Genomic DNA, 57671 nt, shown 5'->3' with positions numbered 1-57671 from the left:
CGCCCGCCATTGTCACAACCCCTGACCTGTTTGGCTTGTCGCTGGATGATGCCACAGCAACGCTGGAAGCCGCCGGCTTGCAGCGCGGTCTGGTGCGCTATGCCTATGATGCGGCTGTGCCCGCCGGGCTGGTCATCGAGCAGAACCCGCGTGCTGATGTGCAGGTGCTCGCCGGGACAGCCGTCGATTTGATTGTCAGTTTGGGTCCCCCGCCGGAGTGATGCCCCCTACGCACTCAGCGGGCACTGGAACGCACCAGAGGTGCGTTCTTTTTGTGCATGGCGCTTGTGTGAAGAATGTCATCTTGTCTGTATGACTTGCGACAAGTACCCTATCAGACGTTTGAGATGAGGAAAAGGAGTGGAGAGATGCAGCAACGCAGACGGTTGATTGTGATGGCGGGTATCGCGCTTGTTGGCGTGGTGGCGCTTTTGTTCGTCGTTCAGCAAATGCGCCCACCGGTTTTCTATGGCACCGCGTTTGAGCCGGGGCGTGTTCCGCCGGATGTTCCCATGGAAAGCACACGCGGCGCTGAAATGCGGTTGAGCGATTTGCGCGGCAAGTACGTCGTGCTCTTTTTTGGTTATACCCATTGCCCCGACGTCTGTCCGACAACCATGCTGAAACTGCGCAACATGATGGCGCAACTTTCACCGGAAGAGGCTGAACAGGTGCAAGTGGTGTTTGTTTCGGTGGACCCTGAACATGACACGCTCGACCGCCTCAAAAACTATGTGGAAAGTTATAACCCCTCTTTCATCGGCTTGCGGGGGACGCCGGACGCCCTGGCGCAATTGGCAACGCCGTTGGGCATTTACTATGCCGACCAATCGCAAGGTGAAACGATTTTGTTCGACCATACCGCGAGCGTCCTGCTGATTGACCCGGACGGCAATCTCAAATTGCTATGGGCGCCCACACTCACCGCTGAGGAAATGGCGGCTGACCTGAAAGCCCTTTTGGACTAGAACAACAACACCCCCCAAACACAAGTGGAGACACGTATGAAGAAGTTTCTTGGCATACTCGGTTTTTTGCTGGTGGCGTTGACAGCCTGCGGCGGCGCTGGTGAATCGGAAGGGACGCTTGAAGTGCGTGATGCCTGGTCGCGCCCGGTGCAGCAGATGGCGATGGGGATGGACGCCGGCGAGAGTGGCGAGATGTCGCACAACCATGAGGATGGCGAGATGGCGGCGATGGGCACGCCGGGCGTCATCTTTGCCACCATCGTCAATGAGACTAACACCGCCGATCGCCTGTTGCGTGTTGAAACCGACGTAGCGGAGCGCGTGGAAATTCACCGCACGGAAGTTGACGCGAACGGCGTTGCCAAAATGATGCCCCAACCCAATGGCGTGGAAATTCCCGCCGGCGAAACGGTGCGCTTTGAGCCGGGCGGCTATCACGTCATGCTGATGGGGATGCAGCGCGATTTGCAGGTGGGGGATACGTTCGAGGCGACGTTTGTTTTCGAGAAAGCCGGTTCCATCACGGTGACGGTTGAAGTGCGTGAGCAGTAGGCGCGCGGACAGCAAAGCGGGGGCACAATCGCCCCCGCTTTCGCTTTGCCTGGAGACTGCGCAACTGGCGCACATTCACCCGGATGATGCGTTTGCCAGCAGTGCCGCGACATTCGGCGGGCGAAAATTGGGACCTTTGAGCACTTTCCCATCTTCGCGACGGATAGGCTCTCCATCGGGACCGAGTTTGCTCATGTTGCTGGCGTGAATTTCGGCAAAGACTTCGTGAATGGGCAGACCATACACCAGCGCCATCCCGTAGCAGACGTACAGCAAATCCGCCAGTTCGCGGGCAATGGCGGGTAAATCTTCCTGGCGTGCGGCTTCACATAACTCTTCCATCTCTTCCTGGATGAGCCGCAAGCGCAATTCGCGCAGATGCGGCGGCGGGAGCGTCGGCGCGTCGGCAATTTCAACCCCAAACCGTTCATGAAATTCGCGTACCAGTGTCAGCGGGTCCATCTTTTCCTCCTCGTTTACCATGCCTCGAACAAGCCGCTTTCTTTTTCCACGATGATGACGCCTTCACGCGCCAATTCGTCTTCCAGCAGGGTGCGCAGTGCTTCCCACTCGTCTGCGCGAAGCGATTGCCCTACCGGCGTGGAAGCAATGTACGCCAGAAGCGGCTCGATTGCGGTGATGTGCAGCGCGTCGGGATAGTCGTCGCGGCGCACATGTTGAAAATGGGCGCGGAGCAAGCGTTCGCCATTGTGCAGCAAGAAGCGCTCTTGCAATGTGCTGCGGTCGAACGTCAGCCATTCGCGCCCCAGGCGGTGCGCCCATTCGTGAAATTGCGCCAGGTGGCGGGGTCCGTTTGTGGCGGCGTAAAAGCGCCCGCCCGGTTTGAGCACGCGGCGCACTTCGCGCAACGCCGTTTCAATGTCGGGGACGTGGTAGAGCATGTGGTTGGCGATGACGGTATCAAAAGAAGCGTCCTCGAAGGGCAGGGCTTGAATGTCGGCGCTCAGGAAGGCAAAGCGGGGATCGCGCCCCACGTGGGCGTGGGCTTCGCGCACCATGCCTTCCGACAAATCCGCCAACACAATGCGCCACGCCGTTGGAATCCGCGCCAGGTGGTCGCGCCAGAGAGAGGCGGGACCACACCCCACTTCGAGAATGCGGGCGTTGTTTGGGGCGTGGATGTGGTCGAGAACCCAGGTGTGCCACGGGTAGGTGTTCGTGCTGAAACGGCGATGCAGTTCAATGCGGGCGTTCAGGTTGGCGGCTGTGCCGTACTGTTGGGTGCGCAGGTAGGTGCGCTCGTCCATGGTTTACTCCGTTTTGAGCGGCGCGATGAGCAAGGCGTCAACCGATTCGCCGGCGTGAAAATCACCGCGCCCTTCGGGAAGTTCCAGCAGTGCGTTGGCGCCTACCATGCTCAGCAAGCGCCCGCTTCCCTGAAAGCCGGTTGTGGTGGCGTGGAAACGTCCATCGGTGCGGTCGAAGCGCACAATGGCGCGCTGATACTCGGTGCGAGCGGCGCCGTGGCGAATATCATGGTCGAGCACGACGGGCACGCGCGGGCGTTCCACCGCGTCCAGGGGCCAGCCGGCCATACGGAGCAGGGCGGGGCGGGCAAAAATCTCGAACGCGACCAATGAGGAGACGGGGAAGCCCGGCATGGCGAAAAACGGCTTGCCGTCCACCGTCGCGAACGTCACTGGTTTCCCCGGCTTGACCGAGACACGCCCAAAATGCACGGTGCCCATGCGTTCCAGCAGGGGCTTGACGAGGTCCAGTTCGCCCATGGAAACGCCGCCGCTGGTGACAATGGCGTCGCACGCGCGCAGCCCTTCGCGGATGAAGGCTTCCAGGGCGTCGGCGGTGTCAGGCGCTAGACCCAGGTCTAGCGCTTCGGCGCCTGTTTCGCGCACGGCGGCCATGAGGCTGAAGCGGTTGGCGTCGCGAATTTGCCCCGGACCGGGCGTTTCGTCCGGTTCGACAAGTTCATCGCCCGTGCTCATGACGCCGATACGGGGGCGCTTCCAAACGGTGATGCGTGTCGCGCCAACCGTCGCCAGCAAGCCCAATTCGGCGGGACCCAGGCGTGTGCCGGTGGGGAGCACCACTTGCCCTTGGGCGATGTCTTGCCCAACGGGGCGGATGTCGGCGCCTGGTTCAACGCGGCGGGTGAAGCGCACACGGTCGCCCTGCACTTCGCTAAATTCGACCATGATGACGGCGTTTGCGCCTTGGGGAACCGGTGCGCCGGTGGTGATGCGGGCGGCGGTACCGTATTCCACGCGCAGGTTGGCGTCGTAGCCGGCGAATTGGTCGCCAACGATGCGCCGCCATTCGGTCGTATCGTCCGCAATGACGGCGAACCCGTCTTTGGCGCTTGCGGGGAAGGGCGGCATAGGTTCGCGGGCGCGCACGTCCTCGGCGAGCACGTAGCCTTGCGCGTCTTCAAAACGGCGCTCTTCGGTGCCCAGCGGCTGGACGTGTTCAAGGATGATGCGACGGGCTTCTGAGACCGGGAGCAATGGCCACTTGGATTCAGGCATGGGGTTCACCTCGCCGACGTTCGATTTCGACACCAGCCGCCACGATGCGCAAATCCACGGGCGGCGGTGTTTTCAGCACTTGCACACGCACGGCTTCGATGGGGAAGGTTGTCAACAGGTGCGTGGCGACTTCTTCCGCCAGATGTTCCAGCAGGTAGTAGTTTTTGCGCCGCGCGACGTCCACAATCGCGCGCGCCAGTTTGGCATAACTGACGGTGTCGCTGATTTTGTCGCTTCGTCCGGCGGGCGCGAGGTCAAGCCATACGTCCACGTTGAATTGCAGGCGTTGGCCGACTTCGCGCTCGGCGGCGCTCACGCCGATGGCGGCGTAGCATTCCAGCCCTCGAATGAGAATGCGGTCGTTGTTCATGGGTGTGCCTCTCAGGGTGCAGATTCAAGCAGGATGGCGGGCAATTCACGCACCGACGGCAGAATGATCGTTGCGCCGGCGGCGCGCAGTTCCGCTTCGGTGGCAAAGCCGGTCAGCACGCCCACCGCTTGCGCGCCGGCGCGGCGGGCGGTTTCCATGTCAACAGGCATGTCGCCCACCATGAGCACGCGCTCCGGCGCAACGCCCAGCAAGCGCGCCGTGCGCCGAACGGCTTGCGGGTGCGGCTTGAAGCGCCAGAGGTCCTGGCGGGTGGTGATAGCGCCGAAGAGTGGGCGCAAGCCGGTTTGTTCCAGAAAGGCGTAGGTTTCGCGGCGGGCGCGGTTGGTGAGCACGCCGAGGGCGTACTGCTGAGCGAGCCGCTGCACCGTTTCGACCGCGCCTTCGATAGGGGCGAGCGTTTCCAGCGTGCCGATGCCTTTCGCGCGGCGGGCGCGGTCGGCAAGGGGGCGCAGCCAGGTGTCAAGCCCCACGCGGTCGAGCATGGCGAGCACGTAGTTGGTTGGGGTTTCGCTGAGCACCCAGATGCGCCGCATGAACTGTTCGGGGTTGCGCCCCGGCAGAAGAGGCGCAAGTGGACGCAGTCGTGCCGCCAGCGCTCCCCCTTTTTGCCCGCCACGCAGGGCGAGCAGCGTTCCGTCCAGGTCAAACAGAATGGCGTCAATGCGTGTGCGATCCAAATCGGGCATGGGCTTCGCTCCTCCGTGATAGCGCGGATTGTAGCGGAGTGTGTCGAAGGAGCAAGAGGCGGTTATTGCGACACGACGTTGGTGCCGAAGGGAACGGCGACGATGATGACGCGGTGGGTGTTGGTTTCGTAGGGCCAGCATGAAACCAGGGTGAGGCGGATATCGTTGGTGGGGGCAATCCAGCGCGCGTTTTCAAACTGCTGTTCGAGGGGAACGCCGATTTCGCGCACAATTTTTTTGAGCGCCACCTGATAGGCGTAGATGCGCCCTTCGGCTTCGACGTACACCATGTCGCCGGGTTCAAGTTTCCATAAATCGCGAAAAACTTCGCCTTTGGTGTTATTGTGCCCCGCCATGACGGTATTGCCGCGTGCGCCGGGCAGGGCGCTGTCTTGGTGCCAGCCGACGGCGTACTCAGCGACCTGGTGGTAGCGTACAAGGTAATTGCCTTGCTGGACAAAGTACGTCCCGACCGGCACCACCTGCGAAACGAGGTTGATGGCGGGGATGATAAGCCGCGAGGGTGGTTGCGTCGCCGGCGGCGGGAATGGTCCCGGCGTGGCGATGAGGGGCGCATTGGGTGGCGTGTCGGTGCTTTTCTCGCGTTCGACGTGTGCGGCGACGGTGGCTTCCGCCACCGGGTCGAAGGGGGGCGCGTGGGTGTCGGTGACGGCAAGCAACGGGATGAACGGCGCCGGTGTGGCGGTGGGCGTGGTGGTGGTAATGCTGAGCGCCAAGGATGTCGCGCCGTTGGATGGGCTGTTTTCGGGTGCAAAGGGCGTTGCCGCCGCCAGCGCGGGCGCAACAGCCGCCGAAGAACCGCTGACGTTCAGCACGATGTAGGCGGCGATGATGATGGCGGCGAGCATTGGCGCCAGCGCGATGCCCCACAGCCAGAGGGGGGCGCGGCGGCGCGGCAGGGGTGTTGATGTGGCGGGCATGAGCCGCGCGGCATGGGCGGCGGTGTGGCGACGACGCGGCGCAGGGCGCGTGGCGGCGGTTGTCTGGTAGGTGGGGCGCGGTCTGGTCGCGTGGTGTGCGCTGGTGGCTGTGGCGGCTTGGGTGTGGAGTTTGCGGTAGAGCGTGTGCCCCGATGTGGTGCGCGTGGGCGATGCTGGATGTGGGCGTGTGGCGCGTGGGCGCGGCGATTCATCCAACAGCGCAATCAGCGCCTGAGTGGGAGCCGTGTCCGAGCGCACAGGGATGTGTTCGCGCGGGATGAGCGCCGTAAAGACGGGACAGCGGATATGGGCGTCGCGCAGGCAGTGTTGCGCCTGGCGGCGGCGTGAGATGGCGGCAGGCGTCCCATGCGCCCAACAACGGTGGGCGTCGTGGGGGTAGGGGTGTGTGCGTTTGGGTCGCGTTTCATCGCCCAAAAAGGGGCAATGATGTAATGCCTGCCGCGGTTTGCTCATCTTGCAACTCAACATCTGCTTGTATCTGCCTCAATAATCGTATCATTGCTTGCGGGGTGTGCCAAACAATGTGCACGAAACACCACTTGCCGGGTGGGCGAAGGGGTTTCACCAATTTCATCAATTGCATATCATCTAGGGTCGCAACTGAGGAGGGGAACAGATGCGCATACTGATCACCGGAGCCAACGGGCAATTGGGGCGTGCGTTGCAACGCGCGCTTGTTGAACATGAGACGTTGCCGCTGGCGCATGCCGACCTGGATGTGAGCGACCGTTCTGCTGTGCTGGCGCTCGCCGATTGGGAGCCGGACGTGATTATTCACGCGGCGGCGATGACCAATGTGGATGGCTGTGAACTCGACCCGGAAGCGGCGTATCGTGTGAATGCGTTGGGAACACAGCATGTGGCGCTTTTGGCGCAGCGTGCCAATGCCGCATTGTGCTACGTCAGCACGGATTACGTGTATGACGGCGAGAAGGGCGAACCCTACTGGGAATGGGATGCCACCAATCCGCTCAACGTGTATGGGGCGAGCAAACTCGCCGGGGAATGGTTTGTGCGCCATTTGCTGACGCGCTTCTACATTGCCCGTACCGCGTGGGTGTATGGACCGGGTGGGCGTAACTTTCCGCGCAAGGTGCTCGATTTGGCCGTCCAGCACCCCGTTTTGCGCATGGTGACGAATGAAGCGGGGCATCCCACCTATGCGCCGCATCTGGCGCAAGCCATCGCGCGCCTCATTCAAACCGAGGCGTATGGCATCTACCACCTGGTGAACGAGGGGTGCGCCACTCGTTTTGAGTTTGCGCGTGCTGTGTTGAATGCTGTGGGGCGTGCCGATTACCCCCTGGAACCCACCGACCATTACCCGCGCCCGGCGCGTGTGCCCAAACGTGCCGAATTGCACACTTTGGCCGCCCGCCATGTAGGGGTTGGTTTGCCTCACTGGCAGGAAGGGTTGCTCGAATGGGTGCGCGCTGAGGGGCTGGTATGAGCAATCCGCTGGTGAGTGTGGTCATTCCCAATTGGAACGGCAAGCATCATTTGGAAGCGTGCCTGCCTTCGCTCTTCGCCCAAACGTATCGCCCGTTTGAGGTGATTGTTGTGGACAACGGCAGTACCGACGGCTCGGTGGAATGGCTGGCGACGGTGTGGCCGCAAGTGCGTGTTGTCGCGTTTCCGCAGAACCGTGGTGTGGTGGCGGCGTTCAACGCAGGGGTGCAGGCGGCGCGTGGTGAACTCATCGCCTTGCTGAACAACGACACCGAGCAGGAACCGGACTGGCTCGAACGGTTTGTTGCGGGGCTTCTGCGCCATAGTGATGCCGGCATGGCGGCGTGCAAAATTCGTCTCTGGGACGACCGCACGCGCTTGCATACCGCCGGCGATACGATGAGCCGCGATGCTCAACCGGGCAACCGTGGCGTGTGGGAGCCCGATGATGGACGTTTTGACCGCGAGGAATATGTTTTTGCGCCCTGCGGCGCGGCGGCGCTTTACCGCCGCGCGCTTTTTGAGGATGTGGGGTTGTTCGACCAGCGGCTGGGCTCTTACCTGGAAGATGTAGATTTGGCGTTTCGGGCGCAGTGGCGCGGCTGGCGGTGTATCTACGTACCGGATGCGGTTGTCTATCACAAAGTCAGCGCCACAGGCGGGGGCGTATTCGCCAGTTATTACGTCGGGCGCAATTGGTTCTACGTCATCACCAAGAATTTTCCCGCGCGCACATTGCGCCGCCATTGGCGAGCCATCGCGCGTGCGCAGGCGCGGCATGTGTGGGAAGCGGTGCGCGCCTGGCGCGGTGCGGCTGCGCGGGCGCGCTTGCGCGGCATGCTCGTGGGGGCGTTGACGTGGCCGCGCTTTGTGCCGGATCGCCGGCGTATTCAGGCGACGGCGCGGGTGCGTGAGGAGGAAATCGAAGCGCTATTCAGTTGACGCTGAGGGGCTTGCGAGTATGCTTTTGCAGGTTATGCGTCAGCATACATAGTGCCAAAAACTGAGGTTGAGATTATCTCAATTATGAGGAGGCAACCCATTTCCGAGCAACCGTTTCTCTCAATCGTCATACCGGCATACAACGAAGAGCGACGCTTGCCGCCCAACTTGAAGCGTGTGCTCGAATACCTGGATACGCAGCCGTTTGAAGCCGAGGTGATCGTGGTGGACGACGGGTCGGAAGACCGCACGGTTCAGCGCGTCCGCGAAGTCGCCGCCGATGATCCCCGCGTGCGTATCATTGAAAACGAGCACTACGGCAAAGCCTACGCCGTGCGCACGGGCATGCTTGCGGCGCGTGGCGAGATTGTGCTGTTCAGCGATGCCGACCTTTCGACGCCGATCCACGAAATTGAGCGCTTCTTCCCCTATTTTGAGCAGAACTACGACATTGTCATTGGTTCGCGTGAGGGGGGCGGTCCCAACCAGCGCGTTGGTGAGCCTTTCTACCGTCATTTGATGGGGCGCGTCTTCAACTTGTTGGTGCAATTGCTGGCGGTGCCTGGTATTCGCGATACGCAATGCGGCTTCAAGGCCATGCGGCGCGAAGCCGTGCATGATTTGTTCCCACGCTTGCGCATTCACGATGGGAGCAAGGGCCCCGTCAAGGGAAGCATGGTCACCGGGTTTGACGTGGAATTGCTCTTCCTGGCGTTGCAGTTGGGCTACAAAGTCAAGGAAGTGCCTGTGGAGTGGCGCTACGGACGCGAAAGCAAGGTCAACCCGCTGATTGACTCGTGGCGGCTATTCCGCGATGTGTTGATGGTGCGCTGGAATCACCTTTTGGGGCGGTACGATATGCGCCCCAAAGCCGCCGCGTCGAATCACCCGCCGACGGCGCATTGAGTGTTGCTTCGTTGAACAGTGCGAGGAAACCATATGCCGTGGTCTCGAAAATGGGTGGTCGCAGGGCTGGGGGTGTTGCTTGCCTTGCTGATGCGGGGCGGCGCGGCGCGCCCCCTCTTTTCTGCCGCTGATGAGCCGCTCTTCATCCCTGCCAATGCCGAGGCGCATGTGGACATGCCGCACAGTGGCGCTTTGCGCACGACCGGGCAAGCGTGGGGGGATTTCGACAACGACGGCGACCTCGACCTCTACCTGACCGACCCCGCCGCACCGAACCGCCTCTATGAGAACTTGGGCGATGGCACGTTCCGCCTTTCGCCACTGAGCGAGCAGGTAGCGTTGCCCAACCAGCGGAGCACGGGCGCGATTTTCGCCGATTACGACAACGACGGTTGGCCTGACCTCTATGTGCTGGCGCGAGGGCGCAACGCGTTGTTGCACAACGACGGCGGGCGCGCTTTCTACGATGTCACCCTACTGGCAGGCGTTGGCGATGAAGCCGATGGGCAAAGCGCCACTTGGGGAGACTTCGACAACGACGGCGACCTCGACCTCTACGTGGTCAACTGGTCCTGCTCGCCGGATTGCGGACGACCGCAAAGCGGCGACCGCGATCGCCTCTATCGCAACAATGGCGATGGCACGTTCGACGATGTGACCCACTGGCTGGGGAGTAAGACCACCGGCGCCGGGTTTGCCGCGACGTTTTTCGACTATGACAACGACGGCGACCTCGACCTCTATGTGGTCAACGATGAGTTTATCGCGCCGACGGGCAATGTGCTGTGGCGCAACGATGGCGCCGGCTGTGGCGGCTGGTGTTTCTCCGATGTGTCCGCTGAAACGGGCGCCGATGTGCGTCTGATGGGCATGGGGCTGGCGGTCGGAGACTACGACAACGACGGCGACCTCGACCTCTACTTCACCAACGCGGGACCCATGGTCTTGTTGCAAAACTTGACGGCGCAGGGCGAACCGCGGTTTGTCAACGTGGCCCCCCAAGCCGGTGTGGAACACGCCGAGGGCATTGGCTGGGGCGCGGTCTTCGTGGATTGCGACAACGACGGCTGGCTCGACCTCTATGTCGCCGAGTCCGACGTGAAAGGGGATGGCTTGCCCGCCAACCCGCTCTATCACAACAACGGTGATGGCACGTTCACCATGCTGCCCCCCACCGACGCCGGCGCGTCCGATGCGGGGCGCAGTACGGGTGTTGCCTACGCCGATTACAACGGCGACGGGTGGACCGACCTCGTGGTGGGGAACTTTGGGCGCGGCTATACGCTCTATCGCAATACACGCCACGCACCGCACCACTGGCTGCGTGTGCGCCTGGTGGGTGGTGGTCCCGTGAACCGCGATGCGGTGGGCGCGAAAGTTCTTCTCACCACGCCCGATGGTGTGCGCCAAACCCGCGTTGTGCATGCGGGGAGCAGCCTGGGCGCTGGGCACGAACTGGCGCTGACCTTCGGCTTAGGTGTACACACCACCGCCGATGTGCGTATCATCTGGCCCGACGGCACCGAGCAGACCCTTGCCAATGTGCGCGGCGACCGCGCCTACACGATCGCCTACCCGCTCACGTGGCGCGAACGCCTGGCGTTGACCTGGGCGCTCTGGCGCGTGCGCCTCGCGCTGGGGGCGGCGGGCGCTCTGCTGACGCTCGGCGGTGTGGGGATGGTGCTGTGGCGTTGGCGGAGACGCGGACATGTGGAGCAAGTGCCATGACGGCTGACCCCATTACGCTTGAACTCTACCGCCATCGTTTTGCCAGTATCGCCGACGAAATGGGCGTAAGCCTGCAACGCACAGCCTACTCGCCCAATATCAAAGAGCGGCTCGATTTTTCATGCGCCGTTTTCGACGCCGACGGGCGTATGGTGGCGCAAGCCGCCCACATTCCCGTGCACCTGGGCGCAATGCCCGATAGCGTCGCTGCCGCGTTGTCGGCGGTCTCCACCTGGCAAGCGGGCGACCTCGTCATCCTGAACGACCCTTTTGCCGGCGGCACTCACCTGCCCGATATCACCATGGTTTCGCCCGTGTTTCTGGAGGGCGAGACCCCCGATTTTTTCGTCGCCAGCCGCGCCCACCATGCCGACGTGGGGGGCATGACGCCGGGCTCGCTCCCGCTTTCGACGGAACTCTACCAGGAAGGGCTGATTATCCCCCCGTTGAAGTTGTACGAGGGCGGCGTGCTCAACGAAGCGGTGTTGCGGCTCATTTTGCGCAATGTGCGCACCCCTGATGAACGCCGTGGCGACCTTGCCGCCCAACGCGCCGCGCATCTCACGGGCGAGCGCCGTTTGCGCGAGTTGGCGGCGACGCATGGGCGTGAGGAAGTGCTGGCGTATGCCCAACACCTGCAAACGTACAGCGAACGCCGCACACGCGCCGCGCTTCGTACCTGGCCGGCTGGTCGCTACACGTTTGAAGATGTCATCGAGCATGTGGAAGATGGGCGTCTGCACCTGTTGCCCATTCGCGTGGCTGTGACGATTGCAGGCGAGACCATCACGTTCGACTTTACGGGCACAGCGCCGCAAATGCGCGGTTCGCTCAATGCTGTGCTCAGCATCACCAAATCGGCGTGCGCCTATGTGGTGCGTTGCCTGGTGGGCGACGATGTGCCCATGAACGCCGGCTGTTTTGCGCCTTTGCATGTGCACGCCCCCGAAGGAACGCTGGTCAACGCCCGCCCACCCGCCGCCGTTGCGGGGGGCAATGTCGAAACCAGCCAGCGCATTGTGGATGTTGTGCTGGGGGCGCTGGCGCAAGCCTTGCCCGACCGTATTCCCGCCGCCTCGCAGGGCACGATGAACAACGTCACGATTGGCGGCATCGCTCCCGATGGTACGCCCTTCGCCTACTACGAGACGCTGGCGGGCGGCATGGGTGCTGCGCCAACCGCCGATGGGTTGACCGCCGTGCATACCCACATGACCAACACACGCAACACGCCTGTTGAAGCGCTGGAACGCGCCTACCCCTTCCGCGTGGTGCGCTACGCCATTCGGCGTGGCAGCGGCGGGCGTGGGTTCTATCATGGCGGGGATGGGCTGATTCGCGAGTATGAACTGCTCACCGAAGCAACCATTACCCTGCTGACCGAGCGGCGTGTGCGTGCGCCGTGGGGGTTGCAAGGTGGCGAAGACGGCGCACCGGGCGTCAACCGCCTGGTGCATCCCGATGGGCGCGAGGAACGTTTGCCCCCCAAATGCTCGCGCCATGTCCAAGCCGGCTCGCGCTTGTGCATTGAAACGCCGGGGGGTGGGGGTTGGGGGACGCCGGAAGATGTCTGAAACACCGAGAACCCAAGGAGCAACACCATGCCACTCTTTCCGCGCAAATCCAAACGCATCGGCCTGGCACTGAGCGGCGGTGCGGTGCGTGGCGCCGCCCACATTGGCGTTCTGCAAGTGCTGGAACGTGAAGGCATCATCCCCGATGTGATCGCCGGCACAAGCGCCGGCGCGATTGTGGGCGCGGGCTACGCCGCGGGCGTGAGCACCGCCACCATGAGCGCCGTTTTTCGCACGTTGCGGTGGCCGCGTTTGGCGCGCTTTTCGCTGCGCACCGGCCTGAGCCTGTTCGATACCGAACCCATGGAAGCCTTTATCCGCGAACAAATTGGCGTCCAAACATTCGATGAACTCCAACGCCCCTTTGCCGCCGTCGCGTGCGACATTCTCACCGGCGAGCGGGTGGTGTTGCGCGAAGGCTCTGTGGCGCGCGCGGTACGCGCCAGCGCCGCTTTGCCGGGGCTTTTTCCGCCGGTGGAGATGAACGGGCGCTTGCTGGTGGATGGCGGTGTCGTGGACAACTTGCCCGTGGATGTAGTGCGCGAAATGGGCGCCGATTACGTCATCGCCGTAGACCTCATTCCGCCGCCGGTGAGCCAACCGCAACCGTCCAACCCGTTCGAGATGTTGCTCATGGCGGCGAACCTGCTCGTGCGCCAAAACCACCCCGACCCGCAATCGGTGGATTGCTACATTCAGCCGGCGCTGGGTGGCTATGCGCCGTGGGACTTCTCGCATGGTCCCGAAATGGAAGCCCTTGGACGCGCCGCCGCCGAAGCCGTCATCGTCAAAATCAAACGCGACCTGGGGTTAGAACGATGAGCATTCGCGAGATTCGCCTTCCCGCCGATTTGAAACCAGCCTTGTTGAGTGGGCATCCCTGGATTTACCGCGACCACATTCCGCCCAACACCTACCTGAAAAACGGGAGTTGGGTGCGTGTCAGCGCGGGCAATGTCGCCGCCTACGGCATTTGGGACGCGCATGGACCGATTGCCGTGCGCCTTTTTTCGCGCCACACCATTCCCGATATAGCATGGGTTGAAGCGCGTGTGCGCGAAGCCTGGGATGTTCGCGCACCGTTGCGCGCACGGGGCGACACGAATGCCTACCGCTGGCTCTACGGCGAAAGCGACGGCTTGCCCGGCATCGTGGTAGACCTCTACGACCGCCACGCCATTTTGCGCACCTACACCGATAGCGTGCGCAAACTTGTCCCGTGGGTGGTGGCAGCGTTGCGGCGCGTTGCTCCCGTTGACGGTATCGCCGAGCGACAGGAAGATGAATTTGGCGAACCGCGCTGGCATGTGCATTGGGGGCAGCGCCCACCGGATGAACTCGTGGTGCTCGAAAACGGCTGGCACATGTACGCCAACTTGCTCCACGGGCAGAAAACCGGCCTCTTTCTGGACCAGCGCGAAAATCGGCGCGAACTCATGCGCTGGTGCGGCGGCAAACGGGTGCTCAATTGCTTCGCCTACAACGGGGGGTTTTCATTAGCGGCGGCGTTGGGGGGCGCGCGTTTCGTCGAAAGTGTGGACGTTGCCGCCAACGCGCTGGAAGACGCCCGCCGCACCTTCGCCCTCAACGGGCTTGACCCCGACGCGCACGCCTTCACCCGTGCCGATGTGTTCGACCTGCTCGAACAGTACGCCCGTGAAGGGCGCACATTCGACGTGGTCGTACTCGACCCCCCAAGTTTCGCACGCAGCAAGAACCAGCGCCACAAAGCCATCCGCGCCTACACCCGCCTGAACGCTCTGGCGCTCAACCTCATTCCCCCCGGTGGTCTGCTGGTCTCGTCCAGTTGCACCGCGCAGGTTTCGCATGCCGATTTCCTCAACATGCTGGCAACCGCCGCCGCCAAGGCGGGGCGTCGCTTGCGCATTCTGCACGACGCCGGCCAACCACTCGACCACCCAGTGCCGCCCCATTTTCCCGAAGGGCGCTACCTGAAATTTGTCATCGCCCACGTGGCCGATGTGGCGTGAATGTGGCTTTGTGCAACCTTTCACGAATTGCCAATCTTTTCGCTCAACGGTATGATACGGCCGCCAGTTCACAAACAAAAAACGTGCAAGACGCACGCGGAACCAACCCCTAAGGAGGCGAACGATGAAGAAGCCAATTCGTGTTGCCGTGACCGGTGCCGCCGGGAACATTGGGTATTCGCTCCTCTTCCGCATTGCCGCTGGCGATATGTTTGGCCCCGACCAACCCGTCATCCTGCAAATGCTCGAAATTACGCCGGCGCTTTCCGCTCTGAAGGGCGTGGCGATGGAACTTGAAGACTGCGCCTTCCCGCTCCTCTATGACATGGTGCTCACGGATGACCCCAACGTCGCCTTCCGCGATGCCAACTGGGCGTTGCTGGTGGGCGCTAAGCCGCGCGGGAAGGGGCAAGAACGCAAAGACCTCATCCGCGACAACGGCCCCATTTTCGTCGGGCAAGGGCGTGCGCTCAACGAAAACGCCGCCGCGGACATTCGCGTTGTGGTGGTGGGGAACCCCGCCAACACCAACGCCCTGATTGCCATGAGCAACGCCCCCGACATTCCGAACGAACGTTTCACCGCCATGACCCGCCTCGACCATAACCGCGCTATCAACCAGGTGGCGAAGAAAGCCGGCGTGCATGTGACCGATGTCCAGCGCATTATCATCTGGGGGAACCACTCCGCCACGCAAGTGCCCGACATTACGCATGCGCTCGTCAAAGGGCAGCCGGCGCCGCAAGTCATCAACGATGACGAATGGGTGCGCAACGAATTCATCCCGACCGTGCAGCAACGTGGGCGCGCCATCATCGAAGCGCGTGGGCACTCCTCGGCTGCGTCCGCGGCCAACGCGCTGATTGACCATGTGCGCTCGTGGGCGCTTGGAACGCCCGAAGGCGACTGGGTCTCGATGGCGGTGCCCTCGCACCTGGGCGACTACGGCATTCCCGAAGGCGTCATCTTCTCGTATCCGGTTGTCTGCAAGGATGGCAACTACGAAGTCGTCAATGGGCTGGAACACCCCGACTGGGTGAAGCCGCTCATTGAACGCACCGCGCAGGAACTGCTGGAAGAACGCGAAGCCATCAAAGACCTGTTGAACCCGTAAACGCGCCTGCCTGCACGCGGTGGGGAGTGTGAGCGGCACTCCCCACCTTTGTTTTGTGAACCTATGGGGGTGAATGAACACACATGGCGAACCCACCGGAATTAGCCGTCATCATTGTTTCGTACAACACACGCGACCTGCTTCAGCGCGCTATTGCCAGCCTGCAAACCAGCCTGCACGCGCATGGTCCATCACATGCGCGCATCATTGTTGTGGACAACGCCAGCCACGATGGGAGCGCCGAGATGGTGCGGCGCACCTTCCCCGACGTTGAACTGCTGGAACCGGGTGAAAATTTGGGGTTTGCACGCGCCAACAACCTGGCGTTGCGCCACCTGGGGTTTCCCCACGGCGACGCGCTGCCCGAAGCGGTCTGGCTGCTCAATCCCGATACGGAAACGGTGGGCAACGCCCCCGCACAGTTGCTGGCGCATTTGCGTGCGCATCCCGATGTAGCGGCGGTGGGACCACGTTTGCAGTACGGCGACGGGCGTTTTCAGCATGGCGCATTTGCCTTTCCCGGCTTGCTTCAAATCGCCTTCGACCTGTTCCCGCTTCCGGCGCGGCTCTACGAAACGCGCCTCAACGGGCGGTATCCGCGGGCGTGGTACGAGCAGGGCAAACCGTTCGACGTGGACATGGTGTTGGGCGCGGCGCTCATGGTGCGGCGCGAAGCCATTCAGCAGGTGGGCTTGCTCGATGAAGGCTATTTCATGTACGTGGAAGAGTTGGATTGGTGCCGCCGCATGAAACAGGCTGGCTGGCGGTTGCAACTGGTGCCCACGGCGCTGGTGATTCACCACGAGGGGCAAAGCACTCGCCAGTTTCGCGAAGAGATGTTTCGCGCCTTGTGGCGGAGCCGCTTACGCTACTACACCAAGTTTGCCCCGCGCCCCTACGTGTGGCTGGTGCGCGCATTGGTGGCGGTGGGGTTGGCGTGGCAAAAACAGCGTGCGCGTGGAGGATAGCCCATGCCGCAGCCGACAATCAGCGTGGTGGTATTGACGCGCAATGAAGAACGCCACTTGCCCGGTTGCCTGGAAACGCTGGGGTGGGCGGATGAAGTGATGGTGTTGGATAGCGGCAGCACCGACCGCACGCTCGACATTGCCCGCGCGGCGGGGGTGCGGGTGGAACAACGCCCCTTCACCCACTTCGGCGACCAGCGCCAGGCGGCGTTGGAGATGGCGCGTGGCGCGTGGGTCTTTTTTGTGGACGCCGACGAGCGCGTTCCCCCTGCGCTGGCGGAAGAGGTGCAAGCCGTCGTGCGCAGCCAGCGCCCCGAAGTGGGGTGGTGGGTGCCGCGGCGCAATTTCTTTTGGGGGAAGGAAGTCCGCTACACAGGCTGGGCGCCCGATTACCAGTTGCGATTGTTGAAAAAGGGGCACGCGCATTACGACACCACCGAGGTGGTACATGAAGTGGCGGCTGTGGATGGCGAAACCGGTTATTTGCAAACGCCGCTTGTGCACTTGAACTACGACTCATGGCGTGAATTTTTCGCCAAGCAAGCCGCCTACGCCCGGTATGAAGCCGAGCGGTGGGTGATCGAAGGGCGGCGCGTGCGCGTGCGTACCTTCTTCTTGCAACCATTGCGCGGGTTTTGGCGGCGTTATGTGCGCTGGCAGGGCTGGCGCGATGGCTTGCTGGGCTTGCAATTGAGCCTGGCGATGGCCTGGTTTGAATGGGAGGTGGTGCGGCTTGTCTGGCAACGCCAGCAACAGGGCGGGGCTTAGCGCGCCAGCGGTCGCAGGGTTGCAGTCGCCTTCTCGATTTCTTTTTCCACCCCTTCCTCTTCTTCAACCATTTCTTCGGATGGCGGCGGCAATCGGAGCGCCAGAAGCGCCGCCAGCGCAAAAACAGCGCCCGCAAAAACAAACGTCGCGCGAATGCCAAACCACATGGCAATGGCTGAACCGACGATGGGCGCCACCGTGCGCCCCGCTGAACCGACCGAAGCATCCAGCCCATAGACCGCACCCTCGTGGCCGGGTGGGCTGTATTGCGCCAGCAACGCCCCCAAGGCCGGCAAAATCCCCCCCACCGCAGCGCCGGTAATGCCATTGAGCAGAATCAACTGCCAGGGTGATGTCACCAGTGCTTGCGGCACATAGCCGGCGGCGGCCAGTATGGCGGCAAACACCAGCACGCGCTTGTGCCCGACTTTGTCGCCCACACGCCCTAACACAACAGCGCTCAATGTGCTCATTGCCGAACCGATACCGCTGACCAGCCCCGTCATCGTGCCGACGGCGTTGCTGTTGCTCATCAGTGATTGAACGAAGAGCGGAAGCAGGGGCATCACGGACATGCGGCTTACATTGTTGAGGAAACGCACGACAAAGGTCGGCAGCACGCCGGGCAAATGGAGCACCTCGCGCCAACTTTGCAGCAGGCTGGGGCGCGCTTCTGTGGGTTGTGGTGTGCGTGGCGGTTCGTGAATGCCGAAATGCACCAGCACGCCGGCCAGAAAGAGCAAGGTGGACGTGAGGATGAACGTGGCGCGAAAGCCGACCGTATCAGCCATGACGCCGCCAATGACGGGACCGACGGCGATGCCTGCCCAAAGCGCCACTTGCAGCAATCCAAGCGCAAAGCCGCTGTGCTTGCGCGGCGTGGCGGCGGCCACCAGCGCAATGGTGGCGGTGACGGTGCCGGTAATCAGCCCCTGGATGGCGCGGAGAATGGCCAATTCTTCTGCGGAGCGGGCAAACCCCATCGCCAGGAGAATGACCGCCCCGCCGAAGGTTGCACGTTGGACCATGAGTTTGCGCCCATAGCGGTCGGCCAGGCTCCCCCACACGGGGGCGCTGAGCATCATCGTGAAGGCTTGTACCGCAAAAACAATCCCCGACCAAAACTCCACACTGCCGCTGGTACGGATACCCAGATATTGCACGTAGAGCGGGAGAAAGGGAAAGACCAGAGAAAACCCCAGCCCCGCCATGAGTTGCGCAAGGAAGGCAATCGCCAGGGTGCGATGCCACGGTTCAGTGCCAAATAGCCGTTTTGCGCGCATGATAGTTTCCCTTGCTAAGTTTTTGTCGACATCATACAAGGCTTTTGAGGGGCGACAAATAGCGCCGCATTTTGCGGATGCGTGTCAGTACGCGCTGTTGATGGTGGCAGAGAAGGGAGATGCGCTCGAAATGATTGTGTTGTTATCGTTGTTTTCTGCTAAAAAGATAAAGCATAAATAGGTTGTTGCGTTTAGTAAAATATCATTTCAAAGCAAAAAATATGAAAGAGTTCCATTTTTCACAAAAGGGGTTGACAACGCTTCTTTTGATATGATATAATCTCACGCGGTAGCCGTTCCGGAAAGGATTTTTGTTTCTTGAAAAAAGCTTTCTCCCTGATTTGCTCGCAGACCATGCAACGCCAGCGCCAGGAGTATTGTTCATCTCTGTGGCGCTGGTTCTTTGTGTAGGAGGTGTTTCAGTGAATACGGTGCAAGAACAAATTCAAAGCGCCAAAGCCTTGCTCGAAAAAGCGCGCGAGCGCGGCTATGTGACCGCCAATGAGCTGTTGGATGTGTTTCCTGAGGCGGAAGAAGCCTTGAGCCAGCTTGATGAAATTTTTGAGTTGCTCGAAGAAGAGGGCATTCGCGTTTTTCAGACCGAGGAAGAAGCCAAAGCCGAAATGGCGCGGCAAACGCCTGCTTCCTGGAATGAGCTGCAGATGGATATGGAATCGGCTGTGCCGGAAACGCCGGTGTATGACCTTTCAGGCATTGATATTGAAGACACAGTCAGCCTGTACCTGCGCGAAGTCGGGAGCGTGCCGCTGTTGACTGCTGAGCAGGAAGTCGAATTGGCGAAGCAGATGGAAGCCGGCCGCATGGCGCGCGAACGCCTGGAAGCGGGTGAATACGCTGATGATATTGAAAAAGCGCAGCTGGAACGCCTTGTGCGTTTGGGTGAGATGGCGCGCGATCACCTCATCAAGGCAAACTCGCGGTTGGTGGTGAGCATTGCCAAGCGGTACATGAACCAGGGTGTGCCCTTCCTCGACCTGATTCAGGAAGGCAACCTGGGTTTGATGCGTGCGGTGGACAAGTTCGACTACAAACGTGGGTACAAGTTCAGCACGTATGCCACATGGTGGATTCGCCAGGCGATTACACGTGCGATTGCCGACCAGGGGCGTACCATCCGCGTGCCGGTTCACATGAGCGATCGGATTCGCAAGTTGTATGGCGTGAGCCGTGAATTGGAGCAAAAGCTGGGCCGCGAACCGACGCCGCAAGAAATTGCCGAAGCGATGGACATTTCACCTCAAAAAGTACGCTGGATGTTGCGTATCAGCCGCCGCCCGTTGAGCCTGGAAAAGCCGGTGGGTGAAGATGGAGACAGCGAATTGGGCGCTTTCATTGAAGATGAAGATTCGCCCGCCCCAACGGATGTCGCCAGCAACAAGTTACTGCGCCAGGAGCTGGAACGTGCACTGAGTACCATTGACCCGCGCGAGGCGCGTATTTTGCGCTTGCGCTTTGGGCTGGTGGATGGGCGCGCGCATACGCTGGAAGAGCTGGGGCAAAAGTTTGGGCTTACACGCGAACGTATCCGCCAGATTGAAGGTGAAGCTCTGCGCCGACTGCGCCACCCCAGCCGGAGCCGCCGGCTGAAAGATTACCTCAATCCTTGAAATCATATGGGTGTCCAAAAAAACGGGCTGCTGAAAATGGCAGCCCATTTTTATTTTGCGGTGGCAAACTGTTTTCAAGTGAATTGACACCCTTCAACACACTGATATAATGGCGTGTGGTACTGGTCCTGCCTTGCGTTGCTGCCAGAGTACCACATTGCCCAATCTACCGGTCTCAGTTTTCCCCATTTTGCACTGTTCCGTTCAACATACATGTGGCAAAGAGGCTACACAGAACGAAAGGAGGTGAGAGCGCACACAAACGTCTTGCTTGTGTTGACGGTCTTTTTGTCGTCTCGTCCTCTGCAAGTTTCCCGTATTTGTCAACAGGTCAATGACCAGACCGGGAGGAGTTTTCATGAAAACGCGTATAGCTGTAATGCTGGCTGTCCTGCTGGCGGCGGTCTCCGTCTTTACCGTTGTGCGAGCGGAACAGCCAACCCCCGCTGCAGGCGAAAAGTTGCAGCTTGAGCCTGCAACCGCCGAGCCCGTTTCTCCGTTTTCGTTGGGTGATGAAGGGCGTGTGATTCAGCCCAAGGATGCCAAGGGCGATGAATGGTATATCGTCCAGATGAAGGAACCCCCGCTTGCATTGTATGAAGGTGGCATTCAAGGGTTGGCGCCCACCGCGAACAGCGTGACCGGTGCGCGCAAACTTGATGTCACCAGCCCCGCAAGCCAGGCGTACCTGGCGTATCTGGATACGTTGCATGCCCAACGGCTGAACGCTATCGAACAGGCGTTGGGGCGCGACGTTGAGAAATTGTTTGATTACAAGGTGGCTTTCAACGGTTTCGCCATTCGTCTGAGCCCCGATGAGGCTGAGACCGTTGCCAAGGTCCCCGGTGTGCGCATGGTGCAGCGCAACTTCTACCGCTACCCGCTCACCGATGCAGGACCCGAGTGGATTGGCGCGCCTACCATTTGGAATGACTTTGCCTACAAGGGTGAAGGCGTCATTGTTGGTGTGATTGACACCGGTATCAACATGGACCACCCCTCGTTTGCTGATGTGGGTGACGACGGATACGACCACACAAACCCGTGGGGAGCCGGCAACTATGTTGGCTGGTGTGATCCCAACAATGCGAACTATGACCCGCAGTGGGTGTGTAATGACAAGCTGATTGGTGTGTGGGACTTCCACGATGCCGTTGGCGATGAAAGCGACGGTCCCGAAGATGGTGACGGCCACGGAAGCCACACGGCGAGCACTGCCGCTGGGAACGTCGTCTATTCGCCCACGCTCTACTCCACGACAGCAACGGATCCCGTCTATCCGCCGACGCCAGTCTTTGCTTTCACCAAGATTTCAGGTGTGGCGCCGCACGCCAACATTGTCGCGTATGACGCCTGTGGTCCTGAGGGCTGTGCTGGTGTAGCGTTGGTGGCGGCTATTGATCAGACGGTTGTGGACGGTGTTGATGTTATCAACTACTCCATTGGTGGTGGATCGAGCGACCCCTGGAACGACGCTGACGCCCAAGCCTTCTTTGGGGCGTGGAGTGCCGGCATTGTCCCGGTGACGTCGGCTGGGAACTCGGGCCCTGGTCCATCGACCATTGGTTCGCCCGCCGATGCGCCCTGGATGATTTCCGTGGGGGCAAGCACCCACAACCGCAAGATGATCAACGCTCTCATCAACATGACCGGCACGGTAGGCACGCCGCCGCCCGACCTGTATGGCACGAGCGTGACGCCTGGCTACGGTCCTGCCCCGATTGTGTACGCTGGCTGGTATGATAACGACGGGGACGGTGACACGGACGCCGACGACGCTCAATGTCTCCAGCCATTTGCTCCGGGGACTTTCAACGGCGAAATCGTCGTATGTGACCGCGGTCAGATTGCGCGTGTGCAAAAAGGCGCCAACGTGCGCGCCGGTGGTGCGGGTGGTTTCGTGCTGGCAAACATGGCAGCTGATGGTGAATCCACCAGCGCCGACCAACACGTCTTGCCGGCTGTCCACCTGGGGTATACGGCAAGTGAACAACTGCGCGCCTGGTTGAGCGACCCCACTGGCACCTATACGGCGACCATTATGGGCACCACACTCGACCTGGACCCGAGCAACGGCGACATTATGGCCTCGTTTAGCTCGCGCGGTCCTGACCCGGCGACGAATGATGTCATCAAGCCGGATGTGACGAACCCGGGTGTGAGCATTCTGGCGGCGTATAAAACGGATGGTGTCTCGCCGGAGCCGGAATTCGCCATGATTAGCGGGACCTCGATGTCCAGCCCGCACACGGCTGGTTCGGCGGCCTTGATGCGTGGGCTTTACCCGAACTGGACGCCGGATGAAATTAAGTCCGCGTTGATGTTGACGGCGGATACCACAGTGCTGGACAGCGATGAAACGACGCCTGCCGATCCCTTCGATCGCGGTGCTGGGCGTGTTGATTTGAGCATGGCGCCCTATGTGGGCTTTGTGCTCGACGAAACCGAAGCGAACTACGTGGCCGCCAACCCAAGTACGGGTGGTGACCCGCGTGCGCTCAATATTGCCAGCCTGGCCGACAGTGCTTGTCTCCAAACGTGCTCGTGGACGCGTACTCTGACCAGCACGTTGCCCATTACCGTGGACTACGGGACCAGCGCGACCATCATGTCCGGCACGATTACGGTTGAGCCGATGACCTTTACGTTGCCGGCAGGCGGAACGCAGATCATTACGGTGACGGTGGATGTCACCGGTCTGCCGGATGGTGCGTGGGTCTTCGGCCAGGTGGATATTATGCCGATAGTAACGACGCAGGGGGTCCAGGTTGTGGGTGGGCATATGCCCGTGGCCGTCCTGCCCACGTCGGGTGTGCTGCCGGATAGCGTCACGGTCGAAGCGCGCCGCAATGCCGGCTCGTATCTGATGCCGGATAACATCTCTATCGAGATTACCGATCTCACGACGACGATGTATGGCCCGGCGAAGGGGACGGTTGAGACGGTGAGCCTGGTGGAAGATGCCACCAACGGTGATCCGTATGACGACCTGAGCCAGGTGCATTGGGTGACGGTGACCGTGCCGGTGAGCGCCACGCGCCTGGTGGCGGAAGTCTTTGAATCCGAAGCGCCGGACGTGGACTTGTTTGTCGGGACCGGTTCAACACCCAGCGAAGTGACTGAACAATGCAAGAGCACCACATCCTCGTTTGTGGAATACTGCAACATTGACGACCCGCAAGCCGGCGTCTGGTGGATTTTGGTGCAAAGCTGGGCTGGTACGGGTGCGGCGGACGACATCACCTTCTCGTATGCAGTGGTGCCCGGAACGGACACCATGGAAATGTGGGTCACGGGTCCCATGACCGTACCGGCGGAAACGCCGTATGACCTGCGTCTCTACTGGGATATCCCAACCCTGACGGAAGGCGATCGCTACTACGCTGCCTTCGATGTGGGCAGCAACCCCGCCTCGCCGGACGACATCGGCCGTGTGCTGGTTGACTTGCATCGCATTGAAGACGACGTGCAAAAGACGGCCGACCGCCAGGTTATTGGGACGGGTGAAACGGCGACCTTTACCATCACGGTCAACCCGAACACCCTGCCCGAAGACCTGATGTACACCATTACTGACACCATCCCGGCCGGCTTGTCGCTGGTGCCCGGTTCAATCTCCGTTTCAAGCGGGACGGTGATGACGAGCGGGAACCAGATTGTCTGGGACCTCTCCATGAGCAAACCGGGCTTCACCTACACCTGGACCACCAGCGACGATGACCCGGCTTGTGCGGTGCCGCTCTCAACCTTGGACGGCAAACCGGACGCTTACTTGGATCTGGCGGCCTTTGGCATTTCCGCCGATGCGTCCTTTTCGGGTGATACGCAGGTCTTCTCACTGTCGTTGAGCGGCGATCCGGCCAACATTACGTACTTTGGCCAGCCAATGCCCAATACACTCTACTTCACCGACGATGGCTTCCTGGCGTTCGATGATCCGTCGGTGTACACGAATCCGTGGATCAACCGCCCCATCCCATGGCCGGATGATGTCAACAACCTGTTGGCGCTCTTCTGGCATGACTTCGTCATCCAATACGATGCCGCGAATAACTACGGTGTCACGATAGCGAACCTGACCAGTGGCGGCATCCCGGTGGCGCATATCATCGAATACGATGATGTATATGAATGGGGAGCGATTACGCAGACGCTCGATATGCAGATCTTCATCGAGCGTGATCCGTACGCCGGTCCGTATGACATCATCTTTGCGTACGACAACATCTCGATGGCAATGCCCAATTGGGGCACGGTGGGTATCGAAAACGGCGACGGTACGGTTGGCGTGGCGCCATTCCCATATGATGATATTAACCTGCATGATGGGATGGCGATCTGCTTCGATATGGAACCGCTGGCACAACAAGCAACGCTGACGTACCAGGTGACGGTTGACGACGGGGCAACGCCGGGTGTCTACACCAACACGGTGACCTCGACGACGGACAACCCCGGTAGCAAGGTCGAGACGACCAGCGCCAGCGTCACCGTCCCGACGTACGCGGTTTCGCTGACGCCGGCGACGCAAACCATGAGCGCCTATCCGGGTGATGAGGTCACTTATACGTTGACGTTGCACAACCAGGGGGCTTCGACGGACTCGTTCACGATTCAGGTGGTGGGCAACAGCTGGACGGCTACCGCACCTGCTTCGGTTGGTCCGTTGGCACCGGGTGACTCTGACACGTTCAACGTGGTGGTGACGATCCCGATGAGCGCCCAGGATGGTGACATGGACACCGCCGCCGTGCTGGTGTACTCGCAGGGTGCGACTCAGCCGTTGGATGTCAGCCCTGTGGCTACGGCGGAAATCACCACCGTCGCCAAGTGGTACAAACTCTTCGCGCCGCTGATTCTCAATCCATAACATCACGCGGTGACGAAGTCGCCCCCGCCAAACGGCGGGGGCGTTTTTTTGTGGCGGGGGCTTTCTGTTCAGCGAGTTGGTGTGGCACGCAGAAAGGCGATGCGTGTTTGCCAACGAACTGTTTGGCGGGCGAGTGTCGGCAATGCTGTGGCGATGGCGGCAAGGTCTTCTTCGCTGAGATGTTCGCGGAGCAGGTCCATGTAAGATGGTGTGGCGGGATTGTGGGTAAGCCAGCGTGCCACCGTGGCGGGAGAGAGACGTATTTCGCTGACGAAAGAGTGGCATGTGATGGTGGCATGCCACCCGGCGCGCTGCAAGGCGGTTTCGAGCGTGGTTTCGTCGCGGTTCAAGCGTGGATGGTGGGCGTAAAGGGCTTCTTCGGCTTGTTGCCAGCGGGCGTGCAGGTTGGCGGGCAGCATTTCCGGCGGTACGAGCGCCGAGAGGCGTTGCGTGTAGCGCGGCAGCGGCTCGGCGAGCGCGAGGACACCGCCCTCGGCGAGGATGGAACGCAAACCGTGCAGCCACTCGTCCCACGTTTCCAGTTTCGACAGTGCGGCGTACCCCACAATGCGGTCAAATCGCACGTCGGGCGCTTCCTGGGCGAGCGTTGGCAGGAGCGCTTCGGGTGGCGCGACCAGAATGTGCGGGCGGTGCAGAAGCGGCAGCGCCTCGGCTTCGCGGCGCAAGCGTTCCCCTTCTTCGGCGGTATGGGCGACGGCGAAAACCCCGCCTTCGGGTGTGCGGCGGATGGCTTCCCATACCAGCAAACCCCGCGCGGCGTGCAGATCGAGCACGACGTGGTGGCGCTGAAGCGCGGCATGTTCAAACAGTTGGTCGCGGATGAAGGCGAGCCGATCGCCCTGTTGCCCCAACGTGCGCTGCAACCAACGTTCGGTTTGTGTGTCTGCTGGGCTGAAAGTGAGAATTTCCGGCGGCGCGAGCCCCACACCGTCGCTGAGTGCGGCTATCTGGGCTTCACGGCGACGGGCGACTTGCTCAGCAATGGTGGCTTCATACCCTTGGTCGGAGGGCGTGTAGAAGAGATGCCCTTGCAGTGTGTCGGGCAAGTATTGTTGCGCAACCCAATGGTTGCGGTAGGCGTGTGGATAGCGGTATCCTTCCCCATGCCCGAAGCCTTGTTTGTCGCGGCTGGCGTCGCGCAGGTGGGTGGGAACTTCGCCTTCGCGTGTCTCTTCGACAATGCGCAATGCGTCGAAGAAGCCCATAGTGCTGTTGGATTTGGGGGCGGTTGCCAGATAGAGCGTTGCTTGCGCCAGGTGGAATTGCCCTTCGGGCATGCCAACGCGGTCAAAGGCTTCGGCGCACGCATTCACCACCACAATGGCGTTGGGGTCGGCAAGCCCTACGTCTTCGCTGGCGAGAATGAGCAAGCGGCGAAAAATAAAGCGCGGGTCTTCACCGGCATAGACCATGCGCGCCAACCAGTAGAGCGCGGCGTCCGGATCGGAGCCGCGCACGCTTTTGATGAAGGCGCTGATGGTATCGAAGTGCGCGTCGCCCTCTTTGTCGTAGAGGACGGCACGGCGCTGAATGGATTCTTCGGCAACGTCGAGCGTGATGTGGATAACGCCCTCTTCATCGGGGGGCGTGGTTTCAACTGCCAGTTCCAGCGCGTTGAGTAAGGCGCGGGCGTCGCCATTGGCGACGTTGACCAGGTGCGCAAGTGCTTCTTCTTCCATGTGGATCTTCAAGCGACCGTAGCCGCGTTCGGGGTCGCGCAGGGCTTGTTCGGCGATACGGCGCAGGTCGTTTTCGCTGAGCGGTTTGAGTTGAAAGATGCGCGAACGGCTCACCAGCGCTTTGTTGACTTCAAAATAGGGGTTTTCAGTCGTGGCGCCGATGAGAATGACCGTGCCGTTTTCCACCCAGGGCAGCAGGGCGTCTTGTTGGGCTTTGTTGAAGCGGTGCACTTCATCCACAAAGAGGATGGTGCGCCGACCGTACAGGTTGCGTTGTTCTTGCGCCGTTTCAATCGCCTGGCGGATATCTTTGACGCCTGCCAGCACAGCGTTGATGGCGATGAAGTGGGCTTTGGTGGTGTTCGCGATGATGCGGGCGAGCGTGGTTTTGCCCGTGCCGGGTGGTCCGTAAAAAATCAGCGAGGAGAGTTGATCGGCTTGGATGGCGCGGCGGAGCAAGCGCCCCGGACCAATGATGTGTTCTTGCCCAACGAATTCATCCAATGTGCGGGGGCGCATGCGCGCCGCGAGCGGCGCTTCTGCTGCATTCTGTTCGCGACGCGCATGCTCGAACAAATCCATAGTGAGTACGGCTTAGGGTGTTGGTGTTGGCGACGGCTGTACGCCAACCTGTGTGGGCGCGACCGTGAGCGTGGGTGTTGGCAACGGGAGTGAAACCGTTGTGGCTGTCGGCGATGGCGCCACGGTTGGTGTTGGCGTTTCAGGCGGCTGTGTAGGCGTTGGCGGTGCGGTCGTCGGTGTCGGCAGTGCGCTCGTTGGTGTCGCCGTGGGTACGGGCGTATCGGTTGGCGCAATTGTTGCTGTTGGCGTCGCCGACGGCAATGGTGAAGGCGTGGGCGATGGCGTGATCGTGGGCGACGGCGTTGGGCTGGGTGATGGCGTGGCTGTCGGCAACGCTGTGCGTGTTGGCACGCGTGTGGCGGTTGGCAAGGGCGTGTTGGTTGGCTCTTGCGGCGGCGTGTTGGTGGGCGCGCGGGTTGCGGTTGGAAGCGGCGTGTTCGTAGGCGGTAAAGGCGTAATCTTGGGTTCGGCAAACGTTGCCGTTGGCGCCGGTGTTGCGTTTCCGCCGGGCAACGGTTCCACCGCAAAGAGCAGGACAAACCCCAAAATGTAGCAGGGGATGGTCAGCCCGATAATCACCAAAAATGTTGTGTACATGCTGCGTTGACGCGGCGTCAACGTTTCATTCCACCAATGGCGCAGACGTTGCATAGTGAAAACACACCTCTTGCGTGCGTGTTGTGTCAGATTCAGAAAAAAAGACGGATACAGACGATCCGCAGCGGGCGCTATCGTACCACGCCTAACGTTGTTGAGCAAGCAGATATGGGTTCAACTCATGCGGCGGGGGGCGTAGACCGAAGCGAAGGCGGCGATCCAGAGTCCCCCAAGGATGAGCGCAACCCCAAGCAGAATGAGTTCGAGCCGCATGGGGGGCGTGCCTGGCGGCGCGGGTGGTGTGCCCGGCGTGGTCGGGCGGGGCGTCGGTGTTGGTGTGGGTGTCGCCGGTGGCGTGTGCGAAGCGGTTGGAGATGGCGACGCGGTCGGTGGGCGTGTTGGGCTGGGGGACGGCGTCATGGTGGGCGTGGCTGAGGGTGTTGCGGTTGGTTTGACGGGCGGCGGCGGCGTGCGGGTTGGGTTCGGTGTGCAGACGGGAAGCGGCGTTGCCGTAGCGCTCGCGGTGGGTGTCGGCGAGGCGGTGGGCGAGGGCGTAGCGCTCGCGGTGGGTGTCGGCGAAGCGGTGGGCGAGGGCGTAGCGCTCGCGGTGGGTGTGGGCGAGGCGGTGGGCGAGGGCGTAGCGCTCGCGGTGGGTGTGGGCGAAGCGGTAGGCGAGGGCGTGGCGCTCGCGGTGGGTGTGGGCGAAGCGGTAGGCGAGGGCGTGGCGGTTGCGGTGGGTGTCGGTGAAGCGGTGGGCGAGGGCGTAGCGCTCGCGGTGGGTGTGGGCGAAGCGGTAGGCGAGGGCGTGGCGCTCGCGGTGGGTGTCGGCGAAGCGGTGGGCGAGGTCGTGGCGGTTGCGGTGGGTGTGGGCGAAGCGGTGGGCGTTGCCGTAGCGCTCGCGGTCGGTGTCGGTGAAGCGGTGGGCGAGGGCGTAGCGCTCGCGGTGGGTGTGGGCGAGGCGGTGGGCGAGGGCGTAGCGCTCGCGGTGGGTGTCGGCGAGGCGGTGGGCGATGGCGAGGGCGTGGCTATGGGAGTTTGGGCATAAAGGGATGGCACGCCTACACTGTGCCAGAGCCATATGGCACAGAGAAGCTGTATCACTTGCCATGCTTGTGTTCGGTGTCGCGCCACCTCATCCCTCTTTTCAAGCAAAGTCTGTAGCAGAGCATATGCCTGTTTGATGAAAATTGCGCATGTTGAACAATCGAGATGAATGAACATTCGGTCATGAAGGGTGGAAGGCTTGCTCATTCGCCCAACTCTCGGTACTCTTCTCGCGCTGGGGAAAAGGAGGCACAACACCCATGGACAAAACACAATTGCCTACACTGCACTACGAACGCCTGTTTTGGTCGCAGGGCAAGCGCTATGTGGCGGGGTGTGATGAGGCGGGGCGCGGCTGCTGGGCGGGTCCCGTGATGGTGGCGGCGGTGGTGCTCCCTGCTGATGTGACGATGGCGAATGTGTTGCGCGCCGCCGGCGTTCGCGATAGCAAGTTGCTCACACCGGCGCAGCGCGAAGCGTTGGTGCCGTTGATTGAAGAAGTGGCACTGGCGACGGCGGTCGCTTCGGCTTCGCCCGCGGAGATTGACAGATTGGGGATTGCACCAGCCACACGTTTAGCCATTCGGCGGGCGCTTGAACAATTGCCGCTGGCACCCCAGGCATTGTTGCTGGATGCCTTTCCTCTGCCGGAGTCTCCGCTGCCGCAGGAAGCCCTGGTGCGGGGAGACTCGCTTTCGATTTCGATTGCCGCCGCGAGCATTCTCGCCAAGGTTGCCCGCGACCGTTTGATGGAAGCCTACGATACCGACTATCCGGGGTATGGATTTGCTCGACATAAAGGGTATGGTACGGCGGAACACCGTGCCGCCTTGCAGCGGTTGGGTCCCACACCGTTGCACCGTCATACCTGGAAGCCCATTCGGGCGTTATTCGACACCACAGAATGAGAATCAACCGAGAAGGAGGCTTTATGCGGCGCATTCGCTTGGCGTTGGCGCAGTTGAACATGACGGTGGGCGACCTTGAAGGAAATGCGAAGAAAATCAAAGCGGCGATTGTGCGCGCACGGGCGCAACACGCCGATGTGGTGCTCTTTCCGGAGTTGGCTGTTTCGGGCTACCCGCCTGAAGATTTGCTGCTCAAGCCAGATTTTATTGACGCAAACCGTCGTGCGCTGGATGACATTCGCAAAGAAACCGATGATATTGTGGCGATTGTGGGGTTTCCCAGCGCCGATGATTACGACATTTACAACGCTGCCGCGGTGTTGCAAAATGGGCGTCTGGTGGGGGAATATCGCAAGCATTATCTCCCCAATTACAGCGTGTTTGATGAAAACCGCTACTTTGGCGAAGGGCAGGAAAGCCCGGTGTTTGATTTTGGGGGGGATATTGTTGGTGTGAGCATTTGCGAGGATATCTGGTATCCTTCGGGACCGCCTCAGTGGCAGGCGTTGGCGGGCGGTGCCGAGTTGTTGGTCAACCTTTCGGCGTCGCCTTACTACCGCGGGAAGCCGCATGAACGCGCGCGGATGTTGGCCACGCGGGCGGCGGACAACGTTGCAGTTGTGGCCTATTGCAACCTGGTGGGTGGGCAGGATGAGTTGGTCTTTGATGGCGGGAGCATGGTGTTTGCGCCGGATGGGCATATGCTGGCGCGTGCGCCTTTGGGCGAGGAGACCTTGTTGGTTGTGGATGTGAGCCTGGATGAAGTATTCCGCAAGCGATTGCACGACCCACGCCGCCGCAAAGATGTGGAATTGGCGAAGCACTTTGGGCGGATCGTGCCGCGCCTGGAAGGCGAACCGTTGCGCGGCGTCTCAGCGCGTGAAGAGACGGAGCCGCGGGAAGCCCTTGTTGCGCCGTATCCGGATGACCTGGAAGAAGTCTATCGCATGTTGGTGTTGGGCATTCGCGATTACGTGCACAAAAACGGATTTGAAAAGGTGGTGGTGGGGCTGAGCGGTGGCATTGACAGCGCCCTGACGGCAACGCTTGCTGTGGATGCGTTGGGTCCTGATAACGTGGTGGGCGTGCGTATGCCGTCGCGCTTTTCATCCGAAGGCAGTTTGCGCGATGCGGAAGAGTTAGCGGTGAATTTGGGCATTCGTTTGCTGACGATTTCAATCGAACCGCCGTTTGAGGGGTATTTGGAAGCGCTGAAAGAGGTGTTTGCGGGGCGTGAATTCGACGTGACCGAGGAAAATATCCAGGCGCGTATTCGTGGGAATTACTTGATGGCGCTCTCCAACAAGTTTGGATGGCTGGTCCTCAGTACCGGCAACAAGAGCGAGTCGGCGGTTGGGTATGCAACGTTGTATGGCGATATGGCGGGTGGGTTTGCACCCTTGAAGGATGTGTACAAGACGCTGGTGTATGCACTGGCAACGTGGCGCAACACCTTGCCGGATGGTCCTGTGATTCCGCACAACACAATTGTCAAGCCGCCAAGTGCCGAACTGCGCCCAGGGCAGCAGGATACGGATTCGCTTCCGCCATACGAAGTGCTGGATGCGATTTTGCGGCTTTACATTGAAGAAGATTACAGCCCGACGGATATTGTTGCGCAGGGATTTGACCCCACAACCGTAGAGCGTGTGATTCGCATGGTTGACCGCAGCGAGTATAAACGGCGACAGGCGGCGCCAGGGGTCAAGATTACGCCACGCGCATTTGGGAAAGACCGCCGCTTGCCTATTACCAATCGGTATCGCAGCCGCGCATAAGGAAGCCAGACGGGGCGCCGCTCAACAGGCGCCCCGTTTGCGTTATTCCGTGGATGTGTCGGTTGAGGGGCGCGATTGTTGGAGCCGTTTTTGTTCTTTGCGCAAGAATTTGCGGGCTTCAAAAAAGGCCTCTTCAATTTCTTGAACCTTTTCCACGGGATTCGTGACTGTTCCGTGGCGTGCTTCATCATCCAAAGCACGGCATGCTTCTTGCAAGCGTGTTGCACCAAGATGAGCGGCGCTTGATTTCAGTGTGTGGGCGACGATGTGCATGCGGCGCGCATCGCCTTCTTGCGCGGCTGCACGCAATTGTTCGAGCAGGCGCGGCGTGTTTTCCAGGAAAATGTCGATCAACTCGTTGAGGATTGTCCCGTCTGAATCCTGAACTTCCGAGCGCAAGGCTTCAAGCGCCGCATAGTTATACTCCGGCAGAGTGGGGTGTGAGGATAGCGAAGCATATTCTTCACGATGTTCTGCAGAATGGAGATGGGGCAGAGCACGCTCAAGCGCCGCCGCCAGTTCCTGGAGCTGCACCGGCTTCGCCAAATAGTCGTCCATACCGCTTTGCAAAAAACGCTCGCGATCGCCGCGCAGGGCGTAAGCCGTCATCGCGATAATCCACGGTTGTTGTTCTTTCGGTAGACGTGCGCGGATTTGTCGAGTGGCTTGTATCCCGTCCATAACGGGCATCTGGATGTCCATAAAAATGATGTCGTAGGGATTGGCCAGTGCTTTTTGTACGGCTTCTTCACCGTTTGAGGCAACGTCTGCTTCGAGCCCCAGTTGCTTGAGCAAGTGGAGCGCCACTTTTTGGTTGATGAGGTTGTCGTCTACGAGCAAGATGCGCACAGGTGCATTGGCAAGAGAAATTTTCGGGGGAAGCGTAACAGGAGCGGGTTGGGCGTGGGAATCGCTGAAAGCAGAAATGAGCGCATCTTGAAGGGCTTCAACGCGGATCGGGCGGAGTAAGAATGTGTCAAATAGCCGCGTTTCGAGCAGGAAGGAACGGTTGCGGTGGTTGCTCATCGCAATCAGCCGGATATCTGGGGCTTTTTCACGCAATTGACGCGCCAGGCGCACCATGTTGATTTCATCTTTTCCGTGAACACCAATGAGGGCAATGTCAGTCTCTGTCGCCATATCCCAAATCTCTGGCGATGTCGGCGAATAGGCTTCCACCTCCATTCCCCAACGGCGCAACCAAGTTTCCAGAATGGTGCGGGTGCGGCTGTGCGGTTCGATGAGGAGCGCACGCCGGTTCTGGAGTTGTGGGAGCGGAGCGAAGGGGCGCAACACACGTGCGTTTGCAGGCACTTTCAAGCGCACTGTGAAGAAGAATGTGGAGCCATGCCCTTCCTGGCTTTGCACCCAAATTGTGCCTCCCATCATTTCGACAAGGCGTGCGGTGAGTGCCAAACCCAGTCCCGTGCCCCCATATTTGCGCGTAATGGATACATCGGCTTGCTCAAAGGGTTTGAAAATTGTCTCGATGACGCTTTCCGGAATACCTATGCCGGTATCTTGAACCGCGATTTCAATAATGGCTTCGTCATCCATGACTTCCAGCGTATGGGCGCGTACAAACACCTCGCCTTCTTCGGTAAATTTGACAGCGTTGGAAAGGAGATTGACGAGAATCTGTTTGAAGCGCACCATGTCGCCTTGCACGTCGAGCGGCGTGCCGGGTTCAATAGAGAGATTCAGGTGTAATTGTTTTTCATCGGCTTTGGGGGCAACCAGCAAGAGGGCTTCTTCCATTGTGGTGAGAAGGTTGAAGGGAATTGTTTCCAGTTCGAGGCGTCCGGCTTCGATTTTGGAAAAGTCAAGCAAGTCGTTGATGATGTCGAGCAGCGTTTGCCCGCTTTTTTTGATGATGTTGACATAATCGTCGAGTGGTGGGGGGAGATTGGCTTCGCGTAGTAAATCGGTCAGCCCAATGATGGCGTTCAGGGGGGTGCGAATTTCGTGGCTCATATTCGCAAGGAAGATGGATTTGGCGCGGTTGGCGGCTTCAGCGGCTTCTTTGGCAATCCGCAATTCTTCATTGGCGCGTTCCAGTTCGGCGCTTCGCGCGGCGACTTCCTCATAGGCTTGTTGCAGGCGCTCGTATAGTTCTACATTGACAATTGCGATGGCAATACGTGTCGCCAATGCTTGCAAAAACTCTATGTCGGTGCTGGTGTAATAGCGCTCGTAGCGATCAAGTGCATAGAGCACGCCAAGTACCCGCCCTTCAGCAATCAACGGGACACCAACATAGGCGCGCAACCCGTATCGTTCCAGCAGCGGATTGGCTCCGAAGGGGTCTTGACGAATGTCAGGCATGGCAAGCGGTTTGGCGTTGTCAATAATCCAGCGTGTGGCGCCGCGGCTCCGACGAATGTATTTCAGCGCTTCGTCAGGGGGTTGACCAGGCACGGATGAAGCGGCAATGCGATAGGCTTGTTGCTCTTCATTCCAGAGGAGAACGCTGGCTCCACCAGTTGCTGGGAGCAGTTGTTCGATCAGTTCAACCACACGCTCAAGGAGTTCTTGCAATTGATGTGGTTGGCTGATAGCGAGTTCCAATTGCGCCAGAGCGGATTGACGTTCGTACTGTTTTTGGCGTTGACGGTGTTCCCTGATGAGTGAACGCTCTTGCTCGCGGAGCGCGAGCGCCATACGTATGACGCTGAGTGTAGTATCGGCGATGGTTTGGATGGTGTTGCTGGGTGGAAGCGTCTCTGCTGGTTGGTCGAACGCCAGAATGAGAGCGCCAAGCACGTTTTCATCGCCGCTGGTGATTGGGAGTACCAAAAATGGCGCGTGCTCCTGAAAAGTGCGTATGCTGGCTTGAAAGGGGAGGGCTTCGTCATCGAGAAAGATGATGTCTTTGGGCGCTATCCATTGTGGCGCTGCAATCCAATCAGATGAGGAGAGGGTGATGCTCAGGCCTTCTAATGGGTACAACTCGTTGGGAAATGCACCAATGATTGAAAGGGCGCGCTCTTGTTTTTCCGCAATAAGCCCGGCGCGAAGGCCAAGCATGGCGTGCAACGCTTTCAAGGTTTCCGTGGCAATTTGCTCAATATCATCAGGGGGCGCCTCGAGCAGGGGTTGGAGAAATGTTGGGGGTGTTGCCATACGCCGCAAATACGCTTCCAGGTCTTGCGGGGCGCTCACAGGTATGACGGCCAAATGGTGGCGTGCTGCAAGCGGGGCAAGGGTGCGCACGCGTTCTGGTGTTGCTGCAATAACGGTTTCCACCTGCGGCGGGAGAATCGAGCAAAGGCGTTCTACCTCTGCATGAGTCAGGGTATTGCCGTCCAGCAGAATCAGCCGCGGGAGATGCTGCTCATTCCATGAGGGAAGCGCGTCGGGTGTGATGATGTGTGCCATCAGGCGCAACTCAGGTGAGAGCGAAGCAACGATTTCGTTGAGAGCGGCGGATGATGTGATGATCAGAAAGTAACGCATACGGCTTTTAATCCTTCTTTGAACTGCACAGGTCAATCAGTGGCGTAGCCATCTCGCGAATACATCCGCATTTGATAGCGCCCTGCCAGGCGGGCTTCAGAAAGCGCCAGTTGGGCGTCGTGGAGAAGGCGTTCCAGGCGATAGGTGTGGCTCCATTGGGTGGTTGTGATGCCCAGGGAAAGGGCGACTTGCAGGGCATTGCCATCTTCAAGTTGGAGAGGGGTATCGGCGCAGGCGCGGCGTATGCGTTCGGCAATAGCGCGCACAACCTGCTCTGTGGTTTCGGGCAAGAAGAGCGCGAAAGATGTTTCATCCCAATGCCCGAGGATGTCGTATTCGCGTTTTTGCTGTTCCAAAATGTGGGCGACGTGCTGGATCAGGCGTTCTTCTGTTTTCTGGTCGAACGTAGCAGTGATGTGTTCGGCGTCGTCCAATGCCAGCAAGAAAAGCGCCGCATGCCCTTTTTGGCGATGCAAGCGATTCAGTTCGGCTTTGGCGCGTAAAAACCACCCATAGCGATTGAGAAGCCCGGTTTGCAGGTTGGTTTGTTTGAGTTGTGACAACAGGGCGAGAGAGTGGCGGAGTTGTTGTTCATAGGCGAGCAGATGTTCGCCAACACGCAGACGCAAAAGCAGGTCTTCTCTGGTGAAAGGTTTGGTCAGGTAATCGTCAGCACCTGCGGCGAGCCCTTCCAACACGTCTTCTACATTGTCTTTGATAGTGAGCAAGATGACATAAAATTGACGGTCAAGCGTTCGCAGGCGTCGGATGAGTTCTAACCCATCGTGTTCGGGCATTACCCAGTCGGTGACAACCATTTGCACCGTTTCATCATGTTGGACGATTTCCCACGCTTCATTGGTGCTTGCGGCAAGGGCAACCGTGTAGCCGTGTTGGCTGAGAATGTGTTCAATCATACGGCGATAGAAAGGGTCATCTTCGACAACCAGAATGGTGCGAGATGCAGTGGGGGAAGACATAGGCACTCCTTTTATTCGTCTGCTACACGTTGCCAGTCAACTTTGAATTTATTGGGACGCCCTTCCTCACAGGAGGCGGGCATATCAAGCGCGATTTCATCACTGGCGCGCACGGATTGCTCCACGATGACCAGGTGCCACAAGCCCGGTGCGACGTCTTCTTGCGAGCGTGCGACAACCACTTCCCAGAACCCCGCATCATTGGTGACCGCCATTTGGCTTTCCGATGAGCCTTCACGAAAAACCAGCACGTTCACGCCAGCACGCGGGGAACCATCGGCATTCTGTACTGTACCAAAGAATCCGTAATATGTGCAATCAATGCCCCCCAACGTGCTCGTAAGCCGATAGAGGGGGAAGGGCGTTTCGCCTGTTTCAGGGGTGGCGGTGGCAAGGAGGGTCTCTATTTGGACAACGATGGGGGTTGGCGTGGGTTCAAAGTTCACAGCAAAAGTTGTTGTGGCTTGCAGCGCGCTTTGCTTGCCGAGGGCGACCGCCTGGTACGTCCCCAGCGGTGCATCTTCCCCCAAGGTGTGCGTAATCAAAAAATTCCCTTGATTGTCGGTGCCGGCTAGCACAATTTGCGCTCCCGTCCCATCAGGGGGTTGAATCTGGATTTCGACGACTTCGGAAGCGCCAAAACCGCTCCCTTGAATGCGGAGCATCGCGCCCGGCATGAGGGTGGGCGGGCTGATGGTGATGGAAGGCGGTGTTTGCGGATTGATGGGCGTGAATGTGGGGCGCGGCGTTGGCAGTTGTGCGAGTTCGCGGGTAGGCGTGGGGGGGGATGGTTGGGCGCGGTTGCTGCATCCCACCAGTGCAAGTGTGAGCACAAGCAGGGCGGCAAGCCAGAAAGAGGGCGACCGCTGATTGCAGGCTTGAATTGAAAACCGGGATACTTTGCGATTCATACCTGTCTCACCGTATGACTTTGCGGGTTGGCACCATGACGTACTGCACCGTCGGCAATTGGACAACGAGCGAACCGTGTGGCAGTAAGGTGTACACCTGTTCAGCAAGTTGAATGTTGACTATTTCATCCGTGATATTTGTCAAGCGCACCGTTGTGCCCCATTGCTCGACCTCTACCGCTTCGCTCGGAACGTGTACGCGGTATGTCGCCACTTCGATGGATGGCGTTCCCAGCGAAACGTCATCGTACAGGCGTTCAAGCACTTGTGTGGGGGTGAGTCCCGTGGTGGCGGCAAGCGTCGCCACGGCGTCCCACGTTTTGAGGTCGAAGCGCAAGACACCTTCTTCAATGCGTGGCGGTGGGGCGCTGGCACGCGCCGGGTTGACCACAGCGGCTTGAACAATGGGCACACGGTTGGGGTCGGGCAGGCGGCGGGCTTGGTGTTTCATCGGGTGGGCTTTGAGGACGTACACGATGGGGAGCACATCGCCGTCGCCGCAGATGGGCAGTGTGTGCCCGCGCACCTGGCGCACTTCGGCGGGGTTGGTGTTGCAGCGGGCTTTGTACCACGCATGCGGCTCGAACCAGGGCGTGGTGCCGTTGCCGGCGTAGTTGGTGACAATCCACGGGTTGAACGCAAAGAAGTAATCGGGGGCGCTGGTGAGCATGTATTCGTAGGCCTGACGCAGCCATGTTGTTTGCGCCTGCACGGTGACGGGGGGGTAGCGTTGATCTTGTGCGTCGCCGATAATCCAGCCCCCTTCTGTGGAGATGACTGGAATCTCAAAGCGGAAGCGGCGCACAAACTCGTAATGGTATGCCTCGAATTTGCGGAAGGCGTTGGAATCTTCGAGAATGGTATCCCCCTTGTGGCGACCGCCGTCCGGGCGATTGGTTGAGCGGTCAATGCTGCGCCAGTAGTTGAGTGCTTCCACGTCCACCTGGTCGGGCGTCAAGCCGTAGAGCGCCAATTCTTCGGGCGTGACGGGTTGTCCCAGCAGGTTGATGGGTTCTTCGGGGTAGGCAAAGGGGTGATTGAGCCCGTAGTTGTGCACGTTGATCCATGCCCCGAAAAAGGCATCTTCAGCGCCGCGTGCTTTCACCCCATCCAAAAACTCGCGCCAGAATTGCAGGTCGTCGTAGTCCCCGCCTGGTGCAAGGGGTGGCGTTGAAGGATAGCCCCCGGCGTCACGCACAGCGCGCGCCGCTGGAATCCACAAGTCCACAATGCGGTCAACTGAGATGGCTTCCCCCGGTCGCCAGCCGCCCGGTTCACCCGCCAGATTCGGTTCGTTGTACAACTGGTAGTAGTGCACGCCGCGCGCAGAGTAGTACCGCACCAGGTGTTGCAGTTCGTTTGTAGGCAGTGGGTCGTTGTAGAGGGTGTAAATGCGCAAAATCGGTTCAATGCCTGCGGCGACCAGCGCATCCACCAGCGCATCCTGGCGCGGTGTTGTGCCTTCGTTGAGAATGACGGTCCACTTCATGCCCATTTCTTGCAGTTCGCGCACAAAGTATTCGATGACGACGGGCTCAAATGTGGCGGCGCCGGGCGAGAAGTGCACGCCCCACCCGTTATCGTTCGCCGGGCGTGGGTAGGCGTGCAGTGGTACAGGCGCAGACCGTTGTTGCGCCGGCGCGGCACGCAAGGGAGCGTTGAAAAGCAGGAAGAGGGCGCTCAGGAGAAAGAGGTTCCACCAAAACCTTATGCGAGCAATAATTCGATGATTACGCATAAGCATTCATCACTGGGAAAAATTTGTTTGAAACCAGGTGCACAGTGTGCGTGTTGCTTTCCAGTGTTTGATGAGGGGGCTTGTGCACCACGGGGGTTGAATGGGCGTTGCCGTTGCCGGTGTGGCGGTGTGCCCAGGAATGAGCAACAATTGCCCCACGAGTAAGGCATTGGGATCGCGCATGTTGTTGGCGGTTTGCAAGGTTTCGACGGTTGTGCCAAAGATACGCGCCAGCCGTCCCAGGGAATCGCCTGGAAACACCATTGTCAAGCGTCCAGTGGGAACATCCAATGCCACGCGCTCGCGATTGAGCACCGTGTCGAGGTAGAAGCGCACCTGTTCGGGGGGCGGTTCGGCAAGAAACGAACCGGGAACAAGCGCCCGGTCGAGCCCGATACGGGCGAACCGGTCGTCTTGTTCGCGCATACGGCAACTGGCGGCGATATAGGCCGGGTAGTCTGCGCCATACAGGTCGTACAAGTATTCGCGCGGCGCAACACGATGGACGCCCCATTGTGAGGAGGGGGCGAAAGGAAAGCGGGGGAGAAGTGAGCAGATGTGGGGGCGGTAATACGCGGCGTCGTCCGCCGAGGCGTGGCGCACCGCTCCTGCTGTGGGGGAATAGCCCCACACCCATTCCCCTGCGTATCGTTGATCGGGTGCAACAAACCCGGCGACTACATCGCATCCATCCCCCAATGTGGCGCGGCTGGTGATTTCTCCCACGAGGACGCGGTGTCCTTCTCCATCACACCCGTCATTGTAAACGGGTGTCCATCCTTGAGCAATCGCATGAACGGGAAACCAAAGCCAAAAAGAGACTGCAAGAGATGCACACCATATCCATACGCGTTTCATAGAGCACACACGCAATTGCTTATTGGTTGCTGGTATCGCGGAAACTCTAATGCGTTGTGCACTTCTGACAAATTGATAAACATTTTGAGAGTATGTATTCATTTATTGAAACAATCCGCCTTTTTTCTTATTGCGCAAGAGAGGGGAAAAGGAGTATACTACTAAGTGTCTATGCGGTTGTGAAAGGAGGAGCCTGTTCAATGCAAATATTGATTGTCGAAGACGACGCTTTTCTCCGTCAACGCCTTGCCTATCAACTTCGTGAGAATGGATACGAAGTGCTTGAAGCCGAAAACGCCGAACAAGCATGGCAACATATCCTCAATGAGGGTGTTCGTCTTGTGATTGTTGATTGGATCTTGCCAGGAATGAGTGGCATTGAATTTATTCGCCGTGTTCGGACTGCTGAACTTCCGCATTACATCTACATTATCATGCTCACGGTACGGCAAGCCAAAGAAGACATTATCAGCGGATTAGAAGCCGGCGCCGACGATTACATTACCAAGCCGTATCATCTGCATGAATTGAAAGCCCGTATTTCGATTGGTGAACGTATTCTTCACCTGGAAGAAAATTTGCTTCAATCGCAAACGCAGTTGCAAGAATTGGCACTGCGAGACGCCCTCACGGGATTGTTCAACCGCCGAGCGATCTACGATCGCTTGCAAACCGAACTGGAGCGTACCAAGCGGATGACCTCTTCGGTGGGGGTTATCCTGGTTGATATAGACCATTTCAAACAGATCAACGATACGTATGGGCACCTCGTGGGGGATAAGGCATTGGTGCATGTGGCGCATATCTTGCAACGTGCGACCCGCCCATACGATAGTATTGGGCGTTGGGGCGGTGAAGAATTTGTGATTATCGCGCCTCAATGCTCGCTGGAACACGCTACGCTGGTGGCGGAGCGGTTGCGGCAGCAGGTTGCGGCATCACCATTGACGCTGGAAGATGGCACGACGATTCCCATACGCCTGAGTGGCGGCGTCACGGTGGTAGAGGCGACAGAGGAAGGCGCCCCCAATTTGGATCGCATCTTCCAAGCCGTTGATGAGGCGCTTTATGCTGCCAAACGCAATGGTCGCAATCGCATCTATGTCGCTCCTTCTCTGGAAGCGCCACCCCAACCTGTTTGACTTGAAAGGAGGCTGGCATGTCTGATACCACATCACTTTCGCTCAACCGACGGCTGATTCTGGTCGTTGTATTGGTTGGGGCATTTGCGCTTGCCGCCTTTGCCTTGGAATGGTGGGTTACATGGCAACATCAGCGGCACATTGCGCGAATTGAGCAAGAATCGCTTATGTTGGCGCGTCTTTCCACACTCGAAACGGATTTGCTGGAACAGACCAGCGCACAGTATGCGTATTTGCTCACCCGCGATCCGTCGGCTCACGCTGTCGCGCAACAGCAAACGGCTCGTATTGAAGCGGCGCTCGACGATTTGCTTGCCGACACTTCCTCGGAACGTCGCATCGCGGATGTCATGGACAACTTCCGTACCGCAAACAGCCTCTATGCTTCGTTAGCGGCGATGGTCCAATCTGGGCAATCGCCTGACAATGCTACTGTGATCCGTTTTGTTGATACCTCGAAGAGCACCATTGCCGCATTGCGCGCCGCGGTTGAAGCACAAGCACGCACACTCGAAACACTCCGCACGGCTGAAACCAGTTTGGCGACATGGTTGCGTCTCGCTTTCGTCTTGCAAATTCTTTTCCTCGTGAGCCTTGTATGGGGAATGTGGCGGATGGCGGCATGGGTGGCGCATGACATGCGCTTGTTGCAGGAAGCCGCTCAGCATGTTGAGAAGACGCTCGACCCCTTGACGGAGGTGGTGCGTGCCTTTGCAGAAGGCGATATAGACGTAGCCGTGGAACCCTCACCACCGCTGACGCTTCCCACGCCCAAATCGGTTGAGTTTGCTCGTGTTCAACGTGTGTTTGCCCAAACAGTGGCGCATGTTGATGAGATGCAGCAGGCGTTGGGCAAAGGCTTGGAACACTTGCGAGCATTGATTGCGAATGTCGCGGTGCAAGGGGCGCATTTGGCGCAAGCGGGGCAAGAATTGCAAAGCGCGGCGGAACAGACGGGGTATGCGACCCAGCAAATTGCCGAGACGATGCACCAATTGAGCCAGGGGACTGTGCAGCAAGCCAGCGACGCCGCCACTGTTGCCCATGCGATCGATCAGATTGCGCGCGCGGCTGATGGCGTGGCGCAAGGGGCGTCAGAACAAGTGGCGGCTATGCAGCGCACCAACGAAATAACCGAAAAAATTACCAATGGCATGGATAGCCTGGAAACACTGGCGCGGCAGGCTTCGACGACCAGCGCAGAGTTGAACGAAGCAGCGACCGAAGGTCGCGAACGACTCGATGCCATGCAAGCGTTCTTGGAGCGGATGCACTCACAAATTGAAGAAACAGCACAAGCCGTGGCACGCATGGATGAGCAAAGTGAAGCCATTGGTTTTATTGTGCGCACAATTGATGAGATTGCCGATAAGACAGACATTTTGGCGTTGAACGCAGCCGTGGAAGCCGCACGTGCGGGAGAACAGGGGCGCGGATTTACTGTTATCGCTGAACAAATCCGCAAATTGTCGGAAGACGCCAAACGTTCCACTGCGGACATTACCAGCATGATTCGCGATGTCCAACACGATATGAGCGCCACCGGTCAGGCGGTACGGGCTGTGGGGCAAGCCATTCGGGAAGGCTTGGCGCAAATCGAGCAGACGGAGGCGCAGTTCCAGCGCGTTTTTGCTGCTGCGCGTGCAACGGATGATGTCTCACAAGTGCTCTACAAAACTGTCTCCGAAGTCCGCCGGCAAGTGGAAAGCGTGGCCGAGTCTGTGCAAACAGTCGTCTCCATTACCGAAGAAAACTCCGCGGCGACACAACAGATGGCCGCCAGTATTCACGAAATCCGCCAGGCGGTCGAAAGTTTGGCAAGCATTTCTGAGGAGACAAGCGCCGGCGTGCAACAGGTCAGTGCCTCTACTGAAGAATTGAGCGCGCAGGTGGAAGAGATGATGGCGTCCGCCCAGCAATTGGCGGACATGGCGAACACCTTGCGCCGATTGGTGAAGCATTACATCAACGATGTTGAGGCAGACCAGCCGAAAGAAGCAAGCAACGAGATGCTTTTCAAGAAATCAAAGTCGGCACATACGCATCGCCAGCCTGTTCATAAAGGAGACAGCCATGAGCGCTGAATCATATGTGTTGTTGCGCCTTGGCGCTGAAACCTTCGGCGTCCATGTGCGTTTTGTCGCCACTATTTTGCCCATGCAGGCATGGACGCATGTGCCCGGTGCGCCGTCCTTTGTTGAAGGCGTTATCAACATGCGCGGCGTGGTTGTGCCCGTGGTCAATTTGCGCCGTCGCTTGGGGCTTCCCGAAGATGAGACGCCGGAACGCCCCATGATTTTGGTAATTGAGTTGGATGGTGAGTATGTGGGCTTGTTGGTTGACCAGGTCGAAACCGTGGCGACCTTGCAAGCGGAAATGATCACACCACCAACCGGCTTATTGAGCCATATTGAGAACCGCTATATTCTCGGCATTCTTTCCGATAAAGACCGCTTTATTGTTCTGCTCGACCCATCGGCGTTGTTTACACCCGACCAACAAGCCGCGCTGCAATCGGCACGTTCGAGCCACGAGCGCGATGACAAGTAGCGTGAAATCGTATGAGTGAATGGCTGTATTCCATTGAGCCCGACGAAATTCCGCTGTTTCAGGCGGATATTGAAGAACACCTGCTGAATATCGAGCAAGTGCTCCTTGCCCTGGAACAAGGCGAACAGAGCGACGAACTTTTGCGCACCTTTTTTCGCGCGGCACACACACTCAAAGCGTTGGGGGGGGTGGTGGGGCACCAGCCCATGAGTACGCTCACCCATACACTGGAAACACTTGTCCAGCAGGTTCAGGAAGGGCGGGTTGAATTGGGTGAGCATTTGCTCGACACCTTTTTCGTGTGCCTTGACTTGCTACGTGAAATGAGTCGTGATGTCTTGGAAAACCGCCCGCCAACGCCGTGCGATACGGCTTTGGAGCAATTGCAAACCTACCTGGTCAATGAAAAAGAATCTCCGCCGGTGCATGGTTTTACACAAGCCGAATCGGACGATATTCAAGAGTACCTGGATGCCGACCAACCGATGCTTGACATTACGATTGAAGCCGACCTCTCTGCTTTTGCGCCGGCGGCGCGGCTCTACCAGGCGGCCATTGCGTTGCTCGATGTTGGGCACGTGGTCGCGTCCGACCCCAATTTGGAGACGCTGAGCGAAGACACAACCCGCCTGCGCCTGATCGTGCGTACAGATGAGCCGGTGGACGCCGTGCGGCGATGGCTCATTGAAATTCCTGATTTGAAACGCATAGAGATTGTTCCCTATTTGCCGCAGCCTCTGCCTGAGAGCGACCAATCGGCTGTGGAGAAACACTCGCAAGAAGCGCAAAAATCTTTTGAAGAAACACTTGAAAAAGAGCCGAAGAAAGAGAAAGCGCCGCTTCCCACAACAACACCTGAGGCGCATGGTGCCGCCTATGAGGGCGTTGTGCGTGTCCCGGTGGAGCGCCTTGACACGTTGCTCAACCTTGTTGGCGAGTTGATTACCCACCGCACGCGCCTTATCGAAATCGAAGCCATGCTTGAGAAAAACCATGTGCCGCTGACGATACAGACGGCGCTGAGTGATGTTCTCGCGCAGCATGTGCAGACAATTGAACAGTTGCAGTATGAAATCATGCAAACCCGCATGCTGCCGCTGGCGATTCTGTTCGGCAAATTGCCGCGTGTTGCACGGGATATTGCACGCGCACAGGGAAAGCATGTGCATGTGAGCGTCGAAGGGGAAGAGACCGAATTGGACCGCTCCGTCCTGGAAATGCTACAAGACCCCATGGTGCACCTCATTCGCAATGCGGTGGACCACGGGATTGAAACGCCTGAGGAACGCGAAGCCGCGGGCAAGCCGCCTACGGGACATATTCTTCTGCGGGCTGAACAGCGCCAGGGCGAAATCTATCTCATGGTGCAAGATGATGGACGCGGTATTGACGCGCAACGTGTAGTGGAAAAAGCCGTTGCGCGTGGTATCCTCTCCGAGGACGAAGCCGCCGCCCTCTCCCCTGAGGCTGCTTACAACCTGCTCTTTCAGACCGGCTTTTCCACCCGCGATACCGTCAGCGATATTTCTGGGCGTGGCGTTGGGTTGGATGTTGTGCGGCACGCCATCGAGCGTATAGGTGGCTCAATTACCGTACAAAGCACGCCTGGCCATGGTACAACGTTCATCTTGCGGCTGCCTCTGACACTCATCATCATGCGTGCTTTACTTTTCAGGGCGGGCACAGTCCTTTTTGCCATGCCGATTATTCACGTGCGTGAAATCGTGCGCTTTCAAGAGGCTGAGCGTTTGACAATGCATGGGAAACCTGTTTTACGCTGGCATGGACAAATGGTGCCTGTTGTCGAACTCAGCCGTGTGTTTGGTGATGAAAAGGTGCAAGTGGCTTCACCTGTGGCTTTCATCATCGTGGCGCGCAGCAATGACTATGTCGCCCTTCCGGTTGATGCTATTGAAGATGAACGCGAGATTGTGATGAAACAATTAGGGCGTTTCGTTCATGCGCCGGCCAGCCTGACGGGATGTACCATCCTGGGCGATGGACGCATTGCCTTTATCTTTGACCATCACATGCTCACGCGAGAACATTAAGAGAAAATGTGAACGATGTCCCAATTTCATTCCGAACCATCACTCTGGCAAACCATACTTCATTCTGACCGTGCTGAATTTCTCTTGAACGATGCGTTTCGCACAGTTGCGCAGAAAGTGAGCGAGTTTCTGGACATGACGTTGGTTCCAGAACCGGTTGCGATTCGCACGTTGACGCTTGATATGTTGTGGGAACAGCACGAGCAGATAGAAGCCGAATATACCGGCGTGTATTTGCTTGCAAAATCACCGGTGACTGCGCATTGTTTACTCGTGCTCAACCCGGCGACAACGACCTATGTGCTCACACAACTTTTGGGGGCACAGGCTTCGGAAGAGAGAACGTTTGATGAAACAACATTGTCGGCGCTTGGAGAACTGGGCAACATCGCGATGACAACCTTGCTCAATACCCTGGCAGAGCATATCGGCATCGCGATGTATCCCACTCCGCCGGTCATCATGGTCGATATGTTGGGGGCTATTTTGAATGTCATTGCTGTTTCGGTCGGAGCCGTGGAAACGTCTTTTCCTGTGTTGCAAACAACATTAGTTGAGCAACAGCGGGCACTGGCTATACAGGTATGGGTTTTTCCAGAATAGGTATCACATATGAACCGGCTTGTCTCCCCCCAGCCAATAGACCAACACGTTTTTCTGGCGCTTATCGGTCAAAAGAAAATTGTGCATGTCAAAATTGGTGAAGTGGCATTTGCAGAAGCACCTGATGTGGTGTTAGCATCCTATGGGCTTGGATCTTGTGTGGCGATCTGCTTGTTTATGCCAAAGTTGAAAGTGGGAGCGTTGATGCATGCGCTTTTGCCTCACCCCCCCTCGACTTTGCAAGATGCTCATAACCCGTATAAGTATGTTCGATTGGGTATTGAGGCATTGGTCAACGACTTCAAAGCACGCGGTATTTCGCCACGCCGTTTGGTGGCGTTTATTGCCGGCGGTGCCAATATGTTGAAGAGTGCGCCGCTTGATATTCCCGCCATGCGTGTTGGTGAGCGCAATGTGGAAATGGCGCATGAAGTGTTATCCGAAATGCAAATTCCTATCATTGCCAAAGATGTAGGAGGGCAACGAGGGCGTTCTGTGGTGTTTGACCCTTCCGATGGCATTGTCTATGTCAAAACACTTGAGGAAACACGTATGCATCGCTTGATGTGAAAGGATCGTGGTATGCCTACCGTGTTGGTTGTGGATGATGCGCAATTCGTCCGCAAACGCCTGCAAAAAATTTTGAGCGAAGCAGGCTTCGACGTCCTGGAGGCAGGCGACGGACAAGAAGCCGTGGACGTATACCGCCAATATCATCCTGACGTTGTTTTGCTCGATATTACCATGCCCAAATTGGATGGTATGGAAGCCTTGCGGCTTATCCGTGAATACGACCCCAACGCGCGCGTAGTCATGTTGTCGGCTCTTGGGCAGCAGGCAATTATTCTCGAAGCACTCAGACGAGGCGCCCGCGATTTTATTGTAAAACCCTTCAAGCCGGAGCAAGTGCTCCACGCACTCGAACTGGCGACACGATCATGAGTCAGCAGATCATGAGCAAGCATCCCATTCGCGTTCTGATTGCCGAAGATTCGCTTTTCACAGCCCATTTATTGCAAAAAATCTTGGAAGACGCCCCCGACATAGAAGTCGTAGGGGTTGCCACAACCGGCAAAGAAGCCGTCGAAATGGCAACGGCACTGCGCCCGGATGTCATCACGATGGACTACGAAATGCCAGAGATGAACGGGCTTGAAGCGCTTGAAATCATCATGAAAACGGTGCATGTGCCGGTTATCATGTGCAGTCTTTACACGCGGCGCGGTGCCGAAATTACCACGCAGGCGCTCCTGATGGGAGCGGTGGATGTTGTGCAAAAGCCGCGTTCGCAGGTGGAACTGCCACTCATCCAGGAAGAATTGTTGCGCAAGATTCGTGCCGCGGTGCGTAGCCAAGGGGTGCGTGCCTTGAAACCGCTGGCTGAACCCCCGCAGCCGCCACCCAAACCCCAATTGGGGCGTCTGTTGCAGATTGGCGACCCTGTGATTGTGATTGCTGCTTCAACCGGCGGTCCACGCACGTTGGCAACGTTGTTGCAATCCTTGCCGCCTGATCTTGGTGCGGCGATCCTGATTGTTCAGCATATGCCGCCCCATTTTACCCACACCCTTGCCCATCGCCTCGATCTGTATTCGGCTTTGCGTGTGGCTGAAGCAGAAGAGGGCATGCGTCTGACGATCGGCTCGGCGTTGCTTGCGCCCGGCGGCGTACATACAACGTTGCTCAATTTCCGCACCATTCGCCTGACCCTTGACCCACCCGTCAACCATGTGCGCCCTGCCGCGGATGTGACAATGCGCTCCGTGGCTCGTTTTCATGGTGAACGCGCCATCGGCGTCGTTCTGACCGGCATGGGAGAAGATGGGCGCGAAGGGGCGCGTGCGATCAAACAAGCCGGGGGGACGGTCATTGCCCAGGATGAATCTTCATCAGTGGTGTATGGCATGCCGCGTGCCGTCGTTGAAGCCGGATTGGCTGACTATGTCCAACCACCTGAGGAAATTGCCCAAACGCTGATTGACTTGATACGGCGGATGAGCAGACATGACACAGCCTGACATTGAATGGGTGTATCTGCGCAGAAAAGTGCTCGACTTGTTGGGCATTGATATTCAGCAGTACAAATCGCGGCAAATGCAGCGGCGTTTGCAATCCTATCTCCGCCGCCAGAAAATTGCTTCATGGCCGCTTTTCTTTCACATGGCTGAAAAAAATCCCTCTTTACTCGAAGATTTACGCGCCTATTTGACCATCAATGTCACCACGTTCTTCCGTGACCCCGAATTGTGGGACCTTTTGCGCGTGCGGTTTTTGCCGCAGATAGCGGAACGTCGTTCCATTATCCATGTGTGGAGCGCAGGCTGTTCGTATGGGCATGAACCCTACTCTCTAGCAATGTTATTTTCGGAGTACGCGCAAAAACGGCTCTTTTTTCGCATTTGGGCAACGGATATCGACCAAGCCGCTTTACACTCTACCAAGCAGGGCGGTCCCTATTCTGAAAAGGATTTGGTCAATGTTCCTCCCAATCTGCGGGAGCAGTATTTTCGGGAGAAAAATGGGGCGTTTTGGGTGATTCCTCGTTTGCGTGCGTATGTGCGCGCCGAGTATCACAATCTCTTGTCCGATCCAATTGACGCCGCTTTTGATATGATTGTATGCCGCAACGTGGTGATTTACTTTGACCAGCAAGCGAAGAAAACATTGTATCGCCGATTGGCGTTAGCATTGCGTCCCCAAGGTCTGCTCTTTGTAGGCGCGAGTGAATCAATCACAATGCCTGAACAATACGGCTTGAAACCTGTTGCGCCTGCGTTCTACCAACGCGACCCCGCTCTCTAAAGGCTGATAGCCTAGCGGCACACAAGTACGGGGGTTCTCGTGCGCCGCAAAACCCGATTGACCGTGCTATCGAACATGGTTTCCAAGCGTGAACCGTATCCCCCCATGACAATCAGCGAGCACCCCAATTGTTCCGCTGTTTGCGTAATTGCTTTTTCGGGCACGAGTGAACTTCTGACAAAAGCGGCTTGAACGCCCCGCTCCTGCAAATAGGTGCGCGCGCGTTGTTGTGCCGGTGAAACACGCCCACGCACGTCCGCCGTCAGAACTGTGAGCGTGATTCGCCAGCGCCGCACCATGTACACACCTAAAGCAAGCGCTGCCGTTGCGCGTGTACTGCCATCGTAGGCGACCAACGCATGCGTGAGGGGGCGCGCTGTATCCGGTACAGCCAACAAGGGGCGTGGGCAGTGCGCTAGCAGCAGGTGTAAGCCGTGGCGCTGTTTTTCGACGATGTCGCTTGGCGGCGGAATGTTCACGCCGATGACCACCAGGTCTACAAGCCGCGCCCGCGCCAGAATGCGCTCCGCAGGGCGTGCGCCGACTTCGACCGCGAAGAAGCCTTCCACGTGCTGCGCGGCACAGCGGCGCAAAAATTCATCTTCCAGCGCGTGCACTTCCGGCGAAACGGCGCGCACGGCTACCGGCACAATGTGCAACCCAAACACGCGCGCGCCCTCTTCCAGTCGGGCGATGTGGAGCGCTTCATCCAACGCCGCCCAACCATGCGCCGAGCCATCCAGCGGGACGAGAATACGGCTGAACAGGTGGTTGGCGTCTTCAGGCGCCACCATCTCGGTCGCCCAGGGGGATTCTTTGAGTGGGCTTCCGCTGTCAAGCGTTTCTTCCAGCCAATCGAGCACGGCAACTTCGGGAGGAATCTCCCAACCCAGTGCTGTTTGCAGCGCGTTGTGATGGCGCACCAGCCAGACAAAGAGATCGGCTTCGGTGCGGTTGGGGAACTCATCCAACACACCCAGGCGCCGAATGGCGTTCGCCATCGGCAGGTAGATGGTGCGATACCAAACATCCGCCGCTTCTGAAAATGGCACTTCGCGCCCTTCTGTTTCGCGCAGGCGCTCTTGTTCTGCCGCAATTTGGTGGAGCAAATCGCGGTAGCGACCGGGCGCAGTCAGCCGAATATCAATGTCAGGATAGCGTGCCTGCAAGCCCGTTTGACGGTAAAAATTGGCTTGTTCGGCGGCGAGAAGCAGGTCGTCGATGTCCATATCGGGCGTCAATGTGATGGGCGTCGGAATTTCGGTCACGTAGGCTTGGATAGTTTGGTCGCCCCGTTCGCGCGCGACAGAGACGCGGTGGTTGCCGTCAATCACAAAATAGACATCACCGACCTTATACACATCAATGGGCAGCATTTTCTCTTCGGTCGCCTGATGGACACGCGCCCAGCGGTCTGCCATCGTATCGTGCAAGGGCAGAAACGAGCGCGTAAAGTCGGTGTAGCGCCCGACGCTTCCCACAATGGCGCTCAAAGGAATCTCCTGCAAACCGAGCGGCCGCCCGAACGTTTCATCCAGTTGCAGCGCATCGCGCACATGCTCGTAGGAGAGCAGGTTGGCGGTTTGCCCACTGAAACGCGCCATCAGTTGTTCCAGCGCAGCTTTGCGGCGTGCGCGGCGAAACTCCTCAACCGCTCGCCGGTGTTGCCAGGATTCGCTCATACCGACTCCTTCGTTTGGTGCGGTTTCGTCATGTGAAGCAGCCACCCCACAAAGGCAATGGCAAACCCCACGGTGGTACACCAGAGCCCCATGCCCCACACAATGGAGCCACCGTAAAAATCGCGCAAAAGGAGTTCAACCCGCCAGAACGCCCAGAGCGGCAGGGTTGCCCCCGCTAGCGCCACCAGCGCCCCCAGCCCCGCCACAAGGCGGTGTGGCGCACGGGCGCCACCGAGCCACACCAGCAACGCCGTCGCCAGCATGATGATGGCGAGCGCACTTTGGAAACGAAATTCAGCCGATTGCCACTCACGCCAACGCTCGTATTCAGGCAGGACGACCAGCGCAAGCGGAAACGTCATCAGAAAAGCCAGCGCCCGCTTGCGCCAATCATGCCGCGCCGCCCAGAACAAAAGCCCCAACGTGGCGGCGGCCGGCGGCAGGAAGAAGAAGTGCCGCTCCCATTGCAGCCCGCCACTGCGCCACAATGTGGTGAACTTGAAGAAATCGCCCATGTCGAGCCCGAGCAGCACCAGTGCAGCCGCCCCCTTGGGATGCGCCACCCAGGGCAGCCACCACCCCACGCCGCCGGCGAGCGAGCCTAGCAGAACCAGCCAAGAGGCAAGATTCGCGCGCTTCATGATGTTTGGGCTTGTTTGCGTTGCGCCAGACGCATGCGCTGGCGTTCTTCGGCTTCTTGCCAGCGGCGGCGGTCATCGTCGGTTTCGAGCAAGAGCGGCGGGATGGGCGCAGGGCGGCCGTCTTCGTCAAGCGCCACATAGACAGCGTAGGCCGAATTGGTGTGGACGATGCGCCCCGTGATGGGGTCTTCGGCTTCGACGCGCATACCAATTTCCATCGAGGTGTGCCCCGTCCAGTTGACGCGTGCATGGACGCGCACCAGATTGCCCACGTAAATGGGTTGCAGGAAGGTCATCGAATCGAGGCGCACCGTCACAACGGGACGGCGCGCGTGGCGCATACCCACGATGCCGCCCGCTTCATCCACCATTTTGAGAACTTCGCCCCCGTGAATGATGCCCACCGGGTTGGCGTGTTCGGGGTTCATCAGGCGTGAAATCGTCAGTTCCGAGGCTGACGCTGGTTTGGGTTTCAAGTCGTCCATGGTTGTTCACCCTTTCGTTTCAGATGGATTTGGTATAGCGGTATTATGCCAGAGGGTTGCCAGTCGCCAAAGATGTGCTTTTCTCGTTTTTCTTGCCTCGTGGTAGAGTTTGAAGCAAACGTTTGTTTGGCAACCAACCCCGAAGGAGTAAGCCATGCCGAAAGTGATGGGTGGACACCTGGTGGCAGCCATGCTCGCCAAAGAGGGCGTGCAGACGATTTTCACCTTGTGTGGGGGGCATATCGCTCCGATTTACGACGGGTGTTTGGCGCACCAGATTGACATCGTTGATACGCGCCATGAGCAAGCCGCGGCGCACGCTGCCGATGCGTGGGCGCGTCTCACGCGCGGGATTGGGTGTGCTGTTGTCACGGCGGGGCCGGGTGTGACGGGAACTGTCACCGCTGTGGCGAATGCGTACCAGGCGGGTTCGCCGTTGCTGGTGATTGGTGGTGCGGCGCCCACAGCGTTTCAGGGGAAAGGGGCATTGCAAGAGATGGAACAGGTGGATTTGTTCAAGCCAATCACCAAGTGGAGCGCTGCTGTTCCCAGTGCCGACCGTATTCCCGAATTCATGGCGCGGGCGTTCCGTATTGCGCTGGATGGACGGCCTGGGCCGGTCTTTTTGGAAATGGCGTTCGATATTCTCGCCGACATTGTCAATACCGACCAAACGCCTTTGCCGGAACGCTATCGCACAACAGCCCGCCCCTATCCCGACCCACGCGCGATTGCGCAAGCGGCCAATTTGCTCCGCAATGCGAGCCGTCCGGTGCTGATTGCTGGTTCCACCGCGTATTGGGACGATGCGACCGAGATTTTGCAGCGTTTCGCCGAAGAAACCGCTATCCCCACCTATCTCAATGGTATGGCGCGCGGCTTGTTGCCCCCCGACCACCCCAGCGCCTTCTTCCTTTCGCGAGGGAAGGCGTTGCAACAGGCGGATGTGGTGATCATTGCCGGGACGCCGCTTGATTTCCGCCTCAAATACGGGGCGTTCAATGCGAATGCGCGGCTGATTCAGATTGAACCTGACGGGACGCAAATTGGGCAGAACCGCGATGCCGATGTCGGTATTGTGGGCGATGTGCGTGCGACGCTGGAAGCTTTGTTGGCGGCGCTGACGGAGGAGGGCGGTGTTTCGTTCGCAGCGTGGCGGCGTGATGTGGAAGCCCTCGAACGGGCGCAGGCTGAAGCCCAAGCCGAGTACGAGCGGAGCAATGCGACACCCATTCATCACTTCCGCCTGGCGCGTGAGATTGCCAACGTGCTCGACGACCGCACAATCTTCATCGGAGATGGTGGCGATGTGGTGGCGATGGCGGCGAAGGTGGTGCGTCCCCATGCCCCCGGTCTCTGGCTCGATCCGGGTCCGTTGGGGTGTCTGGGGGTGGGGCAGCCGTTCGCTCTGGCGGCGAAGAAACTGCGCCCTGAGTACAAAGTACTGTTGCTGAGCGGCGATGGGTCGTTTGGTTTCAATGGTTTTGAGTTGGATACGGCGGTGCGCCATCACTTGCCGTTTGTCACCGTGGTTGGGAATGATGCACAATGGGGGCAAATTCGCAACCCACAGGTGCAATTTTTTGGTGAAGAACGCGCTGTTGCCACCAAGTTGGCGTTTACGCGCTACGATTTGGTAGCGGAAGCGTTAGGGGGTGTGGGGGTGCTCGTAGAAGCACCGGATGAACTTCGCCCAGCCCTTGAACAAGCGTTCTCGCTGGACAAACCGGTGGTGATCAACGCAGCGCTTGACCCGAAGGGGTTAGCGCATATGGCGGGGCGGGCGTATGTTCTCTGACGAGGGCATGCGTGTTTGGCTTGCTCTGTACACCATCAAAAGGCGCCTCGTAAAGAGGCGCTTTTTTGCTTTGCCGCTCAATGTGTCTGTGGGGAGGATGTCGTCCCTGGCTCGCTGGTGTACTCTTCAAGGAGCCGATTCGCAAAACGCCAACTCCGCACGGTGACAAGTATCACGCCGCCGAGGAGGAATGCAGCCCACAGCATGGCAGGCAGCGAGGAGGATGTTGTAACTCCAGAAAGAAGTATGCCCAGCACGATGCTCAATATCCCCAGCAGCAAGAGTTCGCGCCCCATTCGCGCATTGGCTTCGTACCACACACGTTCGTTGGCAAATGTGGCCGGAATCCGCAAGCCATACCAATGGTTTTTGGGTATTCTTTTCTGGATAAGAGGAATAGCCAGGGCGATAAAAAGCAGCCCGGTGAGAGATGAGAGCCCGAGGAGAAACAGGGTATCGCTGCTCATAGGTGGTACCTCCCTTTTGCTATAGGCATCATGCTATTGCAGGCGGGAATGCAGTTGCCCTTCTCCGGTGTGTGTTCCCACTTTTCCTTATACGATCCACGCCGAGGGCGTGTTTCTCTTTCTCGAAAGCCATTGCGGGGGCTTCACTTCATCTTTTTTACTTGCGCCTGCAAGAGGAATAGAGGCATTCCGAGATTGTGGCGGAGAGGGTGAGGGGCTGACAATTGGGCATTCTGCTTCAGCGCTAGAAAGCCTGCTCGCAAACGTTATCCGACTACTCACTCCAATGATAGAGAATGACCCGCTCCGCCTGTTGCAAAGATTGGGCAAAGCGGTCCATGCGCTTGCGGAAGGAGGTGGATATTTTTAGACTGCTCTGCTTCCGCGCTATCTGATAGGCTTTTCGGTAGTGCTCGTCCATCTCCCGTGCTTCGGATGGGGTGAGTAGCTCTACAAACCCCATCTGCACAGGATTGGACATCTCGAAGCTGCGCTCGTCGAGCCGGTGGCGTTGGCGGAAGAAGTCATACCATTCTTTGAAGTCTTGCACTTTGTCCGTGTAGAAAGAAGACCACCAATCCGGGTCCCAGACCTCGCATCCCGGCTGGCTATGTGCAGGCACTACCCACACCTGTTTTCGCTCTACAATGAGCCATCTGGCTTTTGTCACCATGTCCAGAAGGGCGGTTCGCTGCTGCTCAATCTCGGCGTCTTTGGTCTTCCGTTGGGGAAGTAGCCAGACTGCCTTGCGCTCGTCCGAATTAACCCCAAGAATGTTTTCCTGCGCCAACAGGAGCACCTCCCGACCGTCAGGCAGGACTATCTGGCGGCTGGCGTTCACCTCAAAAAGGCGTTCCGCATCCCACCAGGATGGCATGACGAAGGTCAGCCCTTCGCGAGGCGCGTCTCGTTTGAGCAGATAGACGGTCACGTGCCAGATCATCATCCCCAGATATGGATTTGCATGTAGGTTTCCAAGTTTTTTCGCGCAGGGGCGAGACCATCTTTATCTCTTTCTCTTCTGGCCGCAAGTGGCAAAAGTTTTGCCTGTAAGAGGACTGATGTTCTCTGGTTTCCAGTCTTGTGGTCTCAATTTCTTGGTTGTTATTTTATGAATCTCCGATGAGGTTGACCCTCTTGGTGCATAACGGTCGGCTGCAAGCGCGTGTTAGCCAGCGGTGGCTGGCGCAACACCCCTACGACGTGGACACGCCACCCCCAGCCTGTACCCAACCAGCCGCACCTTGCTGAGGAAGCGCGCACAAGCCGCCTCGCCTCGCAATCAGCCAGTGTTGGAGCGCCGAACAACGCCTGGAAGATCCATCTCCACTCTTCGTTGGTCACGCCAGGGCGAGCGGCCTGCTTGTGGCCGGCCGTGTGCGAAGACGGCGGCACGGCGTCTACAGCGTTCTTGCCATCACCTGAGAGTGGGTTTCTTTGGTGAGAAGTGTGCTGCGTGAGACCATCTCTCTGGCGTTGCGGCGGTTCGTCCTGTCAAAGTACGAGCGAATGAGCGGCTAACGGTTGGCTTAGCGGCCGGGGCGGTGTTAACCAGAAAAAATCTTTGCCCAGAACCATTGGGCAAAATCGCGCTGCTTATCTCCGGGGCATAGCCCCGGTCTGCTACAGCCGGGGTTAGGCTTCACCTTGTCTGAACAAATTACTTGTCTTCGATACGCTGGTCCGTTTTCTCCTTTTCCAAGCGATTACTTCTGCCAACACCAAGAACAAGAGAATTGGTGCTAAATCTCCTTCTCGGCCAATCAGCGGTGCATTCATCCCACCGTGAAATAGACCAACGAAGAGCACATTTTGGCTGCGCAAAAACAACCACGCCAACAACACACCTACCAGAAACAATGGAAACATTTGTCTCATTAGCACATCGGGTGTTAGTTCCATGCCATGCACAAATATCCGCTGCGGAATGTGAAATGTGGCAAAGATAAGACTGCTGATTACCACGCCTGCTACCTTTGACCACACCCGGCCGGTTTTCGCAAAGAATTGTGTCAGTCTGGTGAAAATATACCCCCTAAAAAGCACTTCTTCGGCTATGCCAACAAATAGCCACTGCACGAAAATCTTGGACAACGGAGATTCAAAGTTTTCACTGAACGGGTATCCCAACTTGAAGTTAACGCTGATGATAAGTATTGCCCATAGCATCCAACCAACCGCTATGACTTTCACGGTTTGTTGAAGTCCTTCCTTTGTCCAACCAATCTCTTCCAGATTCACCGTATCATTGCGAATAGCAAAAAGGGCAATTGCTAACACGACCAATGAGCCAATAGCAGTGAACATATACTTGGACAAATTATTGGAAGGAAGTAATGACGCTACCCAAAATAGTGCAACTGGCAGCAGATAGGTTACGATGATCGTTGTGAAGAAGATCGTTGCCTTACGCTGTTCACTTTGTCTTTGCATATTTCCTCCACTGTTCGACACTGAAGAAGCCTAACGACAGGCTTCAGCCGCCGCGATCGCAGCGGAGCGGGTCGGCTGCAAGCGCGTGTTAGCCAGCGTTGGCTGGCGCAACACCCCACGACGTGGACACGCCTCCGCGTGCTCGTGGCAACGCACCGCCACACCGCGCTTGTCTGCCCACCAACATGCCCCACGCATTCAACCAGTCCTCACCTTGCTGAGGAAGTGCGCGCAAGCCGCCTTGTCCATCAGCCAGCCTGTACTGGAGCGTCGAGCAACACCGACAAGCCCCAGCCTCACTTTTCGTTCGTCACGCCAGGGCGAGCGGCCTGCTTGTGGCCGGTCGTGTGCGAAGACGGCGGCATGGCGTCTACGGCATTCTTGCCATCACCTGAGAGTGGGCTTCTTTGGTGAGGTTGTGTGCTGAGCGGAACCCTCTCTCTGGTGCAGCGAGGGTTCGTCCTGTCAAAGTACAAGCGAATGAGCGGCTAACGGCTTGCGATTCAGCCGCAGGCCGACCGAAGGGAGGCCTGTCGGCTCAAAGCGCAGGTTGGGCGGCCAACTCAACTAAATATTTACATCCTTTCAACAATTGCCTGTTGGATCTTTTTGGCATTTCCCACAGAGTACTTGTGTCTTTTGCCATCATTTGTGTGGATCACTACCACATTGAGAAACCGAGGGGTTTCAACGCTGGCTATGTTATTAAATGGTATCACTCTCTTGCGTCTAAATGGCCAAAATCCCGTTATAATCTCTACCCGATTGTCGTAGATGATAAGCCTATTACCAAGAATGGCTGAACCGAACTTGAGTACATCTGACATGCTGCACCTCCGTATGCTTGGTCAGAAGCCGGATAGCGGGCAAACCACTCTTCCAACTTGCGACGAATCGTGGCAAACTTAACCCTTGCCGTACGGTTCAAGTAAGCAAAGAATGGCTCAGCATATTGAGCCAATTCGTGGTCGTTTCTTTCCGTTTCGTCGAAAAGTCTCATATGTTCCAACGTCACGTGATAAGTTGGTGAACCGACTGATTGTAGCGCAGCGGCCTAACGATAGCGTCAGCGGCGCGGCGTCGCCGTCCTTCCACCACTGCTGGCGAAGCCAACATCGCCCGAAATGCCGCCCGCGTTGCCCCGCGGCGCAGCCGCGTCCGCTGAACGCAGGGTTGGGCAG

48 protein-coding genes (1 of these 48 running past the window's edge) are annotated in these 57671 nt (G+C 58.6%); 27 read left to right on the top strand and 21 right to left on the bottom strand.

The features are described 5' to 3' along the window. The 3 genes from SE16_RS05100 to SE16_RS05090 form a co-directional block, all read left to right on the top strand. Positions 1–221 carry the 3' portion of a protein kinase domain-containing protein gene (locus tag SE16_RS05100; RefSeq protein ID WP_054493508.1) on the top strand. Its footprint begins 1021 nt before the window's first position, so 221 of the gene's 1242 nt are visible here — the last part of the coding sequence; its start codon lies off the left edge, out of view; its stop codon occupies positions 219–221. Positions 222–368: 147 nt separating this feature from the next. Beyond that, positions 369–968 carry an SCO family protein gene (locus tag SE16_RS05095; RefSeq protein WP_054493507.1) on the top strand — a complete coding sequence of 200 codons (600 nt, stop codon included), beginning with the start codon at positions 369–371 and terminating at the stop codon, positions 966–968. 36 nt (positions 969–1004) lie between these two features. Continuing rightward, positions 1005–1520 (top strand): copper chaperone PCu(A)C, encoded by a 516-nt coding sequence (locus SE16_RS05090; protein ID WP_054493506.1) that lies wholly within the window; start codon positions 1005–1007, stop codon positions 1518–1520. Positions 1521–1595: 75 nt separating this feature from the next. Here SE16_RS05090 and SE16_RS05085 read toward each other — a convergent pair whose 3' ends face one another. From SE16_RS05085 to SE16_RS05060, 6 genes are all read right to left on the bottom strand, one after another. After that, complete coding sequence (locus SE16_RS05085) at positions 1596–1982, bottom strand: pyrophosphohydrolase domain-containing protein (protein WP_054493505.1); 387 nt, start codon at positions 1980–1982, stop codon at positions 1596–1598. 14 nt (positions 1983–1996) lie between these two features. Then, positions 1997–2788 carry a class I SAM-dependent methyltransferase gene (locus SE16_RS05080; protein ID WP_054493504.1) on the bottom strand — a complete coding sequence of 264 codons (792 nt, stop codon included), beginning with the start codon at positions 2786–2788 and terminating at the stop codon, positions 1997–1999. A 3-nt stretch (positions 2789–2791) separates the two neighbouring features. Then, positions 2792–4024 carry a molybdopterin molybdotransferase MoeA gene (locus SE16_RS05075; protein WP_054493503.1) on the bottom strand — a complete coding sequence of 411 codons (1233 nt, stop codon included), beginning with the start codon at positions 4022–4024 and terminating at the stop codon, positions 2792–2794. Next, complete coding sequence (folB, locus tag SE16_RS05070; protein ID WP_054493502.1) at positions 4017–4394, bottom strand: dihydroneopterin aldolase; 378 nt, start codon at positions 4392–4394, stop codon at positions 4017–4019. The genes SE16_RS05075 and folB overlap by 8 nt, the downstream gene beginning before the upstream one ends. Before the next feature lie 11 nt (positions 4395–4405). Then, positions 4406–5101 carry an HAD family hydrolase gene (locus tag SE16_RS05065; RefSeq protein ID WP_054493501.1) on the bottom strand — a complete coding sequence of 232 codons (696 nt, stop codon included), beginning with the start codon at positions 5099–5101 and terminating at the stop codon, positions 4406–4408. 62 nt (positions 5102–5163) lie between these two features. After that, complete coding sequence (locus SE16_RS05060) at positions 5164–6516, bottom strand: sortase (RefSeq protein ID WP_054493500.1); 1353 nt, start codon at positions 6514–6516, stop codon at positions 5164–5166. A 163-nt stretch (positions 6517–6679) separates the two neighbouring features. On the opposite strand from SE16_RS05060, the gene rfbD reads away from it, so the two are divergent. The 10 genes from rfbD to SE16_RS05010 all read left to right on the top strand — a co-directional run bounded on the left by rfbD (position 6680) and on the right by SE16_RS05010 (position 17503). After that, on the top strand, positions 6680–7513 hold the full coding sequence (rfbD, locus tag SE16_RS05055; RefSeq protein ID WP_054493499.1) for a dTDP-4-dehydrorhamnose reductase: 834 nt from the start codon (positions 6680–6682) through the stop codon (positions 7511–7513). Continuing rightward, a complete protein-coding gene (locus SE16_RS05050; RefSeq protein WP_060687310.1) occupies positions 7510–8454 on the top strand; it encodes a glycosyltransferase family 2 protein in 945 nt (314 codons plus the stop codon). The genes rfbD and SE16_RS05050 overlap by 4 nt, the downstream gene beginning before the upstream one ends. Positions 8455–8538: 84 nt before the next feature. After that, positions 8539–9360, top strand: a complete 822-nt coding sequence (locus SE16_RS05045) for a dolichyl-phosphate beta-glucosyltransferase (protein ID WP_054493498.1) — start codon at positions 8539–8541, stop codon at positions 9358–9360. Between the two features lie 33 nt (positions 9361–9393). Continuing rightward, positions 9394–11088: a CRTAC1 family protein gene (locus SE16_RS05040; RefSeq protein ID WP_054493497.1), complete on the top strand. Its 1695-nt coding sequence runs from the start codon at positions 9394–9396 to the stop codon at positions 11086–11088. Next, positions 11085–12662: a hydantoinase B/oxoprolinase family protein gene (locus SE16_RS05035; protein WP_060687308.1), complete on the top strand. Its 1578-nt coding sequence runs from the start codon at positions 11085–11087 to the stop codon at positions 12660–12662. Before SE16_RS05040 ends, SE16_RS05035 begins: the two co-directional genes overlap by 4 nt. A 27-nt stretch (positions 12663–12689) precedes the next feature. After that, a complete protein-coding gene (locus tag SE16_RS05030; protein WP_054493109.1) occupies positions 12690–13484 on the top strand; it encodes a patatin-like phospholipase family protein in 795 nt (264 codons plus the stop codon). Beyond that, positions 13481–14653, top strand: a complete 1173-nt coding sequence (locus tag SE16_RS05025; protein WP_054493110.1) for a class I SAM-dependent rRNA methyltransferase — start codon at positions 13481–13483, stop codon at positions 14651–14653. Before SE16_RS05030 ends, SE16_RS05025 begins: the two co-directional genes overlap by 4 nt. Before the next feature lie 124 nt (positions 14654–14777). Continuing rightward, entirely contained in the window at positions 14778–15767 is a 990-nt protein-coding gene (locus SE16_RS05020) for a malate dehydrogenase (protein WP_054493111.1), read from the top strand. Positions 15768–15850: 83 nt separating this feature from the next. Next, positions 15851–16735: a glycosyltransferase family 2 protein gene (locus SE16_RS05015; RefSeq protein ID WP_054493112.1), complete on the top strand. Its 885-nt coding sequence runs from the start codon at positions 15851–15853 to the stop codon at positions 16733–16735. 3 nt (positions 16736–16738) lie between these two features. Beyond that, positions 16739–17503, top strand: a complete 765-nt coding sequence (locus SE16_RS05010; RefSeq protein ID WP_054493113.1) for a glycosyltransferase family 2 protein — start codon at positions 16739–16741, stop codon at positions 17501–17503. Here SE16_RS05010 and SE16_RS05005 read toward each other — a convergent pair. Then, entirely contained in the window at positions 17500–18786 is a 1287-nt protein-coding gene (locus SE16_RS05005) for an MFS transporter (protein WP_082374252.1), read from the bottom strand. The two genes, SE16_RS05010 and SE16_RS05005, sit on opposite strands and share 4 nt — an antisense overlap. A gap of 422 nt (positions 18787–19208) precedes the next feature. On the opposite strand from SE16_RS05005, the gene rpoD reads away from it, so the two are divergent. Both rpoD and SE16_RS04995 read left to right on the top strand, forming a co-directional pair. Next, positions 19209–20414, top strand: coding sequence for an RNA polymerase sigma factor RpoD (gene rpoD, locus SE16_RS05000; RefSeq protein WP_082374253.1), 1206 nt, complete (start codon positions 19209–19211; stop codon positions 20412–20414). Between the two features lie 358 nt (positions 20415–20772). Then, positions 20773–25284 (top strand): S8 family serine peptidase, encoded by a 4512-nt coding sequence (locus SE16_RS04995; protein ID WP_060687306.1) that lies wholly within the window; start codon positions 20773–20775, stop codon positions 25282–25284. A gap of 68 nt (positions 25285–25352) precedes the next feature. On the opposite strand, the gene SE16_RS04990 is transcribed toward SE16_RS04995, so the two are convergent. From SE16_RS04990 to SE16_RS16150, 3 genes are all read right to left on the bottom strand, one after another. Further along, complete coding sequence (locus SE16_RS04990; RefSeq protein WP_060687304.1) at positions 25353–27566, bottom strand: AAA family ATPase; 2214 nt, start codon at positions 27564–27566, stop codon at positions 25353–25355. Between the two features lie 12 nt (positions 27567–27578). Beyond that, positions 27579–28217: a hypothetical protein gene (locus tag SE16_RS15920; RefSeq protein WP_054493115.1), complete on the bottom strand. Its 639-nt coding sequence runs from the start codon at positions 28215–28217 to the stop codon at positions 27579–27581. Positions 28218–28308: 91 nt separating this feature from the next. Further along, positions 28309–29241: a hypothetical protein gene (locus SE16_RS16150; RefSeq protein WP_169787341.1), complete on the bottom strand. Its 933-nt coding sequence runs from the start codon at positions 29239–29241 to the stop codon at positions 28309–28311. Between the two features lie 226 nt (positions 29242–29467). Between SE16_RS16150 and SE16_RS04975 the strand changes: the two genes are divergently transcribed. Next, entirely contained in the window at positions 29468–30115 is a 648-nt protein-coding gene (locus SE16_RS04975; RefSeq protein ID WP_060687299.1) for a ribonuclease HII, read from the top strand. Positions 30116–30138: 23 nt separating this feature from the next. Next, positions 30139–31893, top strand: a complete 1755-nt coding sequence (locus SE16_RS04970; protein ID WP_054492838.1) for an NAD+ synthase — start codon at positions 30139–30141, stop codon at positions 31891–31893. Between the two features lie 42 nt (positions 31894–31935). On the opposite strand, the gene SE16_RS04965 is transcribed toward SE16_RS04970, so the two are convergent. From SE16_RS04965 to SE16_RS15320, 5 genes are read right to left on the bottom strand one after another with little or no spacing between them, the layout of a single operon-like run. Further along, positions 31936–35349, bottom strand: coding sequence for a hybrid sensor histidine kinase/response regulator (locus tag SE16_RS04965; protein ID WP_054492837.1), 3414 nt, complete (start codon positions 35347–35349; stop codon positions 31936–31938). Positions 35350–35381: 32 nt separating this feature from the next. Beyond that, positions 35382–36329 (bottom strand): GGDEF domain-containing response regulator, encoded by a 948-nt coding sequence (locus SE16_RS04960; RefSeq protein WP_054492836.1) that lies wholly within the window; start codon positions 36327–36329, stop codon positions 35382–35384. Between the two features lie 11 nt (positions 36330–36340). Beyond that, entirely contained in the window at positions 36341–37240 is a 900-nt protein-coding gene (locus SE16_RS04955; protein WP_054492835.1) for a carboxypeptidase-like regulatory domain-containing protein, read from the bottom strand. A 7-nt stretch (positions 37241–37247) separates the two neighbouring features. Further along, complete coding sequence (locus SE16_RS04950; protein WP_054492834.1) at positions 37248–38978, bottom strand: glycoside hydrolase family protein; 1731 nt, start codon at positions 38976–38978, stop codon at positions 37248–37250. 9 nt (positions 38979–38987) lie between these two features. Then, positions 38988–39704 (bottom strand): LysM peptidoglycan-binding domain-containing protein, encoded by a 717-nt coding sequence (locus SE16_RS15320; protein ID WP_160316972.1) that lies wholly within the window; start codon positions 39702–39704, stop codon positions 38988–38990. A 332-nt stretch (positions 39705–40036) separates the two neighbouring features. Here SE16_RS15320 and SE16_RS04940 point away from each other — a divergent pair, with 332 nt between their 5' ends. The 9 genes from SE16_RS04940 to SE16_RS04900 are packed head-to-tail and all read left to right on the top strand — an operon-like array spanning position 40037 to position 48984. Beyond that, a complete protein-coding gene (locus tag SE16_RS04940; protein WP_054492832.1) occupies positions 40037–40978 on the top strand; it encodes a GGDEF domain-containing response regulator in 942 nt (313 codons plus the stop codon). A gap of 17 nt (positions 40979–40995) precedes the next feature. After that, positions 40996–43062: a methyl-accepting chemotaxis protein gene (locus SE16_RS04935; protein WP_054492831.1), complete on the top strand. Its 2067-nt coding sequence runs from the start codon at positions 40996–40998 to the stop codon at positions 43060–43062. Then, positions 43052–43528 (top strand): chemotaxis protein CheW, encoded by a 477-nt coding sequence (locus tag SE16_RS04930; RefSeq protein ID WP_054492830.1) that lies wholly within the window; start codon positions 43052–43054, stop codon positions 43526–43528. Before SE16_RS04935 ends, SE16_RS04930 begins: the two co-directional genes overlap by 11 nt. Positions 43529–43539: 11 nt before the next feature. Next, entirely contained in the window at positions 43540–45579 is a 2040-nt protein-coding gene (locus SE16_RS04925; RefSeq protein ID WP_054492829.1) for a chemotaxis protein CheA, read from the top strand. A 15-nt stretch (positions 45580–45594) separates the two neighbouring features. Then, a complete protein-coding gene (locus SE16_RS04920; RefSeq protein ID WP_054492828.1) occupies positions 45595–46182 on the top strand; it encodes a chemotaxis protein CheC in 588 nt (195 codons plus the stop codon). A gap of 9 nt (positions 46183–46191) precedes the next feature. Continuing rightward, a complete protein-coding gene (locus SE16_RS04915) occupies positions 46192–46752 on the top strand; it encodes a chemotaxis protein CheD (RefSeq protein WP_054492827.1) in 561 nt (186 codons plus the stop codon). Positions 46753–46764: 12 nt separating this feature from the next. Continuing rightward, the gene (locus SE16_RS04910) at positions 46765–47124 is read left to right on the top strand and encodes a response regulator (protein ID WP_054492826.1); all 360 of its coding nucleotides are present in this window, start codon (positions 46765–46767) and stop codon (positions 47122–47124) included. Positions 47125–47135: 11 nt separating this feature from the next. Then, on the top strand, positions 47136–48200 hold the full coding sequence (locus tag SE16_RS04905) for a protein-glutamate methylesterase/protein-glutamine glutaminase (protein WP_054492825.1): 1065 nt from the start codon (positions 47136–47138) through the stop codon (positions 48198–48200). After that, positions 48187–48984 carry a CheR family methyltransferase gene (locus SE16_RS04900; protein ID WP_054492824.1) on the top strand — a complete coding sequence of 266 codons (798 nt, stop codon included), beginning with the start codon at positions 48187–48189 and terminating at the stop codon, positions 48982–48984. The genes SE16_RS04905 and SE16_RS04900 overlap by 14 nt, the downstream gene beginning before the upstream one ends. Positions 48985–48995: 11 nt before the next feature. Here the strand turns inward: SE16_RS04900 and SE16_RS04895 are convergent, their stop codons facing one another. Genes SE16_RS04895 through SE16_RS04885 form a run of 3 tightly spaced genes read right to left on the bottom strand, consistent with a single transcriptional unit; the run spans position 48996 to position 51792 of the window. Continuing rightward, positions 48996–50666: a universal stress protein gene (locus SE16_RS04895; protein WP_054492823.1), complete on the bottom strand. Its 1671-nt coding sequence runs from the start codon at positions 50664–50666 to the stop codon at positions 48996–48998. Then, positions 50663–51307, bottom strand: coding sequence for a hypothetical protein (locus SE16_RS04890; RefSeq protein WP_060687297.1), 645 nt, complete (start codon positions 51305–51307; stop codon positions 50663–50665). The genes SE16_RS04895 and SE16_RS04890 overlap by 4 nt, the downstream gene beginning before the upstream one ends. Beyond that, positions 51304–51792: an acyl-CoA thioesterase gene (locus SE16_RS04885; RefSeq protein ID WP_054494032.1), complete on the bottom strand. Its 489-nt coding sequence runs from the start codon at positions 51790–51792 to the stop codon at positions 51304–51306. Before SE16_RS04885 ends, SE16_RS04890 begins: the two co-directional genes overlap by 4 nt. Before the next feature lie 154 nt (positions 51793–51946). On the opposite strand from SE16_RS04885, the gene SE16_RS04880 reads away from it, so the two are divergent. Beyond that, positions 51947–53590, top strand: coding sequence for a thiamine pyrophosphate-binding protein (locus SE16_RS04880; RefSeq protein WP_054494031.1), 1644 nt, complete (start codon positions 51947–51949; stop codon positions 53588–53590). Between the two features lie 77 nt (positions 53591–53667). On the opposite strand, the gene SE16_RS04875 is transcribed toward SE16_RS04880, so the two are convergent. The 3 genes from SE16_RS04875 to SE16_RS04865 form a co-directional block, all read right to left on the bottom strand. Continuing rightward, entirely contained in the window at positions 53668–54057 is a 390-nt protein-coding gene (locus tag SE16_RS04875) for an SdpI family protein (RefSeq protein WP_054494030.1), read from the bottom strand. Between the two features lie 274 nt (positions 54058–54331). Continuing rightward, the gene (locus SE16_RS04870) at positions 54332–55000 is read right to left on the bottom strand and encodes a hypothetical protein (protein WP_161804511.1); all 669 of its coding nucleotides are present in this window, start codon (positions 54998–55000) and stop codon (positions 54332–54334) included. Between the two features lie 692 nt (positions 55001–55692). After that, positions 55693–56490, bottom strand: coding sequence for a CPBP family intramembrane glutamic endopeptidase (locus SE16_RS04865; RefSeq protein ID WP_054494028.1), 798 nt, complete (start codon positions 56488–56490; stop codon positions 55693–55695). Positions 56491–57671: the final 1181 nt, after the last annotated feature.

The organism is Ardenticatena maritima, from assembly GCF_001306175.1.
In the GTDB taxonomy this organism is placed as follows: domain Bacteria; phylum Chloroflexota; class Anaerolineae; order Ardenticatenales; family Ardenticatenaceae; genus Ardenticatena; species Ardenticatena maritima.
This window is presented reverse-complemented; position numbering and strand designations above follow the sequence as displayed.

Coding starts and splice junctions, on each gene's coding strand:
- SE16_RS05095 (WP_054493507.1), top strand. CDS start 369: ATGCAGCAACGCAGACGGTTGATTGTGATGGCGGGTATCGCGCTTGTT.
- SE16_RS05090 (WP_054493506.1), top strand. CDS start 1,005: ATGAAGAAGTTTCTTGGCATACTCGGTTTTTTGCTGGTGGCGTTGACA.
- SE16_RS05085 (WP_054493505.1), bottom strand. CDS start 1,982: ATGGACCCGCTGACACTGGTACGCGAATTTCATGAACGGTTTGGGGTT.
- SE16_RS05080 (WP_054493504.1), bottom strand. CDS start 2,788: ATGGACGAGCGCACCTACCTGCGCACCCAACAGTACGGCACAGCCGCC.
- SE16_RS05075 (WP_054493503.1), bottom strand. CDS start 4,024: ATGCCTGAATCCAAGTGGCCATTGCTCCCGGTCTCAGAAGCCCGTCGC.
- folB (WP_054493502.1), bottom strand. CDS start 4,394: ATGAACAACGACCGCATTCTCATTCGAGGGCTGGAATGCTACGCCGCC.
- SE16_RS05065 (WP_054493501.1), bottom strand. CDS start 5,101: ATGCCCGATTTGGATCGCACACGCATTGACGCCATTCTGTTTGACCTG.
- SE16_RS05060 (WP_054493500.1), bottom strand. CDS start 6,516: ATGAGCAAACCGCGGCAGGCATTACATCATTGCCCCTTTTTGGGCGAT.
- rfbD (WP_054493499.1), top strand. CDS start 6,680: ATGCGCATACTGATCACCGGAGCCAACGGGCAATTGGGGCGTGCGTTG.
- SE16_RS05050 (WP_060687310.1), top strand. CDS start 7,510: ATGAGCAATCCGCTGGTGAGTGTGGTCATTCCCAATTGGAACGGCAAG.
- SE16_RS05045 (WP_054493498.1), top strand. CDS start 8,539: ATGAGGAGGCAACCCATTTCCGAGCAACCGTTTCTCTCAATCGTCATA.
- SE16_RS05040 (WP_054493497.1), top strand. CDS start 9,394: ATGCCGTGGTCTCGAAAATGGGTGGTCGCAGGGCTGGGGGTGTTGCTT.
- SE16_RS05035 (WP_060687308.1), top strand. CDS start 11,085: ATGACGGCTGACCCCATTACGCTTGAACTCTACCGCCATCGTTTTGCC.
- SE16_RS05030 (WP_054493109.1), top strand. CDS start 12,690: ATGCCACTCTTTCCGCGCAAATCCAAACGCATCGGCCTGGCACTGAGC.
- SE16_RS05025 (WP_054493110.1), top strand. CDS start 13,481: ATGAGCATTCGCGAGATTCGCCTTCCCGCCGATTTGAAACCAGCCTTG.
- SE16_RS05020 (WP_054493111.1), top strand. CDS start 14,778: ATGAAGAAGCCAATTCGTGTTGCCGTGACCGGTGCCGCCGGGAACATT.
- SE16_RS05015 (WP_054493112.1), top strand. CDS start 15,851: ATGGCGAACCCACCGGAATTAGCCGTCATCATTGTTTCGTACAACACA.
- SE16_RS05010 (WP_054493113.1), top strand. CDS start 16,739: ATGCCGCAGCCGACAATCAGCGTGGTGGTATTGACGCGCAATGAAGAA.
- SE16_RS05005 (WP_082374252.1), bottom strand. CDS start 18,786: ATGCGCGCAAAACGGCTATTTGGCACTGAACCGTGGCATCGCACCCTG.
- SE16_RS04995 (WP_060687306.1), top strand. CDS start 20,773: ATGAAAACGCGTATAGCTGTAATGCTGGCTGTCCTGCTGGCGGCGGTC.
- SE16_RS04990 (WP_060687304.1), bottom strand. CDS start 27,566: ATGGATTTGTTCGAGCATGCGCGTCGCGAACAGAATGCAGCAGAAGCG.
- SE16_RS15920 (WP_054493115.1), bottom strand. CDS start 28,217: ATGCAACGTCTGCGCCATTGGTGGAATGAAACGTTGACGCCGCGTCAA.
- SE16_RS16150 (WP_169787341.1), bottom strand. CDS start 29,241: ATGGCTCTGGCACAGTGTAGGCGTGCCATCCCTTTATGCCCAAACTCC.
- SE16_RS04975 (WP_060687299.1), top strand. CDS start 29,468: ATGGACAAAACACAATTGCCTACACTGCACTACGAACGCCTGTTTTGG.
- SE16_RS04970 (WP_054492838.1), top strand. CDS start 30,139: ATGCGGCGCATTCGCTTGGCGTTGGCGCAGTTGAACATGACGGTGGGC.
- SE16_RS04965 (WP_054492837.1), bottom strand. CDS start 35,349: ATGCGTTACTTTCTGATCATCACATCATCCGCCGCTCTCAACGAAATC.
- SE16_RS04960 (WP_054492836.1), bottom strand. CDS start 36,329: ATGTCTTCCCCCACTGCATCTCGCACCATTCTGGTTGTCGAAGATGAC.
- SE16_RS04955 (WP_054492835.1), bottom strand. CDS start 37,240: ATGAATCGCAAAGTATCCCGGTTTTCAATTCAAGCCTGCAATCAGCGG.
- SE16_RS04950 (WP_054492834.1), bottom strand. CDS start 38,978: ATGCGTAATCATCGAATTATTGCTCGCATAAGGTTTTGGTGGAACCTC.
- SE16_RS04940 (WP_054492832.1), top strand. CDS start 40,037: ATGCAAATATTGATTGTCGAAGACGACGCTTTTCTCCGTCAACGCCTT.
- SE16_RS04935 (WP_054492831.1), top strand. CDS start 40,996: ATGTCTGATACCACATCACTTTCGCTCAACCGACGGCTGATTCTGGTC.
- SE16_RS04930 (WP_054492830.1), top strand. CDS start 43,052: ATGAGCGCTGAATCATATGTGTTGTTGCGCCTTGGCGCTGAAACCTTC.
- SE16_RS04925 (WP_054492829.1), top strand. CDS start 43,540: ATGAGTGAATGGCTGTATTCCATTGAGCCCGACGAAATTCCGCTGTTT.
- SE16_RS04920 (WP_054492828.1), top strand. CDS start 45,595: ATGTCCCAATTTCATTCCGAACCATCACTCTGGCAAACCATACTTCAT.
- SE16_RS04915 (WP_054492827.1), top strand. CDS start 46,192: ATGAACCGGCTTGTCTCCCCCCAGCCAATAGACCAACACGTTTTTCTG.
- SE16_RS04910 (WP_054492826.1), top strand. CDS start 46,765: ATGCCTACCGTGTTGGTTGTGGATGATGCGCAATTCGTCCGCAAACGC.
- SE16_RS04905 (WP_054492825.1), top strand. CDS start 47,136: ATGAGCAAGCATCCCATTCGCGTTCTGATTGCCGAAGATTCGCTTTTC.
- SE16_RS04900 (WP_054492824.1), top strand. CDS start 48,187: ATGACACAGCCTGACATTGAATGGGTGTATCTGCGCAGAAAAGTGCTC.
- SE16_RS04895 (WP_054492823.1), bottom strand. CDS start 50,666: ATGAGCGAATCCTGGCAACACCGGCGAGCGGTTGAGGAGTTTCGCCGC.
- SE16_RS04890 (WP_060687297.1), bottom strand. CDS start 51,307: ATGAAGCGCGCGAATCTTGCCTCTTGGCTGGTTCTGCTAGGCTCGCTC.
- SE16_RS04885 (WP_054494032.1), bottom strand. CDS start 51,792: ATGGACGACTTGAAACCCAAACCAGCGTCAGCCTCGGAACTGACGATT.
- SE16_RS04880 (WP_054494031.1), top strand. CDS start 51,947: ATGCCGAAAGTGATGGGTGGACACCTGGTGGCAGCCATGCTCGCCAAA.
- SE16_RS04875 (WP_054494030.1), bottom strand. CDS start 54,057: ATGAGCAGCGATACCCTGTTTCTCCTCGGGCTCTCATCTCTCACCGGG.
- SE16_RS04870 (WP_161804511.1), bottom strand. CDS start 55,000: ATGATCTGGCACGTGACCGTCTATCTGCTCAAACGAGACGCGCCTCGC.
- SE16_RS04865 (WP_054494028.1), bottom strand. CDS start 56,490: ATGCAAAGACAAAGTGAACAGCGTAAGGCAACGATCTTCTTCACAACG.